The 57,294-nt window shown below is 65.0% G+C and carries 51 protein-coding genes, 2 tRNA genes and 1 pseudogene (2 of these 54 running past the window's edge); 30 read left to right on the top strand and 24 right to left on the bottom strand.

The window, feature by feature from the left end; translation table 11 throughout:
• The 3 genes from WDO72_01295 to WDO72_01285 form a co-directional block, all read left to right on the top strand.
• A protein-coding gene (locus WDO72_01295) for an autotransporter outer membrane beta-barrel domain-containing protein (GenBank protein MEJ0084290.1) crosses the window boundary here: on the top strand, positions 1-2,121 show its final stretch. 10,782 nt of this gene lie to the left of the window's left edge; the window shows 2,121 of its 12,903 coding nt (coding positions 10,783-12,903); its start codon lies beyond the left edge, outside the window; the stop codon is at positions 2,119-2,121.
• Between the two features lie 254 nt (positions 2,122-2,375).
• Positions 2,376-3,044, top strand: a complete 669-nt coding sequence (locus WDO72_01290) for a hypothetical protein (GenBank protein ID MEJ0084289.1) — start codon at positions 2,376-2,378, stop codon at positions 3,042-3,044.
• 104 nt (positions 3,045-3,148) lie between these two features.
• The gene (locus tag WDO72_01285; GenBank protein MEJ0084288.1) at positions 3,149-3,985 is read left to right on the top strand and encodes a hypothetical protein; all 837 of its coding nucleotides are present in this window, start codon (positions 3,149-3,151) and stop codon (positions 3,983-3,985) included.
• Positions 3,986-3,988: 3 nt separating this feature from the next.
• Here the strand turns inward: WDO72_01285 and WDO72_01280 are convergent, their stop codons facing one another.
• The 6 genes from WDO72_01280 to WDO72_01255 form a co-directional block, all read right to left on the bottom strand.
• The gene (locus tag WDO72_01280; GenBank protein ID MEJ0084287.1) at positions 3,989-4,648 is read right to left on the bottom strand and encodes a glutathione S-transferase family protein; all 660 of its coding nucleotides are present in this window, start codon (positions 4,646-4,648) and stop codon (positions 3,989-3,991) included.
• Between the two features lie 14 nt (positions 4,649-4,662).
• Positions 4,663-5,340 carry a glutathione S-transferase family protein gene (locus WDO72_01275; GenBank protein MEJ0084286.1) on the bottom strand — a complete coding sequence of 226 codons (678 nt, stop codon included), beginning with the start codon at positions 5,338-5,340 and terminating at the stop codon, positions 4,663-4,665.
• Entirely contained in the window at positions 5,337-6,137 is an 801-nt protein-coding gene (locus WDO72_01270) for an SDR family oxidoreductase (protein ID MEJ0084285.1), read from the bottom strand. The genes WDO72_01275 and WDO72_01270 overlap by 4 nt, the downstream gene beginning before the upstream one ends.
• Positions 6,134-6,580, bottom strand: a complete 447-nt coding sequence (locus WDO72_01265; protein MEJ0084284.1) for an SRPBCC domain-containing protein — start codon at positions 6,578-6,580, stop codon at positions 6,134-6,136. The genes WDO72_01270 and WDO72_01265 overlap by 4 nt, the downstream gene beginning before the upstream one ends.
• Complete coding sequence (locus WDO72_01260) at positions 6,577-6,918, bottom strand: metalloregulator ArsR/SmtB family transcription factor (GenBank protein MEJ0084283.1); 342 nt, start codon at positions 6,916-6,918, stop codon at positions 6,577-6,579. The genes WDO72_01265 and WDO72_01260 overlap by 4 nt, the downstream gene beginning before the upstream one ends.
• Before the next feature lie 67 nt (positions 6,919-6,985).
• Positions 6,986-7,783, bottom strand: a complete 798-nt coding sequence (locus WDO72_01255; protein MEJ0084282.1) for an exodeoxyribonuclease III — start codon at positions 7,781-7,783, stop codon at positions 6,986-6,988.
• A 36-nt stretch (positions 7,784-7,819) separates the two neighbouring features.
• Between WDO72_01255 and WDO72_01250 the strand changes: the two genes are divergently transcribed.
• The 3 genes from WDO72_01250 (at position 7,820) to WDO72_01240 (ending at position 11,469) form a co-directional block, all read left to right on the top strand.
• Positions 7,820-8,233: a GFA family protein gene (locus tag WDO72_01250; protein MEJ0084281.1), complete on the top strand. Its 414-nt coding sequence runs from the start codon at positions 7,820-7,822 to the stop codon at positions 8,231-8,233.
• 180 nt (positions 8,234-8,413) lie between these two features.
• Positions 8,414-10,696: an ATP-binding protein gene (locus WDO72_01245; protein MEJ0084280.1), complete on the top strand. Its 2,283-nt coding sequence runs from the start codon at positions 8,414-8,416 to the stop codon at positions 10,694-10,696.
• A 215-nt stretch (positions 10,697-10,911) separates the two neighbouring features.
• Positions 10,912-11,469: a hypothetical protein gene (locus tag WDO72_01240; GenBank protein MEJ0084279.1), complete on the top strand. Its 558-nt coding sequence runs from the start codon at positions 10,912-10,914 to the stop codon at positions 11,467-11,469.
• Positions 11,470-11,480: 11 nt separating this feature from the next.
• Here the strand turns inward: WDO72_01240 and WDO72_01235 are convergent, their stop codons facing one another.
• Together WDO72_01235 and WDO72_01230 are read right to left on the bottom strand one after the other, a co-directional pair.
• Positions 11,481-12,752: a phospholipase D-like domain-containing protein gene (locus WDO72_01235; GenBank protein MEJ0084278.1), complete on the bottom strand. Its 1,272-nt coding sequence runs from the start codon at positions 12,750-12,752 to the stop codon at positions 11,481-11,483.
• Between the two features lie 172 nt (positions 12,753-12,924).
• Entirely contained in the window at positions 12,925-14,082 is a 1,158-nt protein-coding gene (locus WDO72_01230) for an AI-2E family transporter (protein ID MEJ0084277.1), read from the bottom strand.
• A 428-nt stretch (positions 14,083-14,510) separates the two neighbouring features.
• On the opposite strand from WDO72_01230, the gene WDO72_01225 reads away from it, so the two are divergent.
• On the top strand, positions 14,511-15,182 hold the full coding sequence (locus WDO72_01225; GenBank protein MEJ0084276.1) for a hypothetical protein: 672 nt from the start codon (positions 14,511-14,513) through the stop codon (positions 15,180-15,182).
• Positions 15,183-15,680: 498 nt separating this feature from the next.
• Here the strand turns inward: WDO72_01225 and WDO72_01220 are convergent.
• From WDO72_01220 to WDO72_01170, 11 genes and pseudogenes are all read right to left on the bottom strand, one after another.
• Positions 15,681-17,264, bottom strand: a pseudogene (locus tag WDO72_01220) (DEAD/DEAH box helicase).
• Between the two features lie 147 nt (positions 17,265-17,411).
• Entirely contained in the window at positions 17,412-19,082 is a 1,671-nt protein-coding gene (locus WDO72_01215; GenBank protein ID MEJ0084275.1) for a hypothetical protein, read from the bottom strand.
• Between the two features lie 84 nt (positions 19,083-19,166).
• Positions 19,167-21,167, bottom strand: coding sequence for an acetylxylan esterase (locus WDO72_01210; GenBank protein MEJ0084274.1), 2,001 nt, complete (start codon positions 21,165-21,167; stop codon positions 19,167-19,169).
• Between the two features lie 23 nt (positions 21,168-21,190).
• The gene (locus WDO72_01205) at positions 21,191-22,354 is read right to left on the bottom strand and encodes a Gfo/Idh/MocA family oxidoreductase (GenBank protein MEJ0084273.1); all 1,164 of its coding nucleotides are present in this window, start codon (positions 22,352-22,354) and stop codon (positions 21,191-21,193) included.
• A gap of 44 nt (positions 22,355-22,398) precedes the next feature.
• The gene (locus WDO72_01200) at positions 22,399-23,193 is read right to left on the bottom strand and encodes an ABC transporter permease (protein ID MEJ0084272.1); all 795 of its coding nucleotides are present in this window, start codon (positions 23,191-23,193) and stop codon (positions 22,399-22,401) included.
• Positions 23,190-25,286, bottom strand: a complete 2,097-nt coding sequence (locus WDO72_01195) for an acyltransferase family protein (GenBank protein ID MEJ0084271.1) — start codon at positions 25,284-25,286, stop codon at positions 23,190-23,192. Before WDO72_01195 ends, WDO72_01200 begins: the two co-directional genes overlap by 4 nt.
• A gap of 14 nt (positions 25,287-25,300) precedes the next feature.
• Entirely contained in the window at positions 25,301-25,972 is a 672-nt protein-coding gene (locus WDO72_01190) for an ABC-2 transporter permease (GenBank protein ID MEJ0084270.1), read from the bottom strand.
• Positions 25,969-26,859, bottom strand: a complete 891-nt coding sequence (locus tag WDO72_01185; protein ID MEJ0084269.1) for an ABC transporter ATP-binding protein — start codon at positions 26,857-26,859, stop codon at positions 25,969-25,971. Before WDO72_01185 ends, WDO72_01190 begins: the two co-directional genes overlap by 4 nt.
• Positions 26,856-27,203 (bottom strand): GntR family transcriptional regulator, encoded by a 348-nt coding sequence (locus WDO72_01180; GenBank protein ID MEJ0084268.1) that lies wholly within the window; start codon positions 27,201-27,203, stop codon positions 26,856-26,858. Before WDO72_01180 ends, WDO72_01185 begins: the two co-directional genes overlap by 4 nt.
• 215 nt (positions 27,204-27,418) lie before the next feature.
• Positions 27,419-28,822 (bottom strand): aminomethyltransferase family protein, encoded by a 1,404-nt coding sequence (locus WDO72_01175; GenBank protein ID MEJ0084267.1) that lies wholly within the window; start codon positions 28,820-28,822, stop codon positions 27,419-27,421.
• A gap of 197 nt (positions 28,823-29,019) precedes the next feature.
• The gene (locus tag WDO72_01170) at positions 29,020-29,550 is read right to left on the bottom strand and encodes a HupE/UreJ family protein (GenBank protein MEJ0084266.1); all 531 of its coding nucleotides are present in this window, start codon (positions 29,548-29,550) and stop codon (positions 29,020-29,022) included.
• Positions 29,551-29,649: 99 nt separating this feature from the next.
• Between WDO72_01170 and ureG the strand changes: the two genes are divergently transcribed.
• From ureG to WDO72_01155, 3 genes are all read left to right on the top strand, one after another.
• Positions 29,650-30,267 (top strand): urease accessory protein UreG, encoded by a 618-nt coding sequence (gene ureG, locus WDO72_01165; GenBank protein ID MEJ0084265.1) that lies wholly within the window; start codon positions 29,650-29,652, stop codon positions 30,265-30,267.
• 89 nt (positions 30,268-30,356) lie between these two features.
• On the top strand, positions 30,357-30,857 hold the full coding sequence (locus WDO72_01160; protein MEJ0084264.1) for an arsenate reductase ArsC: 501 nt from the start codon (positions 30,357-30,359) through the stop codon (positions 30,855-30,857).
• Between the two features lie 55 nt (positions 30,858-30,912).
• The gene (locus WDO72_01155; GenBank protein MEJ0084263.1) at positions 30,913-31,932 is read left to right on the top strand and encodes a TraB/GumN family protein; all 1,020 of its coding nucleotides are present in this window, start codon (positions 30,913-30,915) and stop codon (positions 31,930-31,932) included.
• Between the two features lie 2 nt (positions 31,933-31,934).
• Here WDO72_01155 and WDO72_01150 read toward each other — a convergent pair whose 3' ends face one another.
• Complete coding sequence (locus WDO72_01150) at positions 31,935-32,858, bottom strand: response regulator (protein ID MEJ0084262.1); 924 nt, start codon at positions 32,856-32,858, stop codon at positions 31,935-31,937.
• Positions 32,851-36,231: an ATP-binding protein gene (locus WDO72_01145; protein MEJ0084261.1), complete on the bottom strand. Its 3,381-nt coding sequence runs from the start codon at positions 36,229-36,231 to the stop codon at positions 32,851-32,853. Before WDO72_01145 ends, WDO72_01150 begins: the two co-directional genes overlap by 8 nt.
• A gap of 264 nt (positions 36,232-36,495) precedes the next feature.
• Between WDO72_01145 and WDO72_01140 the strand changes: the two genes are divergently transcribed.
• The 15 genes from WDO72_01140 to WDO72_01070 all read left to right on the top strand — a co-directional run bounded on the left by WDO72_01140 (position 36,496) and on the right by WDO72_01070 (position 52,711).
• Positions 36,496-37,569, top strand: coding sequence for a porin (locus WDO72_01140; GenBank protein ID MEJ0084260.1), 1,074 nt, complete (start codon positions 36,496-36,498; stop codon positions 37,567-37,569).
• A gap of 71 nt (positions 37,570-37,640) precedes the next feature.
• A complete protein-coding gene (urtA, locus tag WDO72_01135) occupies positions 37,641-38,879 on the top strand; it encodes an urea ABC transporter substrate-binding protein (GenBank protein MEJ0084259.1) in 1,239 nt (412 codons plus the stop codon).
• Between the two features lie 28 nt (positions 38,880-38,907).
• The gene (urtB, locus tag WDO72_01130; GenBank protein ID MEJ0084258.1) at positions 38,908-40,587 is read left to right on the top strand and encodes an urea ABC transporter permease subunit UrtB; all 1,680 of its coding nucleotides are present in this window, start codon (positions 38,908-38,910) and stop codon (positions 40,585-40,587) included.
• 1 nt (position 40,588) lies between these two features.
• Positions 40,589-41,722: an urea ABC transporter permease subunit UrtC gene (gene urtC, locus WDO72_01125; GenBank protein ID MEJ0084257.1), complete on the top strand. Its 1,134-nt coding sequence runs from the start codon at positions 40,589-40,591 to the stop codon at positions 41,720-41,722.
• Positions 41,723-41,790: 68 nt separating this feature from the next.
• Complete coding sequence (urtD, locus tag WDO72_01120; GenBank protein ID MEJ0084256.1) at positions 41,791-42,555, top strand: urea ABC transporter ATP-binding protein UrtD; 765 nt, start codon at positions 41,791-41,793, stop codon at positions 42,553-42,555.
• A gap of 6 nt (positions 42,556-42,561) precedes the next feature.
• Entirely contained in the window at positions 42,562-43,272 is a 711-nt protein-coding gene (urtE, locus tag WDO72_01115; GenBank protein ID MEJ0084255.1) for an urea ABC transporter ATP-binding subunit UrtE, read from the top strand.
• A 5-nt stretch (positions 43,273-43,277) separates the two neighbouring features.
• On the top strand, positions 43,278-44,192 hold the full coding sequence (locus tag WDO72_01110) for an urease accessory protein UreD (protein ID MEJ0084254.1): 915 nt from the start codon (positions 43,278-43,280) through the stop codon (positions 44,190-44,192).
• 1 nt (position 44,193) lies between these two features.
• Positions 44,194-44,496, top strand: a complete 303-nt coding sequence (ureA, locus tag WDO72_01105) for an urease subunit gamma (GenBank protein MEJ0084253.1) — start codon at positions 44,194-44,196, stop codon at positions 44,494-44,496.
• A gap of 9 nt (positions 44,497-44,505) precedes the next feature.
• Complete coding sequence (locus WDO72_01100) at positions 44,506-44,814, top strand: urease subunit beta (protein ID MEJ0084252.1); 309 nt, start codon at positions 44,506-44,508, stop codon at positions 44,812-44,814.
• Positions 44,811-46,514, top strand: a complete 1,704-nt coding sequence (gene ureC / locus WDO72_01095) for an urease subunit alpha (protein ID MEJ0084251.1) — start codon at positions 44,811-44,813, stop codon at positions 46,512-46,514. Before WDO72_01100 ends, ureC begins: the two co-directional genes overlap by 4 nt.
• Positions 46,515-46,594: 80 nt before the next feature.
• A complete protein-coding gene (ureE, locus tag WDO72_01090; GenBank protein MEJ0084250.1) occupies positions 46,595-47,065 on the top strand; it encodes an urease accessory protein UreE in 471 nt (156 codons plus the stop codon).
• A complete protein-coding gene (locus tag WDO72_01085; protein MEJ0084249.1) occupies positions 47,034-47,789 on the top strand; it encodes an urease accessory protein UreF in 756 nt (251 codons plus the stop codon). The genes ureE and WDO72_01085 overlap by 32 nt, the downstream gene beginning before the upstream one ends.
• 86 nt (positions 47,790-47,875) lie before the next feature.
• Positions 47,876-49,054, top strand: coding sequence for an efflux RND transporter periplasmic adaptor subunit (locus WDO72_01080; protein ID MEJ0084248.1), 1,179 nt, complete (start codon positions 47,876-47,878; stop codon positions 49,052-49,054).
• 3 nt (positions 49,055-49,057) lie between these two features.
• Positions 49,058-52,213 carry a multidrug efflux RND transporter permease subunit gene (locus WDO72_01075; protein ID MEJ0084247.1) on the top strand — a complete coding sequence of 1,052 codons (3,156 nt, stop codon included), beginning with the start codon at positions 49,058-49,060 and terminating at the stop codon, positions 52,211-52,213.
• Between the two features lie 84 nt (positions 52,214-52,297).
• The gene (locus tag WDO72_01070; protein MEJ0084246.1) at positions 52,298-52,711 is read left to right on the top strand and encodes a DUF6491 family protein; all 414 of its coding nucleotides are present in this window, start codon (positions 52,298-52,300) and stop codon (positions 52,709-52,711) included.
• A gap of 76 nt (positions 52,712-52,787) precedes the next feature.
• On the opposite strand, the gene WDO72_01065 is transcribed toward WDO72_01070, so the two are convergent.
• On the bottom strand, positions 52,788-53,189 hold the full coding sequence (locus WDO72_01065; GenBank protein ID MEJ0084245.1) for an MAPEG family protein: 402 nt from the start codon (positions 53,187-53,189) through the stop codon (positions 52,788-52,790).
• A gap of 102 nt (positions 53,190-53,291) precedes the next feature.
• Here WDO72_01065 and WDO72_01060 point away from each other — a divergent pair, with 102 nt between their 5' ends.
• The 3 genes from WDO72_01060 to WDO72_01050 all read left to right on the top strand — a co-directional run bounded on the left by WDO72_01060 (position 53,292) and on the right by WDO72_01050 (position 55,840).
• Positions 53,292-53,942 carry a hypothetical protein gene (locus WDO72_01060; protein MEJ0084244.1) on the top strand — a complete coding sequence of 217 codons (651 nt, stop codon included), beginning with the start codon at positions 53,292-53,294 and terminating at the stop codon, positions 53,940-53,942.
• Positions 53,943-54,014: 72 nt separating this feature from the next.
• Positions 54,015-55,157, top strand: a complete 1,143-nt coding sequence (locus WDO72_01055) for a glycoside hydrolase family 43 protein (GenBank protein MEJ0084243.1) — start codon at positions 54,015-54,017, stop codon at positions 55,155-55,157.
• 98 nt (positions 55,158-55,255) lie between these two features.
• Entirely contained in the window at positions 55,256-55,840 is a 585-nt protein-coding gene (locus WDO72_01050; GenBank protein ID MEJ0084242.1) for a phosphoglycerate mutase family protein, read from the top strand.
• A 72-nt stretch (positions 55,841-55,912) separates the two neighbouring features.
• Here WDO72_01050 and WDO72_01045 read toward each other — a convergent pair whose 3' ends face one another.
• Entirely contained in the window at positions 55,913-56,374 is a 462-nt protein-coding gene (locus tag WDO72_01045) for a peroxiredoxin (protein MEJ0084241.1), read from the bottom strand.
• Between the two features lie 97 nt (positions 56,375-56,471).
• Between WDO72_01045 and WDO72_01040 the strand changes: the two genes are divergently transcribed.
• Both WDO72_01040 and WDO72_01035 read left to right on the top strand, forming a co-directional pair.
• Positions 56,472-56,547 (top strand) — tRNA-Ala (locus WDO72_01040).
• Between the two features lie 113 nt (positions 56,548-56,660).
• Positions 56,661-56,736 (top strand) — tRNA-Arg (locus tag WDO72_01035).
• An 84-nt stretch (positions 56,737-56,820) separates the two neighbouring features.
• On the opposite strand, the gene WDO72_01030 is transcribed toward WDO72_01035, so the two are convergent.
• Positions 56,821-57,294, bottom strand: partial view of a PA domain-containing protein gene (locus WDO72_01030; GenBank protein ID MEJ0084240.1) — the end only. The gene runs 972 nt beyond the window's last position; the window shows 474 of its 1,446 coding nt (coding positions 973-1,446); its start codon lies off the right edge, out of view — the gene reads right to left on this strand; it ends in the stop codon at positions 56,821-56,823.

Raw genomic sequence — 57,294 nt, 5'->3', positions numbered from 1 at the left:
GGCACGCGTTCGCACGGCGTATTCCTGCAGTCCATCGGCGGCGGCGGCAGCGCCGTGTTCACAGATGCGGATGCGCCGGGCGTGACGTTGTCGTCCGACAACATCGGCAACGGCGGCAACATCTCGTTCGAGCAGAACGGCACGATCGCCACGCTGGGCGATTGCACCTACAGCCTGTTCGCCCAGAGTGTCGGCGGCGGCGGCGGATACGTCGACGGGGCCTTCGCGGCGAGCGCGGGCGGCGCGGGTACGGCCGGTGCCATCGATCTCGAGCTCAACGGCGATATTGCCGCGCTGGGTGATTCCTCGACGGCCTTGTTTGCGCAGAGCGCAGGCGCTGATGGGCTGGGCGGCAATATCACGGCGGCACTCGCGGCCGGCAAACAAGTCGTGGGCGGCGAGGACGGCGTGGCCGTGCACTTCGATGGCGGCGCGGTGAATCGCTTCACCAACCGCGGTCTCGTGCGTACGTTGTCGGGCCCCCAGGGCTTTGCCTTCCGCGGTGGCGCGGGCGGGGATTTCATCGACAACTTCGGCGCCGTCATGGGCAACATCGACCTGGGAGGCGGCGCCAACGGATTCGCCAACAACGCCGGGGCATTCCTGTATTCGGGCGACACGATCAACCTCGGCGCGCCGGCAAACTACCTGGTCAACAACGGCACGATCGCCCCGGGTGCGGAGCAGCTGGCGGTGCGGACTTACCTGAACGGCAGCTACCGGCAGACTTCCGGGGCGCTGGCGGACTTCGAGATGGATTTCACCTCCGGGATCCACGATGCGGTCTTCGCCAGTGGCATGGCCGATGTCGCCGGAGGGCTGCGGATCTCGCTGCTGAACGTGCACAACATCCGCCCGGGCCTGACCGAGATGCCGGTGTTCGTGACCGCCGGCGGTGTCATCGATCGCGGCGTGATACTCGACGCGCAGCCCTCGATCGTCATCAAGTACGGGCTGCGTCCATTGGAAAACCGCATCCTGGCGGTGACGTACGACGTCGACTTCAACGCGGACGGCCTCACCGGCAATCGCCGCGAGGTGGGCGAGTACTTGAACCGCGTGCAGGGGCGGGTGGAACGCCTGGGACCGGACGAGGGGCTCGGACAGACCATCACGGCCGCGGTACTCACCACCGATCTCGGCGTCTACGCCGACATGCTCACGCAGCTCGGCACGGAGTTCTACGCCGAACAACAGGCGCTGGGACTGAAGGGCGTGCAGCGTTTCTCGCGCAACCTGCAGAACTGCGGCACGTTGTCGATCGGCGAGACCGCCGGCGACGAGACCGGCTGCGTGTGGGCGCGTTACGACGACAATCCCTCCACGCGCGACACACGCGCGGGATTCCCGGCCGCGAAGGACAGCGGCTCCAGCATATCAACGGGTGTGCAGAGGCCGCTCGATGGTGGCTGGACGATCGGAGTCGGTGTCGATTTCGAGGATCATCGCGGTTCCGGATACGACGGGTTGTGGACTGCGGAGGGCAACTTCACCCAGCTGGGTGGCAGCGCGCGCCGCGCGTTCGGCGCGAGTTCGGTCGGCGCGACGCTTTCGCTGGGCAGCCAGACGGAGTCGGTCTCGCGGTGGTTAGGCGTCACCGGGCTGCGTGAAGCGCGCGGCGAGCGTGACGTGTACTTCCTGAGCAATGTGCTCGACTACACGTACAACATCGCCGCGAACGGCTTCACGTTGCAGCCTTCGTTGAGCATCGGCACGTCGATGCTGCGCCATGGAAGCATGACCGAGCGGGGTGCCGATGTGCAGAACGCGGTCATCGACAGCGGTTCGGAGACTCACCTGTGGGCGGAGCCGGCGATCGCGGGGCGATACAGCGCGACGTTCGGCAGCGGCGCGTCGCTGCGGACCTTCCTGCGGGTGGGCCTGATGCAATACCTGTCGGGGACGAGCACCAAGGTGCGCGCGAGCCTTGCGGGCGACCAGGGTGCGGCGTCGCCGATGCGAATCGGTTCCGATCTCGATCGCTCGCACTTCGTCGGTGAGGTGGGTCTACAGTATGAGACGGCGGCGGGTTTCACCATGGGTTTGTCCTATGCGCGCGAGGAATCGCAGATCCGGGAAGGTGACGCGGGCAGCTTCCGGTTCGTCCTGCCGCTGCAATGAGGAACGGGAACGGCGGATAGGAGCGTGCTGACAGTGGATGGCGGGGCGCAGAGGACAGCCGGGCGAAGAACGAAGGGTGAGACTGCGAGGATGAAAGCCATCCTTCAAGCGACCTTGGCGGCGGTGTTGTCCGGAATTCTGGTGGGCGTGCTGCTCAGCAGGAAAGTGAAGGAATCGCAGGGCGCCTGAGCGCTTCGTCCCGAGGTTTGCCTGCGATGATCTGCACGTTTCCTGCGCGATATTTCGCGCCCCCGTTGGACGTCGTTCCAGAGCGACGACGCATCGTCATCATCGGTGCCGGTGCGGCCGGCATCACGGCGGCGCTGCATCTGGGCGAACACAGCCTGCTGCTCGAACGGCGGGCGCAGTTGGGCGAAGTATCGACGGGCTGCGAGGCCGGGAGCGATATCCATGATCATCACGTGGTCGCGCGCTGGATTCCGCCGCGCCTGGACCCGATCGAGGATTCATCGCAGGAGTCGAACACGCGCGAATCGCTCGAGAGCCTGGTGCCGCTGCTGCGCGGCGAATTACGGCTGCGGACGCGCGTGACTCGTATCTCTCCCGCAACCCACGCGGTCGAACTCGCCGATGGCTCCACGATCGTCTACGACAAGCTGGTGAGCAGCCTCCCGCCCATCGAGCTGATCGGTTTGCTGCAGCCCGGGCTGCCCAACCGGATCCGCAGCCACCAGGGGTTGATGTACTGGCTCGCCGCGCGCGACATCGAGCTGCTGGACGACTCGACGCAGTTCGTGCTCGGCGATGTGAACGCGTTCGCCGCGGGGCGGCGAGTCGCCGCGACGGTCAAGCGAGCGCTGGCGCAGAAATTCCGGCCGGCGACGGAGACATTCTTGCGCGGCGAAAGATTGTTCACGCCACGTCTTGTGCGCACGCCGCGGACCCACACGGCAGCGCACTGAGGGCCGCCTGATCGCGTCGTTGTCGCGCCGTCATTTGCGCAGCCACGTGCGCGTGCGTTATGGCATTGTCGCGCCCATGTTGAAACCTGATCACGGAAAGGGCGGTGCGTTGCATCGCTGACGCGGCGCGGGTCGCGGCACTGCTCGCTCTGTGCGCTGCGCCTGCCATCGCACAGAACGCAGCCGAGGAGGATGCGGTCGGCTCATCCGTCAACTACGTGTTCGCGACCGATCTCGGCAGCGGCGTCTACGACATGGACGGCCGCACGCTGCAGGTCTATCGACTGACCTACGATCACGACCTGCGCGTCAGCCGCGCGGGCACACCGGGCCTGCGTTTCGTACTGCCGGTGACCACCGGCTTCTTCGACTTCAACCCGGTGGACGTTCTGTCGGAAGGGCCGCCGACGCGCGTCGACAGCATCAGCATCGTGCCGGGCTTCGAGCTCGACTATCTATTGCGCGACGACTGGCATCTCATTCCCTACGCGCGCGCGGGCCTGAGCTTCGCGTCCAGCAGCCTGGGCGGCATCCTGTACGGCGCGGGGCTGCGCCTCGAGCGCCACGGCGAATGGCAGGGCTGGAATCAATTCCTGCGCGGCGAATTGAGTTACGCCGGCGTCGAGTACCGGCACGACGTGCCGGCAGACCAGTTCGTGCGGCTGCGATACGGCGTCGACATCACGCGCGGCCTGGGCGTAAAGCTGCGCGGGCGCGAACCTGAGCTCGGGCTGTACGCGATTTTCGACGCGGTCGTCGATCCGCCGACCGCGCCGGTGGCCAACGCACGCAGGCAGCCGATCCAGGCGGAGTTCGGGTTCACGCTGAGCACGCGTCCCGCGCTCAAGATCTGGCGTTTCGATGCGCCGCGTATCGGCTTCGGTTACCGGCTCGCGGGTCCGTTGAGCTCGTGGCGCTTCGTCATCGGCGTGCCGTTCTGACGTTCATGCGGCGGCCGGCGCGTACTTCGCAAATGGAGCGAGTTGCGACTCGAGCGCGCGCTGGAAGGCCGGCCGCGCTTCGCAGCGCGCCTGATAGGCGGCCAGCGTGGGCATGTCGGCGACCAACGGCGTGTGTTTGATGAAACGCAATACCGTCGTCATCAGGATATCCGCCGCCGAGAAAGTTCCGGCGAAGTAATCCCGATCGCCGAGCCCCGCTGCGAGACCATTGAGACGCGACTGCGCCATCGCGAGCGCGCTCGGTTTGCGCAGCCGCGCCCATTCTTCCTGCGCGAAAAACGAGTCGAGCGCGGCGAGCGTCAGCAGAGGAGGCTCGACCGAGTTCAGCGCGGCGAACATCCAGGTGATCACGCGGGCGCGCGCGCCGGGCTCGCGCGGCAGCAGCGCAGGGGATTTTTCGCCGATGTGCAAAACGATGGAGCCCGATTCGAACAGCGTGAGGTCGTCTTCCTCGTAGACCGGCACCTGGCCGAACGGCTGGACTGCGCGATGCTGCGCAGAATTCTGTTCGCCCTGGCCGAGCAGGTTTTCCTCGTACGGCAGGCCGGCCTCTTCGAGCGCCCAGCGCACGCGCAGATCGCGCACGAGGCCCTGCGCAAAAGGAGGAACCCACTTGAAACCGGTGACGCGGATGTTGGTCATGTGAACCTCTGGTACTACTCGGATCTGGGTGCGTGCCGCGCATATTCCTGCAGTTGCGCGGCCAGCGAACGTTGAAAGGCTGCGCGCGCTTCGCAGCGGTCGCGCCAGGCCCGCAGCGCGGCAATGTCGTCGACCAGTGTGGTGTGGCGCAGCGCGCGCAGCACCATGATCGTCATGATGTCGGCGGCGCTGAAATCGCCCGCGAGATATTCGCGCTCCGCGAATTGAGCGGCGAGGATTTCCAGCCGCGCGCGCACCGCCTGTTCGAGCTGCGGGCGACGGGTGATGCCCCAGGGTTCGTCCGGCGCCCAGTGGTCGATGTCGCCGAGCGTGGTGATGTCGACGTCGAGAGAGTTGAGGGCGGCGAACAGCCACGCCCTGGCGCGTGCGCGCGCCGCGGAATCCACCGGCAACAGTGCCGTGCGGCCGGGCAACGGCGGCTTCTCCGCGATGTGCAGGACGATGGCGCCGGTCTCGAACAATTCGATGCCGTCTTCCGTGTACGTGGGCACCTGGCCGAAGGGCTGTTGCCGGCGAAAAGCCGGGGCATTGCGCGTTTCGTCGCCCAACAAATCGACCGCATAGGGCAGCCCCGCTTCCTCGAGCGCCCAGCGAACGGCCAGGTCGCGGACCTGGCCCTGGAATTGCGGCGGCGCCCACGGCAGCGCCGTGATCCTGATGGCCGCGTTCACGCGTCCACCATCGAGCCGCAGGTGAGATTGGCGATGGCGCCCGTCATGGCGCCGGCACGATCCGACGCGACGAAGGCCGCGAACTCCGCGACTTCGGCCAACCGCGGCAGCCGGCCTAACAAGGTGGACGTGCGGCCATGTTCGGCGAGCATTTCGTGCACTGGAATGCCGACGCGTTTCGACACACCTTCGAACACCTCACGCGCGTGCGAGAGTTCGACGGCGTCGGGCAACGCGTCGGGTCGCAGACACACGGTGCGGATGCCCCGATCGCCCAGTTCGGCGGCCAGCAGGCGTGAAAATGCTTCGGTGGCGGCCGAGAACACACCGTTGGCCAGAAATCCCTTGCCCGCGATACGCCCACCCGGAGTGGTCAACGACAGGATGACGCCGCCCGCGACCATGTGGCGGGCCACCGCCTGCGCGGTGATGAACTGCGCCCGCACGGTGGCCGTGATGGGCTGTTCGTATTCGGCCAGCGTGGTTTCGGTGAAGGACTTTCCCTGGACGTGCACGATGCCGATGCCGTTGAGCACGACGTCGATGCGGCCGGTCTTCCGCGCCACCGCATCGGCATGCGCGTGCACCGCGGGTTCGTCGAACACATCGAGCACGGCCACCTCCGCGCGGCCGCCCGCGGAGCGGATGTCCGTCGCGACCGCTTCGAGCTTCGAACGCGTGCGCCCGGCGAGAAACACGCTCGCGCCCTCGCGCGCAAACACCCGTGCCGCGGCGGCGCCGATCGCACCGCCACCGCCGTAGACGACGGCCGTCTTGTTGGAGAGCAGCGGACTCATCCGAGCAGACCTTGCTGGCAGGCTTCGTCCAGGTGCTGCAGGCCGCTGGTCCAGCCATTGCTGTGCGAGGGGCGCGCGCTCTCGGGCAATTGCTCGTGCGTGACAATGATCTCGGTGCGTTTGCCCGCGGGGACGAAATCGACGGTGACCAGCGTGTCGCGCAGCTCCGTGCCCGGCGAGGCCCAGGTGAAGACCAGGCGCTTCGGCCGGTCTATCTGCTGGTACACCCCGCGGTGCACGATGGGGCCGGACTGCCCTTGCATGGTGATCTCGTAGGATCCGCCGACCCGCGGTTCGACCTTCGCCACCGTGCTGCGGATGGCGCCGGGACGCATCCAGGTGGCGAGTGCCTCGGGGTCGAGCCAGGCGTCGAACAGGTCTTCGGCGGATGCGGAGATCGTGCGCCTCACTACTACGGCGGCACTGGCGAGCGCAGCGTTCATTTGCGTTTCCTCTTCTTGTTGATGACGTACGACTCGAGCGCCGCCAGGCGGCTTTCCCAGAAGCTGCGGTAACGCTCGATCCACGCCATGGCTTCCGCGAGTGGCGCGGCGTTCAGCGACAACACGTGATCGCGGCCGACGATCGAGCGGCGCAGCAGGCCCGCGCGTTCCAGCATGCGGATGTGTTTGGAAATGGAATTGAGCGAAATCGGGAAATCTCCCGCGATCTCGGTGACGCGAGCGTCGGCGTCCGTGAGGCGCGCGAGAATCGCGCGGCGCGTCGGATCGCACAAGGCATTGAAAACCCCGTCGAGTCGGGCCGATTGATATTCACCCATATGGGTGAATGTAAGCCGTGCGCGCGGCGGCTGTCAATCCGGGAAAGCGGGTAGGGCGTGCGTCGCGCTAGATATCGATGCGGATGCTGACCGGGCAGTGATCGCTGCCCAGCACATCGGCATGGATCTTCGCTTCTTTTACTTTCTTGCTGATCGCCGCGGACACGAGCACGTAGTCGATTCTCCATCCCACGTTGCGCGCGCGGGAATTGGCGAAATGCGACCACCATGAGTAGTGCCCGTTGCCCTCGGTGAAGATGCGGAACGTGTCGACGAAGCCGGCGTCGACCATGTTCTGAAAGCCTTCGCGCTCCTCGTCGGTGAAGCCCTTCTTGCCCTTGTTAGGCTTGGGGTTCGCAAGATCGAGCTCGGTGTGCGCGACGTTGAGGTCGCCGCAGTAGATCACCGGCTTTTTCTTGTCGAGCTGCTTGCACCAGGCGAGAAAAGCCGGATCCCAATGCTTGTGGCGCAGCTTGAGGCGCGACAGATCGTCCTTCGCATTGGGCGTGTAGACCGTCACTGCGTAGAACTTCTCGAACTCCGCGGTGATGACGCGGCCTTCGTTCGATGAATCCCGCTCGAGCTCGTCGGCGAACGTAAACTTCTCGGCGAAACTCTTCGGGAATCCGTTGGTAACCTTGATCGGTTCCTGGCGGCTGAAGATCGCGGTGCCGGAGTAACCTTTCTTCTCTGCGGAATTCCAGTATTCGTGATACCCCGCGAGGTCGATTTCGGCCTGGCCGCGCTCGGCCTTGGTTTCCTGCAGGCACAGGATGTCCGGCTGGTGCTCGGCCATGAATTTCTGGAAGGTGCCTTTCTTGACGACGGCACGGATGCCGTTGACGTTCCACGAATAGAATTTCATGCACGCAAGTATAAAGCGCGAGGCAAAATACCGCGCATGGACATTACCGGCGGCTGCCTTTGCAAGAGCGTGCGATTCAGGTTCAGCGCGCAACCCATCTCGATGCGCCTGTGCTGGTGCCGGGTATGCCAGTACCTGGCCGCCGGCAATGCCACGGTCAACGTGGTTTTTCCGAGCGATGCGCTCACGATCGAAGGCGAATTGACCGACTATCGCAGCGTCGCGGACAGCGGCAACGTGATGCATCGGCGCTTCTGTCCGAAGTGCGGGACGCAGGTTTTCAGTGCCGCCGAAGCGCGGCCGCACCTCGTGATCGTGCGCGGCGGCGCATTGGACGACATCGAACTGATGCGGCCCGGCACCACGATCTGGACCGGCGCTGCACCCGGCTGGGCGTGGATCGACGAGACGCTGCCGATGCACGCGGGCCAGCCTCCGCCGGTGACCTGAAGGCGAGGGCGGCGGCGCTCCGACCGGGCGATTGCGCGGAGGAAAGAGTAGTCTTCCGCGTCGGAAAGCCAGCTCGGGGAGTGTGTCCTGCCAACGCGAAATCCGGGGGAAACGCGCTTTGCACGCCTGTGGCCGTGGATCGAGAAATCTGCGCTGCGCGGCTACGGATTTGCGATCGTCGTGGGTGTGGCCGCCGCCGTGGTGCATTGGGCCATCTATCCGTTCACGCAGGCCCGGATAACGTTCATCTTCTTCATCCCCGCGATCGTGCTGGTCACGACGATCGCCGGGCGCGGCCCGGGCGCGCTCACCGCCGCCATCGGCCTCATCAACTCCGCAGCACTCAAGGACACCGGTTCGATCTGGGTTCCGAACTCGGCCGAGCAGGTCGCGATGATTTCGACGGCGCTGGTCTCCGTCATGGTCATCTACGTGGGCGACTACTACCGGCAGATCTCGCGCCGCGAAATCTCCGACATCAACGAGCTGCACGAATTGTCCGCGGCGCTGGCCTCGATCCAGGGACTGCACGACCAGCTGCAGCTGATCCTCGCCACCTTCGTGCGCATTCACCAGGGCGACAAGGGCCTCATCTCCATCTGCGATACGCGGCGCGACTCGCTCAAGATCGCGGCCAGCGTGGGCTTCGACGAACGCACGCTGCAGGGTCCGCGCAACTCCGGTGCGTCAAAGGGTCCTTCCGCGCTGGCCTGCGCGGAAAAATCACGGGTCATCGTCGACGACCTCGAGCACGATGCCCGCTTCGTGGAGTTCCGCGAAGTTGCGCGCGCCGATGGCGTACGTGCGGTGCACTCGACACCGCTGGTGGGCCGCGACGGCGATGTGCTGGGAGCCTTGTCCGTTCATTTCGTGAAGCCGCGGCGGCCGACCGATCGGGAGATCCGCATCGCCGACATCTGCGCGCGCAAGGCGGCCGTGTTCATCGAACGCGCGCGCGCCGAAGAACTGGTGAGCCAACGCGACCGGCGTTTCCAGTCGGTGCTGGAAGCATCGGGTGTGCCATTTCTCATCTTTTCTCCCGACCGCGACGCGGCCGGCAAGATCGTCGAATTCCGCTGGGTGTTCCTCAACACGGCGGCGGCGAACATCATGCGGGTCAAGCCCGCCGATTTCGTCGGCCGGCGCGTCGCCGATACGCTGCCGCGAGCCTGGGACGATCGCGCGCGTTTCGATCTGTATGTCGAGGCGATCGAGAAGAACGAAGTGCGCGAGGTCGAGCGGCAGTCGGAAGTCGACGGCAATCACAACTGGTTCCACATCATCGCCTCGCCGCTCGATGGCGATCTCGCGGTCTGGTTCGCCGACATCACCGAACGCAAGTCGCAGGAGCGCGAGCTGCTCGAAGCCGACCGGCGCAAGGACGAATTCCTCGCGACCCTGGCGCATGAGCTGCGCAACCCGCTCGCGCCCATCCGCCAGGCGGCCACCATCGCGCGCAACGAACATGCCACCGACGCGCAGAAGCGCTGGTCCAACAACGTGATCGAACGGCAGGTGCAGCACATGTCGCTGCTGCTCGACGATCTGCTCGACGTCTCGCGCATCACCCACGGCACGTTGCAGCTGCGCAAACAGGAGACCGACCTGCAGTCGATCGTCAGCGCCGCGGTGGAAACCGCGCGCCCGCTCATCGACGAGCGCCGCCACCAGCTGAGCGCCGACGTGCCCGGCGATCTGCGCATCAACGCCGATCCGCTGCGTCTCGCGCAGGTGTTGTCGAACCTGCTGACCAACGCCGCCAAGTACACGAACCCGCAGGGCCAGATCCGCGTGCTGGCTTCGATCCAGCAGGGCGATCTCATCGTCAGTGTCGAAGACAGCGGCATCGGCATCGCGAACGAAGACCTGCCGAAGGTGTTCGGCATGTTCGCGCAGGTGCGTTCGGCGCAGGATCACGCGGCCGGCGGCCTGGGGATCGGTCTCGCGCTGGCGAAAGGAATCGTCGAGTTGCACGGCGGGCGGATCGACGTCTCGAGCGCGGGCACGGGCAAGGGCAGCCGATTCACCGTGCGGCTGCCGGGTGCGTCGATCGCGGCCGCTGCAGCGGGCACCGCGGACGTGGCACGCAACGTGCGCGTCGCGCCTAACAAGTGCATCCTGCTGGCGGACGACAATCGCGATGCCGCCGAGAGCCTCGCCATCATCCTGCGGCTCGAAGGCCACGAGGTAGAGCTCGCGCACGACGGACATTCTGCGCTGCAGGTGTTCGCCAAAATCAGACCCGACGTGGCGCTGCTCGACATCGGCATGCCCAAGGCCAACGGCTACGACGTCGCGCGCCAGATTCGCGCCGCACCCGGCGGGGGCGGCGTGTTGCTCATCGCGATCACGGGCTGGGCGCAGGATTCGGACAAGGCGCAATCGCGCGCCGCGGGCTTCGATCACCATCTCACCAAGCCGATCGAGCCCGAGATCCTCATCGCGTTACTGGGTCCGCAATAGTTCGCCCGGCGCACACTCGATGCGCCCTGGATAGACGCTCCTCACTACGTAGAAGCCCGACTGACAAGCGTCGGCACCGCGGCCGCACGATAGGACCCGCGGGACGAACATGTCGCCCCTAAGGGCGCGGCAGACGATTACGCCCGAAGTGGGGGAAAACGGCGCGTGGCGACACATAGTGGGTGCGGCGCGGCCGCACACGATGAGGGATTGGCATGAACTACGGTCCACTGGAATTCGCCGCGTATCTCAATCGCAATGAGGACGACGGGCAGGAATCCGCGACGGTCAAAGCCGCGCGCGCGGCCGCGCCCAGATCGAGGCCGGCGCGCAACGGGCTCACCATCGTCGCCGGAAGCGGACTGCTGCCGCGCCGCGCGCGTACCGCGCAGATGGAAGCCGTCAGTGTTTACGAGGCCGTGGCAATGCGGGTTCCCGGTGTTCCCTGCGGCGGCGGACCGGTCAGGGTGCTAGTTAGAGCGGTGCCGCGTCCGGTGGCACTGGTGTTGTCGTCGCACCAGGCCGTGGCCTGGGAACTCGACGTGACGCCCGGCGCCAGGCTGGCGGCGGTGTTGATTTCGGGTTATGGCGATTCGACCGTCGCCGGCGCGGGCGACGCGTTCGTATCCTCGATCGGCGGCTTCTATGCGTTCAAGCGCGGTTCGGCGGAGTTCAAGCATCTCGAGCAGGAGGTGCTGCGCTGTACGGGCCGCCACATCGAGAACTTCCAGAGCGTTTACGCCGGGAACAGCTTCGAGGTGGGCGGGGACTGACGCCAACTCTGCTACAACTGCGAGCGCAGCAGCAGTGCCAGCCGTTCGTTCACGCGCCGGCCGAATTTCCGATTACGCCACTTCTTGAGCACCATGCGTCGCGACTGCGCGATGTCGGCATCGATGAGCGCGGTCTGTTCGCGCGCCAGGTCCTCGCTGAACACGTTGAGATTGGCTTCATCGTTGAGGCGGAACGACCGGTCGTCGAAGTTGGCCGAGCCCATCGAGCACCACACGCCGTCGATGACCATCACCTTACAGTGCATCATCGTCGGCTGGTATTCGTGGATCTGGATGCCGGCCTCGAGCAGCCGACCGTACAACCCATGCGCCGCCCAGCGGCCGATGCGGGCGTCGGTGTAATGGCCGGGCACCACGATCCGCACGCGCACGCCGCGATGGGCCGCAGAGCAAAGCGATTCGACCGTCAGTTTGTCCGGCACGAAGTACGCGTTCTCGATGTCGATCGACGTCTTCGCGGCGCTGAGCGCCAGCAGCACCATGAGATGCATGCTCTCCGAGCCGCCGACCGGCGAGCTGCCGAACATCTGCGCATCCATGTCGCCGGCGGTGTTCGAGAGCTTCGGGAAATATTCGGCGCCATGCAGCACGCGGCCCGTCGCCTTGATCCAGTTGTCGACGAAGACCGCCTGCATCTGGGCAACCACCGGTCCTTCGGCCTTGAAATGTGTTTCGCGCCAGGGTGGCACGCCCGAGAGTCCTTCATCCCACTCCACACCCATGCCGACGCCGCCGGTGAAACCCAGTTTGCCGTCGATCACCAGCAATTTGCGGTGGGTGCGATTGTTGAGCCGGCCCAGGTGATACCAGGACGGCGGGTGATACAGGTGCAGGTCGCAGCCCGCGGCACGCGCCGCGGCCAGCAGGTTGGAATCCATGGTCCGCGAGCCGAGCCAGTCGAGCAGCATGTGGACCTGGACGCCGCGCCTGGCTGCCGCGGACAACTCTTCGACGAACGTCGCGCCCATCGCGTCGCGAAACACGAAGGTCTCGAAGGTGATGTTGGTTTGCGCGGTACGAATCGCATTGAGCATCGCCGGATAGATCTGCGCGCCGTTCACCAGCGACGTGATGCGATTGCCGGAGACCAGCGGCGGGCCGAGCAGGATGCCGAGCGCGCGCCGGAAATCCGCATCGCCGCTGGTGTACAGGCGGCGCGGACGATACAGCAGGCGTTTCTCCGTCGTGGCGAGGTTCGCGCCGATCCAGATCACGAAGGCCGTGACGAACAGGGTGGTGAGAACGATGGTGACGACGGACATGGGAGTCAGCTGAATCGGGAAGCCGCGACGGACGTGGAGTGCACCCTGCACACGATGCCATGATCCGTTGCTTCTGGCGTTTGCCGCAAGCCTTCATCGTGGCCGGCGGGAACGAAGCGCAGCGTCACGAGGCCGTCATCGGACTCGACGCCGTGAATCGCAGCGGGTGGCGCTAGGCACTGCGGCGGGCGACCGGTGCGTTTTGTGCCGCCGCGGGCGTCGGATCCGCATCCTTCGCCACGCGCCGGCGTTTGAGCGACTTGGGATGCCAATAATCGTTCGGCGTGAGGAAATCCCGCACCGTGCGCCACGACGGCTGGTACTGCGCGGCGACCTTGACGGCGACCAGCACCGGCGTCGCTAACAACATGCCGGGAATGCCCCAGAAGCCGTAACCGAACCACACGGCGAGCAGCACCACCAGCGCGTTGACTTCGAAGCGGCGGCCGACGGTCAGCGGTTGCACCAGCTGCCCCTCGATCAGATGCAGGCAGAGGAATACTCCGGGCACCGAGAGCGCGCGACCGGTGCTGTTGAAAGTGACCAGCGCCGCGATCGTGATGATGAAAAACGCCGCGATCGGGCCCAGGTACGGCACGAAATTGAAAACCGCGGCGAGCACGCCCCAGAGAATCGCGTTCGGCATGCCGAGCGCATACAGGCACAACGCGGTGGCGCAACCGAGGCCGAAATTGATCAACGCGATCGTGCCGAAGTAGCGGCCGACTTCCTGGCGGATCGCCTCGGTCAGCCGCAGTGCCTTGGCGCTGGCCTCGCTGCCCGACAGCGACGCACCCATCCGCGCCAGCAGCGGCGGACCGCCGAGCAGGAAGAACAACGTCAGCGGAATCACCGTCAGGCTGCCGATGAAGGATTTCGTGATGGCAATGGCCGTGCTTTCGCCGGCCACCGGCGTGACGATGGCCGGTTTTCCGCTAACTACCGCGCCGCCCTGGGTGAGCCGGCCGGCGCGCTCGGCGACGTCGTCGACCCGCTCGAACATCTCGCGGAGCGGCTGCAGACGCGGATCGATCTTGCGCATGGTCTGCGGCGCGCGCGACAGCCATTCCGTCGCCGGAGTCCACACCACATTGATTGCGAGGGCGGCGAGGGCGAAGACCACGAACGCCACCAGCGCGACGGCGAAACCGCGCCGCAGATGCCAGCGTTGCAATGCGTCCACGGCCGGCGTGAGCAGTAATGCGAGGAACAACGCAATGGCGACCGGAATGAACACGTCCTGCGCGAAATACAACACGGCGCCGACGCCCATCAGGGCGACCAGCCAGACCGCTTTGATCAATTTGGGGTCCGGGCCGGTGTCTTGCATGGCTGGCAATGTCAGTCATCCACCGACACATGGAAATGCGCCACTGCCGCGCCATGCCGATGTTTTAGGCGGCCCCCGACGTAGGGCGATTCTTACAATGCGGCTGCCGCCGCGAATCGGCGCTTCACGAGGCGATGAACATTCCGCCGGCGACGACCGCGCACAGGCCGAAGAGGATTGCCAGGTAGTTGGCGATATTCTGGACGCTGCGAACGCTGGCAGTCATGATCGCTCCGCACGAGTAGTTAGACTCGCAGCCTGCGCCAGGATCGTGCCGCGCCGCTGCCCCTGCCGGCCGCGTCCGCACCGCGTGAAGGCCGCCACGATGCATAGGCGTGTTCCCACTTTCGCGCGCAAGCGGGGTCCGCGGGCGCCAGCGGCCCGGGGCGCGGGAACTCGTGTCGGTAAAAGTCTGTCAGACTCGGACAATGATAGGGCGGCGAATAGCGGCATTGCTCTGCGTGCTGCTGGGGCATGCCGTCGTGCTCTTTCTGTTGTTTTCGCTGGGGCTCGATTCCACCAGCCGCCGGCAGGGCGCGAACTTCGTCAGCGAACCGATCACGATGTACCTCGACCCGCTCGAGGATCCCGACGAACCGCGGGCAGGCCCACCGGCAGCGGAACCCGACCGACGTGTGCCCTCCCAACCGCCTGCCGCACCTCCGAAGGCGGCCGGCGGCGAGTCCAACGCCATCACCGCACCATCCAGCCCCGACCACGTCGATTGGCCACTCGAGGGTCAGAAATCGGTGACCCGGCTGCTGGCGCGGGAGGCCGAAGCCGAACGCATCGCGAGGATGTTCGCCGGGCCGGGTGGCACCTGGGCCTCGCTCACCAAACGCCAGCGCTCGAAGCTCAGCAAGTTCAAGTGGAAGCCCGGAGTCGATGGTCTCGAATACGACGAGAAGGGCAACGCGATCTATCGCCTGCCGAACGGCTGCGCCATCGTGAATGCGATGTTTTTCGCCTGCCAGATCGGCAAGGACAAGGTGAACGGCAACATGTTCGACAACATGCGCGAGTACTTCGACGAGCAGCGCCGGCCGCAGACGGACGAGGGTAACGGCACCGAACCCGAAGCCCTGCGGCCGCCCAACTGAGACTAGCTACCGCTTGTCGCGGAACGCCTTGCCGCCCTTGTAGGAGCCCTTGGCGCCCGCGGCCTTGCCGACGAACTTCTTCTTGAAGCCCTCGGGTTTTCCCGCGCCGAACGAAGGTTTGCTGTCGGCACGCGGCTTCTCGGCGAAGGTGGAAAAACGCGGCGGTCTGCTGCCGCGTTCCGGCGCGCGATCCGCGCCTTCGGCGGCGGGGGCGCGCGGCGCGCGTGGTGCGTCGTCGCGAAACCGTGGCGTGCCCTTGTAGTTGCGCGACTGCGAACGTTCGCTCTTGTAAGGGCGCGGCTCGCCGGCCTTGTCGAAGCGATTGCCGCCGCCGATGTACGGACGTTTTTCCCCGCCCTCGAATTTCTTGCCGCCGCCGGAGTACGGACGACGCTCGCCGCCTTGTTCCGCCGATTGATCCTGCGCCATGCGGTCCGGCCGGCGCGATGCGCCCGTGAACCTTGGCTTTTCGGGCTTGGACGCGACGGCGGCGATGCGGATCTCCGCGCCGCGCACGCGCACGGACTGCAGCGATGCGAGCATTTCATCGGACAGCCCGGGCAGATCCACGTAGCTGTGGTCTTCGCGGATGTCGATGTGGCCGATGTGTTTGCCTTCGATGCCGGCCTCGTTCGCGATGGCGCCGACGATGTTGCCCGGCAGAACGCCGTGCTCGTGGCCGACTTCAATGCGATACGTCTGTTGCGGCACGCTGCCGTCGATGGCGGGCGGGGCCTTGGGCTTGTCCGCTTCCGGCTTCTGCGTGAGGAACAGCGGCGTCGAGCCCTGCACCATGCTGGCGAGCGCCGCGGCGATCTCGATGGCCGGGACGTTGCCGTCGGTTTCGATCTGTTCGAGGATCGTGCGGAATTCCTGGCCGGCACCCGACAACACGGCGGCGGTGATCTTCTCCTTGAACTTGACCACGCGCAGCTCGTTCACGTCGGCGGCGGTCGGCATCTTCATTTCTTCGATGCGCTGCTGGGTCACGCGCTCGATGATGCGCAGCATGTTCCGCTCGCGCGGCGAGACGAACAGGATGGCATCGCCGGAGCGGCCCGCGCGGCCGGTACGGCCGATGCGGTGAATGTACGTCTCGGAGTCGTACGGGATGTCGTAGTTGATGACGTGCGAGATGCGGTCCACGTCGAGGCCGCGCGCGGCCACGTCGGTGGCGATCAGGATGTCGATCTTGCCGCTCTTGAGCTGGCTGACCATCTGCTCGCGTTGCCGCTGTTCCATGTCGCCGTTCAGCGCGGACGCGGCGAAGCCGCGCGCTTCGAGGCGCTGCGCGAGGTCGACGGTTTCGAGCTTGGTGCGCACGAAGATGAGCACGGCGTCGAACTTCTCGGCTTCGAGCACGCGCGTCAGCGCATCGAGCTTGTGCAGGCCGCTGACCAGCCAGTAACGCTGGCGGATCTTCGGGGCCGCTTCGCCGCGCGACTGCACGCTGATCTCGCGCGGGTCGCGCATGTGCGTGGAGGCGATGCGGCGGATGGCGTGCGGCAACGTGGCGGTGAACAGGCAGACCTGCTTTTCCTGCGGCGCCTGTTCGAACAGCCATTCGATGTCGTCGACGAAGCCCATCTGCAGCATCTCGTCGCCTTCGTCGAGCACGAGGAACTTGAGCTGGTCGAGTTGCAAGGCGCCGCTCTTGACGTGATCGAGGATACGTCCCGGCGTGCCGACGATGACGTGCGCGCCGCGCTTGAGACCCTTCAACTGCGGTGTATAGCTCTGGCCGCCGTAGATCGGCAACACGTGGAAGCCCGGCATCTTGGCCGCGTACTTCTGGAACGCCTCGGCGACCTGGATCGCGAGCTCACGGGTCGGGGCGAGGACCAGCGCCTGCGGCGCACGCAGCTCCAGATCGATCTTCGTCAGGATGGGCAGCGCGAAGGCGGCCGTCTTGCCCGTGCCGGTGGAGGCCTGGCCGAGCAGATCGGCGCCCCCGAGGATCGCGGGAATGGTCTGCGCCTGGATGGGCGTCGGCGATTCGTAGCCAAGGGCCGCCAGCGAGGCGACGACGGCTTCGCTGAGTCCCAGCTCGGAGAACGTGGGAGGAGGAGTGTTTTCGGACATGGAGCGCTGCCTGCAGGGATGGTGCCGGGTGAGGAAAGTGGGGAAAGCGGCTTTCCCCACTTTCCTCACCCGGCACCCTGGGAGGGCGCGCAATGTACGCGGAATGGGCCGCTACGGCACGAGATTTGTCATTTCCGGGCGAAAAGGCTAGTCGGAGCGGGCCAGGCCGGTGGTGGCGGCCCCGGCCTCTGGCTTGTCGACCTCTTCCCATTCGTTATCCCAGGATTCGACCTCGTAACGGCGGGTCATCGGGAAGTTCGCCGGCCGCAGGAATTCGAAGCGTTTGTCGTAGTCGAGCTTGGTCGCGTAACGCGGCTCGGTTTCGCTGATGGTGCCGGCCGTGAGGCTGCCGAGGATGTTCAGCCGGCCGGACCGGGTGCGGTCGACGGACTCGACCAGGAAGCGCCGATGCGCGTACAGCGCCGCGTGCACGTTGAGATCGCCCTTGCCGGTGGTCGACGGCCCCGCGATCCGGATGTCGCGTCCGGAGATCAGCGCCAGGAAATCGCGCGAGATGAGCGTCTCGCGCGGGTCCTTCGAATACACGAGATTGCGTTCGATCTCGATGTCCGTCGGCGAATACACGGTGAAGATGCCCGCGACCGTACCGCTCACGTAGAGCTTCGCGCCCTTGGCGCCGATCAGATACCGCGGCCGCTGCGACGGTTCGGCGCGCTCGAGCGGTCCCTCGCCATTGGCCGCGCGCCACGCGTAACTACCATCGGGGTTGAAGATGACGCGTGTGTCCACCGCGAACACGCGGCGATCGCTCTCGGTGCCGCCGTTCAGGACGTCGGGCATTTCACGCGGCAGCGATACCTTCTCGGTGCGCGTCTCCACGCCTCCCTGGAACACGTCGCGATTCCGGCGGCGCGTGGTGAATGCATTGAGAGTCATGTTGGCCGCGGCGGTCGTGACCTTGCCGAAGAAACGCGGCTCGATGCCGCCCGTGAACGCGATGCCGATCTCGGTGTTGCTGTGAAACCGGCCGTCGATGACGTCGTCATGCAGCTGGATGTTCGGATCCCAGCGATTCACGAGCTGTGTGAAGTGGGAGAACGACAGCCGCTTCAACGACAAATGCGTCTTCATGCGTTTGCCGTCCTTGTCCGTCATGATTTCCGCGACCACCTGCTCGAGGCCCGTGCTGTCCGCAGCCGGCTGGCGCATCACGCGCGCCGAGTACTGTTTACCGTCCTGCTGCCAGGTCAGCTCGGTGCTGGTCATGTTCGTGTCGAGCAGCTGCTGCGCGAGTTGCGTGACATTTTTCGCGAGCTTCAGCTGCTCCGGCCGCGGCTGGGCCGCGGGCGCGACTGCTTCGCTGACGTCCGGCACCTGCTCACTGGATTCGCCGCTGGTGACGAGCACCGGACCGGTCGCCTCGGAAATTTCGCCCGACTGCGCCATGGCTTCGGGAGTATCGAGTTCGTCGACATCCGGCGCCTGCTCGAGCATCGGAACCGCATCGGCGACTGCCGGAGCATCGAGGGTCTGCGCCGCGGTGCCCGGATCGTCCAGCACATCTTCGACTGGATCGGGCGCGGGTTCTGGCAGCGCGGCCTGCTTGAATTCTTCGCTGTTGGGTCCCGCACGCGTTTCGAGCTGTACCGACATCTCCGGGATGTCGCTGTCGTCTTCGCCGCTGGTGTACAGCGCCGAGCCGATGCCGATCAGCACGAGCAGATGGACCGCCGCGGAGATGGCGACGCAACGGGTGATGTCGCGATGGGTGCGAAGCTGCGTCCAAAACCCCACCGCCGCCCGGCGAATGGCGAGCGCAGCGTCGTGACGCGCGATGGCGAACGCGGGTGATGACACCCGAGACCTCCGAATTTCTCCCTGTCGGTATCTTGCTCCCGGCTGCCGGTTCCTGCCCTTATTTTTCCTGTTATATGGTTTTCGTCATCTCGGAGCGCTGGGATCGCCAGTAGGCGGTGGCGCGCGATCGACACTGGCGGGCGGCCCGAGGATCTCCAGGAAAATCGGTTTCAGAGCGTCGGCCCATACCTGGTACGACTTCGGTGTCAGATGCAGCCCGTCATTGGACATGCCCGGCAGCAGATTGCCGTCCGCGTCGGCCAGCTGCGCTTCGATGTTTATGTAACGTACGCCTTTGCCGTCGGCGAGGCCCGCGATCTCGCGGTTGGCCTTGCGGATGATCGGCATGACGGCGAGGTTGTCGTCGCGCGGCGTGATGCCGGTGATCACGACCGTGGCCCGCGGTGCGCGGCGCCGGATTTCTCCGACCACCGCGACGACTCCGCGCGCCACGTCGGCCGCGCGTGCCTCGGTGTCACCGAGCGGAGTGCGGTTCCCCACGTTGTTCGTGCCGGCCAGCAACACGACGATCTTCGGATTGACGCCGTCGAGCTCGCCGTTCTGCAGGCGCCACAACATGTGCTGCGTCTTGTCGGCGCCCCAGCCGAAGTCCGCCGCGTTCCAGCCTCTGAAATTGGCGCTCCAGTTGTCGAGCAGGTTTTTGTACTGCGCGTCGCTCGCGCCCCAGCGCCGCGTGATCGAATCGCCCATGAAGTAGACGTCGATCTGGCCCTGGCTGCGTTTAGCCAGCAGTTGTTCGTGCGCCAGCATGGAATTCTGGTCGGTGCGCGGCGTGGCGACATCGGCGCGTTCGATCGGCGGACGGCCGTTCACCAGCGCGCTCAACCACGCGGCGGAACGATTGGTCCACGGCAGCGATTGTTCGGGCGTGGCGAGATGATTGTGCGGCGAGTCGATCATCGGTGCCGCTTCCTTCGGTCCCTTGATCTCGTTGAACGCGGCCCAGATGCCGACCGGCGGCGTCGTGGTGTCGATGAATCCCATCGCGACCAGGGAAGGCACCTTGACGCGTGCCGCGCAGTTCACGGTATCGAAGTAGGGCGCGGTCTTCATCACCTGCGCGTCGTTCGAATCCCAGAACGGATAACCAATCTTGCGGCCATGCGCGGCGCCGCTGGCGTCGGCGCCCGCGGGTACGTTGAGGAGCATCGCCGTCACTTTCGGATGCAGGCCCGCGGTGCACAGGCTCTGCTGGCCGCCCATGCTGGTGCCCATCACGACCAGCGTCTTGCCGTCCCAGTCCGGACGGCTCGCGAGGTAATCCGCCGCGCGGATGTCGGCGAGATACATCTGCAGGAAGTAGTTCTTGTCGCGATCGCGCGTTTCGATGGTGTTGTACTGCTTGATCGCCTCGGGCAACGCGTCGTAGTACTCCTTGGGCTGGTCGGGCATCACATCGTGCGGCTCGATGTTGAGCGCCAGCCAGCCTTCCGCGGCGCGCTCGGTGACCCAGGGTTTCTGCAGTGGATAGGGCGGGCTGGCCCATTGCAGGATGAGCAGTGCGGGGAATTTCTTCTTGTTGGTGGCGTCGTGAGGTTTGGCGATCTGTCCCCACACGTGTTTGCCGTCCACGTGGTTCATCCGGAGGATGGCGAAGTCGACGCCGTCCTTCTCGCTGGGCTTCGACGTCAGCTCGGGTTTTGCGGGGACTGCACGCAGCGCCTTGATCTTCGCGGCCCAGAAGGCGTCGAAATCGGCAGGTGCGGGGACGGCGGGGCCTATCTTCTCGGGCGCCACGGCGGCGCCGAGCGCGCGCGGCTTCGCGCTGGAAGTGTCGGTGATCTCGACGTAGATCATACCGGGCTGGTCGAGCCTGGCTTCGATCGTGGTGGGCTTGCCGGGCTTGATCGAGCCGCGGCCGATTTCGTCGAGATTGTTCCGGCGGATCACGTAGGTGGCGGGCGCCGCGTTCCACGGCAACGTTACGTTCCATCCCGCGGTTTCACCGAGCGCGTAGATACCCGAGGCCTTGTACGGCACGTACGGCGGTCCGCCCGATTCGTCGGCGGCCGCCGCAACGCAAAACAACAGCGCCGCGAACCACGGCGCGCGCGAAATTTTCATGCGTCCCCCTCGAGTGCCCGGATTCAGCCGAGCGTCGGTTTCGTCGCCACCGTCTGTGCCTTGAGCACGAGCTCCGCGGCCAGCAAGGCCTGCTCCTGGTCCTGCGCGACCTGCGTGCGTTCGACGATGTCGGTGACGAACTGCGGGCCGAACGGCAGCGGCACGTCCTTGCAATCGATGTAACGCGCCTGCTTCTTGTCGACGATGTACAGGTGATTGCCGCCGGTGAGACTCGAAGCCACGTTGATGTACTTGCGCAGCTCGATGTAACCCTCGGTGCCGAGCACGAACAGGCGCCCGTCGCCCCAGGTGTCGAGGCCATCGGGCGTGAACCAGTCGACGCGCACGTAACCCGTGCCGCCGTTACCGACCATCACCATGTCGCCGAAGTCTTCGAACTTCGGATGGTCCGGATAGTTGACGTTGCCGGTCTGCGCGGCCACTACCTTGGCCTTCGTGCTGTTGGTGTAATAGAGGAACTGGTCGGCCTGGTGCGAGCCGATGTCGCAGAGGATGCCGCCGTACCGCGCCTTGTCCCAGAACCACTCGGGCCGGCTCGGCGCGTTCACGCGATGCGGCGCCAGGTTCACGGTCTGCACGACCTTGCCGATTGCGCCCTGGTGGATGAGCTCGCCGGCATACACGGCGGAGCGCACTTCGAGCCGCTCGGAATACATGATCGCGAACTTGCGTTTGGTGGCCTTGATCGCGGCGCGCACCGCGGCCAGCTGCGCCAGCGTCGTGATACCCGGCTTGTCGGCCAGGTAGTCTTTTCCGGCCTGCATGACGCGGATGCCGAGCGGTGCGCGTAGATCCGGGATCGGCGCGCCGGCGACCAGCTGGATGGATTTGTCGCCGAGGATTTCGGCCTCGCTCGCGGCCAGCTTCACGTCCCCGAAGCGTTTGCGGAATTCGGCGATCTGCGCCGGATCGGTGGCGAAGAACGAAACGAGTTCGCCGCCGCCGCGCTGCACGGCGTTGATCATGCCGTAGATGTGCGCGTGGTCGAGGCCGATGGCCGCGAACTTGATGGAATGGGTCGGTTTGATCTCGGCCTTCGAAGTATTGGCCGGGTCCACCGTGAAAGCGCCCGAGGCGCCCTGGGCCAGCGCCTGCGGCGCCATGCTGGCGAACATGCCGGTCAGGCCGGCCAGCTGCAGAAAATCGCGTCGATCTTTCGCACTCATCGTTGGGTCCCCCGCGTTTGGAGACGAGACATTACCGGAAAGAGTCAGCCTTTGCGCGCCAGCCGCCAGAGCGCGACCGCGCTGAACAACACGGTGAATCCCACCAGCGCTGCCGCCGCCATCTGCGCCGGGATGAACTGGAACTTTTCGATTCCCGCGGCGTGCATCGCGAGCTGGTTGATGTGGAACTGCGGCCACACCGGTGTCTGCCAGTGCATCGACTTGGGCAGCGGGAAGAACAGCCCGCTCAGGTAACAGCCAGGTAGATAGATGAGATTGGCATAACCGGGCGCCGCAGAGCCGCTGATCAGTGTGCCGATCATCAGTCCCAGTGCGCAGAACGGGATGGAACCGAGGATCAGTACGGCGCTCATCGCGGCGAGATGCGCTGCGTCGAGCGTCAGCTTGCCGAAACCCAGCCCGATGGCGACCATCGGCAGGTACGCGAGCGCGCTGAACGCGATTCCGGTCACGAGCTTGGCAACGAGCCAGCTGCCGGCCGGCGCCGGTTGCGCGCGTTTGAGCTTCATGAGGCCCATCTCGCGTTCCATCGCCAGCGATGCGCCGATGGTGAACAGCGCCGGCATCGTGACCGCCAGCACGGCGAAGCCGCCGAACAGGAACACGCCGACGTCCGGGTCCTTGTCGATGGCCTCGCCCGCGACGACCGCGGCGATCAGTAGATAGAGCGCACCCGGCACGAGCACGATGGGTAATGCCAGCGCCGGGTTGCGCAGGATACGCATGAACTCGTAGCGCACTTCGGCGAGATACGCGCCGGCCGCGCGGCGCGGCGTGAGCACGAAAGGTTCGGCAACGGAGGAGGTCGGCGCGTTCATGCGGCTTCCTTGGTGAGTTCGTTGAATGCTTCGGAAAGTCCGGCTTCGCGCACCTCGAGCCGGCGCAGGGCCGGATCGGCGGCCAGCAGGCGGCGCACGACGGCTTCCGCGTCCGCGGCGACGAAATGCAGGCGCGCCGCGTCACGCGTGACCTCGCTGACGCCCGGCCAGGCGCGGACCTCCTCGGCACCGAGCGAGGTTTCGCAACTGATCCGGCGGCGCGCGACCAGCGCGCGCATGTCCGCCACGCTGCCGGAGGCGATGAGACGGCCCTTGGCAACCACCGCGACGCGCGTGGCGAGCGCTTCGGCCTCCTCGAGATAGTGCGTGGTGAGCACGATGGAGCAGCCTTCCGCCAGCAGCGTGCGCACGTTGGCCCACAGCGCTTCGCGCGCCTGGACGTCGAGCCCGACGGTGGGTTCGTCGAGGAACAGCACCTTCGGCCGCCCGCAGATCGCCACCGCGAATTGCGCCTGGCGCTTCTGGCCGCCCGACAACCTGCCGTATCGGCGTCCGGCCAATGTGGTGATGCCGGCGCGGCGCAGCGTCTCGTCGACGCTCAGGGGATGGGCGTAGTAACTCGACGCCAGCGCGACCAGCTCGCGCACGTGCAGCTCTTTATATAGCTCCACGTCCTGCATCATCGCGCCGAGGCCGCGGCGTCGTTCGGCGTCCCGCGGCGAGCCGCCGAGCAGGGTCACTTCTCCGGCATCCGCTTCGATGAGACCGAGCCACAACCCGATCGCGGTGCTCTTGCCGGCGCCATTGGGGCCCAGCACGGCCAGCAGCTCGCCGCGGCGCAGCTCGAGATCGATGCCGTTGAGGGCGGTGGTCGCGCCGTAACGTTTGGTGATCCCGCGCAAGGCGGCGGCTGAATTCCCGGCATTCTCCTGCGACGCGGCGTTCGAGGCCGGGGAGCGTCCGGTGCGCACCTTGCGTCCATTCAGCAGCTCGCCGATGAACGATGCGCGCACGAGGAAGTGATAACTCAGGAACAACACCGCAAGACTCGCGGCGAGGATCAACGGATATTTCACGACCCAGTGCAGCGGCCAATGGCCCATCCACACCTGGAAGGCCGCGACCACCGGCAGATGCGCGAGGTAAATCCAGTACGACGCGTCGGCCAGGTAGCGGCGCACCGGGCTGTAGTTGGAGAGGAACCTGAGCGCCGCGCCGGTGAGGCCCAGCACCCAGCTCCACACGGCGACACCGAAGACGTAGGCGAACAGCGTTCGGGTGGTGCCCGGCTGCGCCATCGGCATCGTCTTCACGACGTACACCAGCCAGGCGGTCGAGATCACTGCGAAGATCAGATGAGCCGCCCAGCGGCGCTCGATGGCCGCCAATGCCGTAGTGGAGCGATGCACGAACCAGCCCACGACGAACGCGGTCGCGAAGCCGGCGGTCGCCGGCAGTTGCGGAATCAGCGACTGGTCGGGCGTCGGAATGCCCGACCAGTAGAACCACATCGGCAGCTGCAGCAACGCGATGGTCAGCGGAATGCCTAACACGAATACGCCGACCCTCTTGTCGATCGCGCCGTGCATCAGCGCGTCGGCCATCGTGCGCAGTTTTTGCCGGGCATCGATTCGGACAATCAGCGCGCGCGCGGCGAGCACCGCCACGTACAGCAGCAGCAATTGATAGAGAAACCACAAATGAGTGAGCGGGAAAGCCGCCAGGGTCTTCGGCATTTCCGGCATCGCGGGCGGCGCACCGCCCAGCGTCTTCGCGACACCGACGGTCCACACCCAGGCGATCAGCGGGAACAGGACGATCCAGCCCACGACCAGCGGGACGGCGATGCGTTTGGCGCGGTTCACCCAGAACGCCTGCGCGCCGAGCTTGTGGTAGAGCAGGCGGCCGAAGAAGCCGGCGATGAAGAAGAACAGCGACATGCGGAAGATGTGCGTGACGAAGGCCGCGTCGCTCAGGAACTGGCTGGGCGAGTTGTCGATCATCGCCCAGATGCCCGGCGGCCAGCCCGGCATGAACGACAGCGCCGCGTGAAACGCCACGCCTAACAACAGCGCGAAGCCGCGCACGGCGTCGAGGGCGTGCAGGCGTTGTTCTGGTAGTTTGGTATTCATCGTCATGACCTTCCTCAGATGAAGTCGCGGCGCCGTGCGGCGACGAACCACGGCATCGCCAGTGCCAGAATGAAGATAAGCAGCTCGAGCCCGAGAACTGCCCAGACGGTGTCATTCCACACGGCGGTGGGGGCGAGCATGCTCGTGCCGATGCCGGGGATGGCCACCACGCTGAACATGAAGACGCTGACGGCCATGTTGGTGACGATGATCAGCGTCGTCATCCAGGCTTCGGAGGTGGCGTGTAACGCGCCGCACAGGACCACCGAGAAATTGGCCAGCATGAAGACGCACAACAACACGGTGAACGGGACGAGGCCGTCCGGAATATCGGCGTGGACGAGGATCAGCGCGACGGCGGCAGCACTCGATACCAGCCACGGAGCGAGGAAGGTCAGCAGCAGGCCGGCCTGTTTGGCGCGCACGTAGTCGCCGGTGGATAGCGGCAGGCTCAGGACAAACAGCAGCGAATGTTCCTTGCGTTCGTTGGCGATGCCGTAGATGCCAAGCATCACGCCGAAGGCGATGACGGTCGTCACCCAGGTGAGCGCGCCGATGTTGAACGCGGCCTTGCCGCCGCTGCCCGCGATCAGCACCGACACCACGCCCGAGATCGCCGCGCCGGCGATGAACCAGCGGTTGACGTAGATTTCCTTGGCGATGAGTTTGCGCACGACGATATTCATTGGCTGCGTGCCTCGCGGTGATGCATGACGTTCGCGACGAAGATCTCCTCGAGATTCATTCGCTGCACCTCGCGCACGCTGGCGCCGAGTTGGGCCAGCTGTGAATCCGAGAAATGATTGGTGGTGAGCGTGGCGAACTGTCCGTCCTGCACGGTGCTGACGATGTGGGGTAGCTGGGGCAGTGCGGCGCCGGGCGCCAGCTGCACGTGGATGCGGCGCCAGCGTTCGAGGAAATCTTCCTTGTCGCTGCTGTCGACGATGCGGCCGCGGTCGATGAAGGTGATGCGGTCGGAGATGCGTTCCACGTCCACCGTGTTGTGCGAGGAGAACAGGATCGAGCGGTTGTCGTCGCGCAGCACGTCCATGAATTCGCTGATGACTTCGTGGCGCGCCACCGGGTCGAGGCCGTTGGTGGGCTCGTCGAGGATGAGCAGGCGCGGGCGGCGCGCCAGCGCGAGCAGCAACGCCGCCTTCACGTGTTCGCCGAGCGACAGCTGGCGCACGCCCTGTTCCGGGCGCAGGTTGAAACGTTTCACCAGCTGCTCCGCATAGGCTCCATCCCAGCCCGGGTAGATGGACGCGACGAAACGCATGTGCCAGTCGAGCGTGGCATTCGGCAGCAGGCGCATATCCGCCGAGACGAAGCCGACGTCGCGCTTGGCGAGTGCCTGCGCCGTCGCGACGTCGTGACCGAGCAGTCGCACCTCGCCGGCGTCCGGCGCGATCAGGCCCATCGCGAGGCGGATCGTCGTGCTCTTGCCAGCGCCGTTCGGTCCGACGAAGCCCACGATCTGACCGGGCTCGATGTCCATCGAGAGGTCGTCGAGCGTGAAGAAGCGATAGGTCTTGCGCACGCCGCGCAGCTCGAGGTGTTTGGCCGGAGTCATTTCTTCTTCCCCAGGGTTTTGTGGACACGGCGCAGCCGTGCCGCGAGTTCGTCTTCGGAAAGCCCGAGCGTGACGGCGATGCCGGCCGCGGTGGCGAGGTGCTCGGCGAGCTTTTCTTCCTGCAATTCGCCGGCGAGGCCATTGACGTCCGCGACGAAGGAGCCCTTGCCGTGGCGGGTCACGATGACCCCCTCGCTTTCGAGGTCCAGGTAGGCGCGCTTGATGGTGATCACGCTGACCTTGAGGTCGGCGGCCAGCACCCGGATGGACGGCAACTCCCTTCCCGCAGCCCAATCCCCAGCCGCAATGCGCTGCTGGATCTGCTCCATGATCTGCAGATACATGGGCCGCGCGTCGGTCTGGGAGATGTTTATGCCGCTGTACATACTGTGCATACAGTGTATACACAGTTCGGCGGTGAGGGGAAGTGGTGCCGGGGTGCAATTCTCGTAATTAAGTCCGCGTTGGCGCATTCGCCGACGTGGACTTAATTACGAGAATTGCACCCCGGCACCACTTTCCGCAGGGCGACCGGTTCGAATCGCGATCTAACTTTCGATCAGGCGCCCTGGGCCTTGCGCCAGCCTTCGGTGTACGTCTCGCGCACGACGCGCGAGTAGGGCACTGGCGAGATCGTCACGCGCACGTCGAGCTGCTTGTGCCGCTCGACAGTGGTCTTCTGCGTGCCGCCGCCATCCTCGCCCCAGACCAGCGTCAACTCCTCGCCGATGCTGACGTCCGGATCGACGACGCCGAGCGACAGCGCCGTGCGTTCGTTGTAGCTGTAGCCGCCGAACATCGAGACGCCGACCGTCTTGCCGTTCTTCACGATCCGGTCGTACGACGAGGACGAGTAGTTGGCATTGGGAAGATCGAAGAACTTGTAGTGGTCGGCGCCCGGATGGAACAGCGAGGCGTAGATCTTCGCCATGTCATCCGCATGCCAGGCGAACGTCACCTTCTTGCGATGCGGCTGGTTGGCCTTCTTCTCGAGCGCCGCGCGGCCGATGAAGTCGTGATCGAATTTCACGAACGGGCCGTAACCGAGCTCATAAGGAGTGAGGTAGTAGTCCTCGATGTTGTTGCTCACGAAGCTTCCGGCAATGGAGCCTGTGGCCTCGTAACTGTTGGCCGGCAGCCATTCGCGATATTTCTTCATCGACTCGCCGGTGTAGACCGCAGGCAGCGGGGAGGGAATCCAGCCCGACTCGAGCGTGTTGCTCGCGTAGGCGCGCGAGCCCACGGGAACGATGTCGAATTCCTTGCCCTGTTCGAGGATGTAATCGCGGATCTCTTCGGCCTGTTCGTACGGACCCCAGATCTCGAGGCCGGGAGCGCCCGCCATGCCGTGACGCAGGCAACGCACCTTGCGGCCCTTGATGTTGATCGTGTCCATCGTGAAGAACTTCACGTCGGGGATCGGCCCGCCGTTGATCTTGTCGAGGATGGCCTTCGCGTTCGGTCCCTGGATCTGAAAGCGGTAATGCCGGCGCGTGACCGCCTTCCCCTTGGGGTTCGAAGGTGAACGGTCGTCGCGGATGAAATCCACCTTGAAGCCACCGGTCTCGGCATGGAACTGCAGCCAGTTGACCGTGGGCGCGCGGCCGACGAACAGCAGCTCATCTTTGTCGAGGTGGAACAGGATGCCGTCGCCGATGACATAACCGTCGTAGCTGGTCGGCACCATCTGCTTGGCGCGGTTGACCGGGAAGTTGGCGAAGCTGTTGATGGTGGTGTACGTGCACAGCTTGAGTGCGTCCGGACCCTTGAGCGTGAGCTCGGCCATGTGATGCGACTGGTCGAACAGCACCGCGCTGTCGCGCCAGGCGCGCTGCTCGTCGCGCCAGTTGTAGAACTCACTTGGCACCACCGGGTACACATACGCGCCAATCTTCGAATTGCGCAGCAGTTGTACGGTGTTGCCGGCGGCCTTGAGGACGCCTTCCAGGTTTTGCGGGCCCATGTTTTCTTCCTTCGAACGTGTGTGCGACGCATGTTCGGGATCGGGCGCCCCGGCGTCTCGCCCGTGAGTGAACCCGCAATGGCCTGATCACGAATCCGGGTCTGCTAGCTATAACAAGCCGGCCGCAGCAGCTGGGTGAAAGGAGCGAAACCGGACCGTCCGTTTCATCGACCGCGGTTTTTCGATGTGCCGCGGGGTCAGTGGCGTCGTGCGCTCACGGTCCACGTCGCCGACCTCGCGACAAACGCGGTGATACCGATCACGAGCGCGCTGCTGGTCATCAGCCCGGCCGCGTATGGCACGCGACCCACGCCGGCCACGACTTCCGTACCGTGCGCGTTGCCGTGAAAGATGGCGAACAGCGCGGCGAGCGCGGCCGTCGCCACCGGCAGATGCCGCGGCGGCAACACCGCCAGGCCTCCGCACACCAGAATCGACGCCATGATCGCGGGCTCCACGAAGTCGAGTTGCACGCCTTCGAAGCCCAGCGCGATGCCGACGGCCAGCAAGGCGAGAAACGCCGCCGGGATCGCCAGCAACGCACGGCCTCCCATACGCGCCGCGAGCAGTCCGACGGCAAGCAGCGCCAGCAGGTGATCGAAGCCGCCGAGCGGATGCAGCGCGCCGGAGGCGTAGCTGATGCCGGCATCGTGACCCGGATGTGCCTGCGCCAGAACCGGCAATGCGGCGACCGCGAAAAACCCGAGGCGCGAACGGATATTTTTCATGCCGGAAGCGTAGCGCGGATGCACGCGCATGCAGCCGTGCCTAAGTCATTTGACGCATACGGGTCCGAAGGCGCCACGCCGGCCTCTATGATCTTCCGCATGAGTGCCAAACCTGATGTCTTGCGTGTGGGGGTCGGTGGCCCCGTGGGTTCGGGAAAGACCGCGCTGGTCGACAACCTCTGCAAGCGGATGCGCGACCTGTTCAACATCGCGGTGGTCACCAACGACATCTATACGAAGGAAGACCAGGAATTCCTGATCCGCAGCCAGGCGCTGGCGCCCGAACGTATCCGTGGCGTGGAGACGGGCGGCTGCCCGCACACGGCGATTCGCGAAGATGCCTCCATGAACCTCGCCGCGATCGATCAGCTCATGCAGGACTTCACCGGGCTCGACCTCATCATCGTGGAGAGCGGCGGCGACAATCTCGCGGCGACGTTCAGCCCGGAGCTTTCCGACCTCACTCTGTATGTCATCGACGTCGCGGCCGGCGACAAGATTCCGCGCAAGGGTGGCCCGGGCATCATGAAAAGCGATCTGCTCATCATCAACAAGATCGATCTGGCGCCGCACGTCGGCGCGTCGCTGGAAGTGATGGATCGCGATGCAAAGAAGATGCGCGGCGAGCGTCCGTTCGTGTTCACCAACATGAAAACCGGCCAGGGGCTCGACCAGGTGGTCGCGTTCATCGAGAAGCAGGGCATGCTGCGTCACTGACATCGACAGGGAACGAGTCCCTACACGAAAAAAACGCCGGCGCCGCGAGGATTCGCCTGCCAGATCGATGGCCTGCAGAGGATGTCCGCATGGAAGGCCCACCGTTCAGGATCCTGTTTCTCTCCCAGCGCAATTCGGCGCGCAGCATGATGGCGGAAGCCATCGCGAATTCCATCGGGCACGGACAGCTCGAAGCGTTCAGCGCCGGGGTGCGGCCGGCGCCGCGCATCGATCCGATCGCGGTCGAGCTCATGCAACACGCGGGGCTCAAGCCGCCGGAACATCCGCCGCAACACGTGCGCGAGTTCAGCGCGCCGGATTCTCCGCCGCTCGATTTCGTCTTCACATTGAGCGATACCGCTGCCGGCGAAGCGCCGCCGATGTGGCCGGGCCAGCCCATCACGGCACACTGGCGCTGCACGGATCCCGATCAATTCGACGACGACGCCGAGCGCCGCCAGGCGTTGATCCGCACGCGCAAGGAACTGGAGCGGCGGTTGCGCCTGTTTGCCAATCTGCCGGTGCGCTCGCTCGACCGCATGAGCCTGCAAACGCATCTGGAGCAGTTAGGGCGCGGCAGCGACGCCTGAGGAGTAAAATGCCGGCCGGAACTCCACCGGGCCGGTCGCGGTCAGAAAGGCACCCATGCGCCGCGTATCGAAATGTCTGGTCGTGTTGCTCGTCGCGGGTGGCGCGCAGGCCCAGCTTCCGGCCGAGGAAACACCGCTCGAAGAAGTCGTGGTCAACGGCGAGTTTCCCGGGCCCGGCATGTGGAAGGTGACCCGGGCGAACGACACCAGCGGGCACACGTTGTGGATCATCGGCGATCCGCCGCCGCTGCCCAAGCGCATCCAGTGGAAGTCGAAAAAAGTCGAGGCCGTCGTCGTCAGCACGCAGGAGATCCTGCGCGATTCATCCGTCACGATGAAACCGGACGAAGAGATCGGTTTGTTCCGCGGGCTGAGCCTGCTGCCCGCCGTGCTCAAGGCGCGCAAGAACCCCGAAGAAGGCAAGCTCAAGGATCTGCTGCCGCCAGTGTTGTATGCGCGCTGGCAGGTGCAGAAGCGGCTCTATCTAGGGCGCGAGTCCGGGGTCGAAGAATGGCGACCGATCTTCGCCGCCGACAAGCTGCGCAAGGGCGCCTACGACGAACTCAAACTGCGCGACAACGGGATGGTGTGGGACGTCGTCGGCAAACTAGCGAAGCAGCACAAGATCCGCGTGACCAGCCCCACGATCGCGTTCACGATCAAACGCGCGGAGATTCGCGCCAAGATCAAGGAGTTCTCGCGCGAGTCGCTGTCGGACGTAGAATGTTTCGCGACCACGCTCGATCTCACGGAGGCGCTGTCGGATCGCGACACCGAGAATTCCCGCGCCCGGGCCTGGGCGACCGGCGATCTCGCGACGCTCTCCGCGTTGCCGCCGTTGCCGAGCCCGACGCTGCCCTGCGTCATGGCCGTGATGAGCTCGCAGGTGGCGCGCGAACTCATTCCCGCCGACATCCGCGAGCAGCTGCGTTCCCTGTGGATGGACGCGGCGCAGAAGAGCATCGCCGCCAATCAAACTACCTTCGCCATCGTGCCGCTGGTCAAGCTCATGCGTGACGACGGCTATCTCGCCCGCTTGCAGTCGCAGGGTTACCTCATCGAGGCGCCGAACTAGACTTACCGCGCCAACGCCCGGACCGCCCGCGCCGCGGCGGATGCGCGGTTTTCCACGCCGAGCTTCACGAAGATCTGTTCCAGGTGTTTGTTCACGGTGCGTGGAGAAATGGCCAGTATTTCGCCGATCTCGCGGTTGGCCTTGCCGCGGCTGATCCACAACAACACTTCGGATTCGCGCGAGGTCAGCGACAACGTCTGCTGCAGCTGTTGCTCGTCGAGCGTGGTGCTGAGCTCGGTGAGGCGGAACAGCAATTCGTCCGGGCCGATCGGGCTCAGCATCGAAATCTCGACCTTGCGCCCGTTCACGTCGACCAGCAGCCGTGCCTGGCCCGCCGCGGCGTTGGATCGCAGTTGCGTCATCTGCGACATGATCCCCGCGGGCAGGCTGGCGAAGGAATTTCCCGGCACCGGGAATAGTTCGGTCAGCAACGAACGCGCCTTCGGCGTGCACCACAGCAGCCGGCCGCGCGCGTCGGTGGCGAGCAGAAACCGGCCGGTGGCGTCGAGCGCGGCGCGCGAGCCAGCGGCCACGCGCGCGTTGGCCAGATGTACGCGAATGCGGGCCAGCAGCTCGTCGATGACGATGGGTTTGGTCACATAGTCGACGCCCCCGGCGGCCAGACCCTCGAGCACGTTCTCGGTTTCGGTCAGACCGGTCATGAAGATCACCGGCAGGTGCGCCATGACCTTGTCGCGTTTCATGCGCCGGCAGGTTTCGAAACCATTGAGCCCGGGCATCAGCGCGTCCATGAGCACGAGATCGGGCGTGATCTGCTCGATCAGTCGCAGCGCGCTTTCGCCGTCGGTCGCGATCAACACCGTGAAGCCGGCGTGATCGAGCGTGTCGGTGAGAAAGCCCAGCGTCTCGGGTGTGTCGTCGACCACCAGCAGGGTGTCGCGACGGACGTCATTGGAGTTAGCCATGTTTGCGCATTCCTTCCAGCACGTTCATGTAGCGTTTGAGATCGAAGTTGGCGACCAGCGTGCGCATGCGGGTGGCGAACGGCTTGTTGGTCGGATCGTTTTCCATTTCGCGCAGTTTGGCCTGGATGCCGCGCACGTGGCCGATGAGGCCGAGCTGATACAGGTCGTCGACGTGATGCTGCGAGTGGACCGGCAGATCGGCGCCGCCGTGTTCGCCGTGGCCGCCGCCGGCGGTGCCCGTGCCGGGCTCGTGGACCCATTGCAGATTGAGCTGCAGCCCCAGGCACTCGAGCATGCGTTCCATGTCGATGGGTTTGATCAGGAACGCATCGTGATGCGTATTCACGCCGCCGGGGGTGAATTCGTGTGCGTTGGCCGAGACGATTACGATGCGCAGGCGATCGAGGCCGGGCAGGGTGCGCAGGCGTTCGGCCACTTCCCAACCGGTCATGCCGGGCATCGAGATGTCCACCATCGCAAGGTCGGGCAGGCATTCGGCGGCGAGCTTGAGCCCGGCGCCGCCGTTGTTCGCCGTGAACAGCTGGAAATCGAGCGGCGCCAGCAGGTTCTGCACGATATCCAGGTGCGACGGGTCGTCATCGATCAGCAACACCTTGCGGCGCGCTCCGAGGTAGTTCGAGATCGCGCGTGTGCCGGCGGTCGCGCCGGCCGCCGGCGTCGCCGCGGCCTCCGACATCAACAGCCGCACCGTGAAGGTGGTGCCCGCGCCCTCGGCGCTGACGGCATTGATCTCGCCACCCATGATCTGCGTCAGTAGTTTGGTGATGGTCAGCCCGAGGCCGGTTCCCGGTATCGCGCGCACATTGGCGCCCTGGCCGCGTTCGAAAGGCTCGAAGACGCGCTCGATCTCGTGCGCGGGAATGCCCACGCCCGTATCGGAGACCTCGAATTCCGCGACCTGGCTGCGATAACGCACCGTCAAGGTGGCGTTGCCGCGCTCGGTGTATTTGATCGCATTGGACAGCAGATTGATGAGGATCTGCCGCAGCCGCTTCTGGTCGACGTGCACGAACGCCGGCAGATTGGGCGGCCGGCTGTAGATGAACTCGATGCCGCGGGCGGCGGCCTGCAGCCGGAACATGTCGACGATCTGGTCGAGGAAATCGGCCAGCGCCACCTTGTCGCGGTTCAGGCGCAGGATGCCGTTCTCGATCTTGGAGATGTCGAGGATGCCGTCGATCAGGTCGGCCATGTGTTCGGCGCTGCGCCGGATCACGCGGATGGCGTTGTCCGACGGCCCGGCCGCGCCGCGTTCGAGTAGTTGGGCGTAGCCGTAGATGGAATTGAGCGGCGTGCGGATCTCGTGCGAGATGCCGGCGATGTAGCGCGTCTTGGCGACGTTGGCGGATTCCGCCACTTCCTTGGCCTTCTGCAATGCCGCGTCGGTGCGTTTGTGCGCATCGATCTCGTCCATCAGCATGCCGGTCTGGCGGGCGGATTCGGCTTCGGCGGCGCGCCGGCTTTCATGCGCGAGCACGATCAGCCAGGCCATGACGCCCGAGACGACCAGCAATGCGAAGTACACCAGCCACAAGGTCGTACGGATCGTCTCGCGTTCACCGGGCATCGAACCGCCGTATTGCTGGTAGATGAGCCCCAGCAGCAACCCGATGGCGAGATTGGACAGCAGCAGCAACCCGCCGAAGTGACCCGCGCGCGTATTGAGCAGGGCGCCCACGCGCTCGGGCAACAGACGGCGGATGAAGCCGTCGAGTTGCTCGTTGAAGCGGCTGTTCGTCTTGCAGCTGTCGCGGCAACGGGCCTCGAGCGTGCAGCACAACGAACAGATCGGCCCGGCGTAGGCGGGACACATGGCCACATCGCCGCGTTCGAACACGTTCTCGCAGATGCTGCATTCGAGCTCGGTGGCCTTTTCGGGCAAACCCGTGTCCGGGCGCGCCAGGTAGTACTTGCCGCGCGTGTAGATCGCGATCAACGGCGCGGCGATAAACGCCACGACCAGCGCCACGAACGGCGAGAGGATCTGCGCGTACTGGCCGAATGCGCCCATGAACGCCGCGCTCGACAACACCACCGAGATGATCAACGCGCCGACACCGACCGGGTTGATGTCGTAGAGGTGCGCGCGTTTGAACTCGATGTACTTGGGGCTGTACCCCAGGGGCTTGTTGATGACCAGGTCCGCGGTCAGCGCGCCTATCCACCCGGCCGCGAAGTTGGCGTAGATGACGAGGATGCTCTCGATCGCCCGGAAGATGCCGATCTCCATGAGCAGCAGCGCCAGCAACACGTTGAACACCAGCCACACCACGCGGCCGGGATGCGCGTGGGTCAGGCGCGAGAAGAAGTTGGACCAGGCGATCGAGCCGGCGTAGGCGTTCGTCACGTTGATCTTGAGCTGGCAGACGATGACGAAGATGCCGGTCATCACCAGCGCCGCGGTCGGCGACTGGAACACCTCGCGGAAGGCGAGGTGGTACATGATGGTCGGCTCGTCGGCCTGGCTGACGTGCACGCCTTGGCGCAGCGCCCACACGGCGAGGAACGAACCGATCAGTAGTTTGAAGCCGCCGAGCAGCACCCAGCCCGGCCCGGTGCCGATGACCGCCGTCCACCAGCCGATGCGGTTTTCGCGCGTGCGCTTCGGGAGGAAGCGCAGGTAGTCGACCTGTTCGCCGATCTGCGGCAGCAGCGACAGCAACACGGAGGCCGCGAGGCCGAACAACACGAAGTTGAAAGCGCCGCCACCACCGTCCGTCCCGCCGAAGCGGGTCCAGGCCGCGATCTCCGCCGGATGTTTCCAGGCGATGATGGCGATCGGCACAAACTGCAGGATCAGCCAGATCGGCTGCGTGACGATCTGCATCTTGCTGATGAGACTGATGCCGTACAGCGCGATCGGGATGACGACCAGCGAGCTGCAGATGTGCGCCAGCCACATCGGGATGCCGAACACGAGGTTCAATGCCACCGACATGATGCTGGCTTCGATCGCGAACAGCAGGAACGTGAACGACGCGTAGATGAGCGACGTCACCGTGCTGCCCATGTAGCCGAAGCCCGCGCCGCGCGTGAGCAGGTCGATGTCGACGCCGTACTTCGCGGCGTAGTAGGCAATGGGCAAGCCGATCAGGAACATCAACACCGCGAATGCGCCGATGGCCCAGGCCGCGTTCGGGAATCCGTACAACAGCGTGATCGTGCCGCCGATGGCCTCGCAGGCAAGAAACGCGATGGGGCCGAGCGCCGTGTTGCCGACGCGCGCGGTGGACTTGCGCGCCCGTTCCGCGGTGAACCGCAGTGCGTAGTCTTCGAGCGTCTGGCTCGCCACCCATTGGTTGTACTGGCGGCGCTCGCGAATGATTTTTTGTTGTCTCGGCTTTGCGCTCACCGATGACTCCCCTGTTTGCATGGATAGGTAGCAATGCGCGTGCCATGTCCGCTGCGCGCGAACACGCGTGGCGCGCGGCGTGCTCGCCTCACAAGGTGCTTGCGTTTTTCAAATGCTGCTTCGGGGTGCAGGCAGGGGCGCGCTCGCACTCTCTTCGCCCAAGCGCGGCGCCATGCGGCGCCGGCCTACGTCAAATGACGCCTACCTCCGCGGGAACTCGTTTCGTAATTTGATTTGCAGGGGCTCTTGCAAACAAGGAACAACATGTCTCTCAAAACAAACATCATCAGGGCGGCGGCCGGTCTCGGGCTGTCCGCGATTGCGATCTCGCCAGCCCAGGCCGATTTCAAGTTGCCTGAGGTCTCGGTCGGCGGCGGCCTGCGCACCAGCTTCACCAGCACGGATTTCGACTCGGGCGAAGGTGACGACAGTTCGTACAGCGATTTCGCGGTCAACAGCGTGCGTCTGTATTTCAGCGGCAAGGCCACTGAAAACATCGGCTTCATGCTCAACACCGAATACAACTCCGACGACGAGGAGATCCGCGTCATCGACGCGGCAGCGCAATTCTCCTTCGACGGCGGCAAACACAACGTGTGGGTGGGCCGATTCCTGCCGCCCAGCGACCGCGCCAATCTTTACGGACCGTACTACGCCAGCAACTGGGGCGTGTACCAGGACGGCGTGCAGGACGGTTATCCGTTCGAGACCGAAGGCCGTGACGACGGCATCGCCTACTGGGGCCAGTACGGCAAAGTCAAATTCTCGCTCGGCGCCTTCGACGTCGCCGGCCTGACCACCGGCGATTCCGACGTGTTGCTCGCCTCGCGTGTGCAGGTGGATTTCTGGGATGCCGAAGACGGCTACTACCTGAACGGCACGTATTACGGCGACAAGGATCTGCTCGCGGTCGGCGTCGCGGCGCAAACCGCCGATGCCGGCGATGCCTACTCGGTGGATTTCCTGCTCGAGAAGAAACTCGGCAATTCGGGCGTGATCACCCTCGAATCCGAATACGCGATGTACGACGGCCTCGGCGGCTACGGCACGCCGGTCGGCAGCCTGTACGACAAGCAGGACGGCTTCTACGTGCTCGGCGCCTATCTATTCCCCGGCGAAGCCGGCCCCGGCAAGTTCCAGGTGCTCGGCAAGTACGGCCAGGCGACCTACGACTTCGCGGGCGACGACCTCGACCAGGACACGCTCGAGATCGACCTGAACTACATCATCAAGCAGTTCAACGCACGCATCAGCCTGTACTACCTCGACAAGAGCTTCGATCCGGACGTCGGCGGCGACAGCTCGACGATCGGAATCGGCCTGCAAATCCAGATGTAAGGAACGAATACATGAAGAACATCAAACTGAAGATGACCCGCAGGCTCGCCGTGCTCGGCGCCGCGGTGGCGATGACGCTGGGTGCGTCGGCGCAAGCCGCGGACACGATCAAGGTCGGCGTCCTGCACTCGCTGTCGGGAACGATGGCGATCTCGGAGACGACGCTCAAGGACACCGTCCTCATGCTCATCGACGAGCAGAACAAGAAGGGCGGGTTGCTCGGCAAGAAGCTGGAAGCCGTGGTCGTGGACCCGGCCTCCAACTGGCCGCTGTTCGCCGAGAAAGCGGAACAATTGCTGGTGAAGGACAAGGTGGCGGTGGTGTTCGGCTGCTGGACGTCGGTGTCGCGCAAGAGCGTGTTGCCGGTGTTCGAGAAGAACAACGGCCTGTTGTTCTACCCGGTGCAGTACGAAGGTGAGGAATCGTCGAAGAACGTGTTCTACACCGGCGCCGCGCCCAACCAGCAGGCGATCCCGGCGGTGGACTATCTCGCGAAGGACCTCGGCGTGAAGCGCTGGGTGCTCGCGGGCACGGACTACGTGTATCCGCGCACCACCAACAAGATCCTCGAGGCGTACCTCAAGTCGAAGGGCGTCGCGGACGCCGACATCATGATCAACTACACGCCGTTCGGACATTCCGACTGGCAGTCGATCGTGGCTGACATCAAGAAGTTCGGCTCGGCGGGCAAGAAGACCGCGGTCGTGTCGACCATCAATGGCGATGCGAACGTGCCGTTCTACAAGGAGCTTGGCAACCAGAAGATCTCGGCGGAAGACATTCCGGTCGTGGCCTTCTCGGTCGGCGAAGAGGAATTGAGCGGCATCGACACCAAGCCGCTGGTCGGACATCTCGCCGCCTGGAACTACTTCCAGAGCATCAAGACGCCGGCGAACACCGCGGCGATTGCGCAGTGGAAGGCATACACCAAGAACCCGAAGCGCACCTTCAACGATCCGATGGAAGCACATGTGATCGGCTTCGCCATGTGGGTGAAGGCCGTGGAGAAGGCCAAGACCACCGACGTGAGCAAGGTCACGGACGCGATGATCGGCATCGAGTCGCCGAACCTGACCGGCGGCATCGCCAAGATGCTGCCTAACCACCACCTGACGAAGCCGGTGTTCATCGGCGAAGTGCGGGCGGACGGGCAGTTCGACGTGGTCTGGAAAACCGCGGGACTGGTGCCGGGCGACGCCTGGTCGGATTTCCTGCCGGGCAGCAAGGACATCGAAGCCGACTGGGTCACGTTGAAGTGCGGCAACTACAACACCAAGACCAAGACCTGCGCGGGCCAGAACTACAAGTAAATCCGAGTTGTTAGTGACCGAAAGTCCATTGGAACAGCGATCAGAGGTCCCGGGAGGAATCCCGGGACCTCGTCGTGTCCGCGGCGGCCGCATTCGCGGACTGCTCGCCGCGTTTGCACTGCTGCTGAGCGCCGGCGTTCAGGCACAGTCTCCCGACGATGTATTCGCAATCGCGGTGGCCGGGCTCGCGGCAGACAACTTTCCCGACAAGGCCGCGGCAGTCACGGCACTGACGGAGTTGCGCCACCCGAATGCGCGGCCCGTGCTGACCGCGCTGCTCGACGGCAAGCTGTATGCGCGCACCACCGACAACAAGGTCTTCATCACCGATGGCGGCGAGACCGCGCTCGCGCTGACCGATCCGCTGACGCTCAAACCCGCGGGCGCCGGCAAACCCGACGAATTCTCCCGCATCACGACCAACAACAGCCTGCGCAAATCGCTGCGCAGCGCCGTGGCCAGCTTCGCGCTGGCCGACCCCGATCCGGACGTACGGCTCAATGCCGTGCGCGAAATGCTGCGCTCGCTCGATGACGACAGTGTCGCCATCCTGCGCGCCGGCCTCGAGAAAGAAAAAAACGCAGCCGTGCAGCAGGCCATGCGCGCTGGCCTCGCGCTCGTCGATCTCGACAATCCCGACGCGAAGACAAGGCTTGCGGCGACACAGTCGCTCGAGGGCACGTTGAACCCGGATGTCTACAACCGTTTGACGGTGATGATCACGCCGGCGGCGGATGGTTCGTATCCGGAACCGGATGCCGAGGTGCGCGACGCCGCGCGCGCGGTCGTCGCCTCGATCGATTCGTCGCGGCGCGTCTATTCCACCGTCGAGACGCTGTTCTTCGGTCTGAGCCTCGGCAGCGTGCTGGTGCTCGCTGCGATCGGGCTCGCCATCACCTTCGGCGTGATGGGCGTGATCAACATGGCGCATGGCGAGCTCATGATGCTCGGCGCGTACACCACCTACGTGGTGCAGCTCGCGATGCCCAACCACATCGGCCTCTCGGTGATCATCGCGATCCCGCTGGCGTTTCTCGTGGCGGGTTGCGTCGGCATTGCCATCGAGCGCGGTGTGGTGCGATTCCTCTATGGCCGGCCGCTGGAGACTTTGCTGGCCACCTTCGGTGTGAGCCTGATCCTGCAGCAGATCGTGCGCGACGTGTTCAGCGCCAACAACCGGCCGGTTGAGACCCCGGCCTGGATGTCGGGCTCGCTGCAATTCAACGAAGCGCTGTCGATCACCTACAACCGGTTGTACGTGATCCTGTTCATGATCCTGGTGTTCGTGATCCTGCAGCTGGTGCTGCAGAAGACCTCGCTCGGGCTCAAGGTGCGCGCGGTCGCGCAGAACCGCAATATGGCGCGCGCGATGGGTGTGCGCACGCAGTGGGTGGATGCGATGACGTTCGGTCTCGGCAGCGGCATCGCCGGGGTCGCGGGCGTCGCGCTGAGCCAGCTCACCAACGTCGGTCCGAACCTCGGCCAGCAGTACATCATCGATTCGTTCATGGTCGTGGTGTTCGGCGGCGTCGGTAACCTGTGGGGCACGCTGATCGGTGGCATGTCGCTGGGCGTGATCAACAAGGTGCTCGAGCCGTGGGCGGGCGCGGTGCTGGCGAAGATCTTCGTGCTGGTCGCGCTCATCCTGTTCATCCAGCGGCGGCCGCGCGGGTTGTTCCCGCAGAAAGGCCGGGCGGCGGAAGGCTGACATGAGCACCGCGCGTACCACCTTGTTAGGACTGATCGCCGGCGAACGCGGCACCGCGGTGTTCCTCTGCATCGTCGCCGCGGTCGCGGTGATCGTGCCCGTGCTGCATCTCGTGCCGGCCGAAGGTTCGGCGCTGCAGCTGTCGGGTTACACGATGACGCTGATCGGCAAGTACATGACGTACGCGCTGCTGGCCGTCGCGGTGGATCTGGTGTGGGGTTATTGCGGAATCCTGTCGCTGGGTCATGCCGCGTTCTTCGCGCTGGGTGGATACGCGATGGGCATGTACCTCATGCGGCAGATCGGTTCGCGCGGCGTGTACGGCGACCCGGTGCTGCCGGATTTCATGGTGTTCCTCAACTACAAGGAACTGCCCTGGTTCTGGCACGGGTTCGACCACTTCTGGTTCGCCATGATCATGGTGGCGCTGGTGCCGGGATTGCTGGCGCTGGTGTTCGGCTGGCTGGCATTCCGCTCGCGCGTCACCGGCGTCTATCTATCCATCATCACGCAGGCGCTGACCTACGCGCTGATGCTGGCGTTCTTCCGCAACGACATGGGTTTCGGCGGCAACAACGGCATGACGGATTTCAAGGACATCCTGGGCTTCGCCATCAACACGCCGGCCACACGCGCGACCTTGTTCGTAGCGAGCGCGGTGGCGCTGATCGCGGGTTATCTCGCCTGCCGTTACATCACCCTGTCGCGCGCCGGGCGTGTCGTGCAGGCGATTCGCGATGCCGAGAGCCGCACGCGTTTCATCGGCTACCGCGTGGAGTCGTACAAGCTGTGGATCTTCACGTTCTCCGCGGTGCTCGCGGGGATCGCCGGCGCGTTGTACGTGCCGCAGGTCGGCATCATCAACCCGAGCGAATTCCAGCCGATCAACTCGATCGAAGTCGTCATCTGGGTGGCGGTCGGCGGGCGCGGCATGTTGTACGGCGCGGCGGCCGGCGCGTTCATCGTGAACTACGCGAAGACTTTCTTCACCGCGGCGCTGCCGGAGTTCTGGTTGTACGCGCTCGGCCTGTTGTTCGTCGTCGTCACTTTGTTCCTGCCGGGCGGTGTCGTCGGGTTGCTGGACCGTTTCGGGCGCAAACCTGCGCCGGTGGCGAAACCGGTGGTGGCGGCATGAGCGCGGGGCAAGTCGTCAAACAAGGCTGGCAAAAAGTGTTCGGCGCGGGCACGGGCAGCGACCGGCCGATGCCGGGCGACGCGTCGCACGGGACGATCCTCTACGTCGAAGACATCACCGTGAGCTTCGATGGTTTTCGCGCGCTCAACAATCTCACGCTGTACATCGACGTGGGCGAACTGCGCTGCATCATCGGACCGAATGGCGCCGGCAAGACCACGATGATGGACGTGATCACCGGCAAGACCCGGCCCGATTCCGGCAGCGCGTGGTTCGGTGTCACCACGGATCTGCTCACGCTCACCGAACCAGAAATCGCGGAGGCCGGCATTGGACGCAAATTCCAGAAACCCACGGTTTTCGAACAACACAGCGTGCTGCAAAACCTCGCCCTCGCGGCCGCGGGCAACAAGAGAGTCTGGTCGACGCTGTTCAAGCCGATGTCGGGTGCTCAAGCCGCACGTATCGACGAAGTGCTGGTCACGGTGGGATTGAAGGATCAACGCGATCTACGCGCCGGCATCCTCTCGCACGGGCAGAAGCAATGGCTCGAGATCGGCATGTTGCTCATGCAGGATCCGCGCCTGCTGCTGGTGGACGAGCCGGTGGCAGGCATGACGCCGCAGGAAGTCGAACGCACGGCCGAGCTGCTGCTGTCGCTGGCGGGCAAACACTCGGTGGTGGTGGTCGAACACGACATGGCGTTCGTGCGTTCGATCGCGAAAACCGTGACCGTGCTGCACGAAGGCTCGGTGCTGGCCGAAGGCAGCATGGACGCCGTGCAGAATCATCCCAAGGTCGTCGAGGTCTACCTCGGCGAGCCGCAGGAGTAGTTCGGCATGCTGTCCATCAAGGGACTCAACCAGTTCTACAGCGGCAGTCACATTCTCTGGGACGTGGATCTCGAGGTGCGCGAAGGTTCGTGCACCTGCCTCATGGGCCGCAACGGCATGGGCAAGACGACGCTGCTCAAATGCATCATGGGCCTGCTGCCGACGACCTCGGGCGCGATGAGTTTCGGGCTCGGAGCCGACAGCCTCGACATCGCGAAGATCGCGGCCGACCGGCGCGCGAAACTCGGCATCGCCTACGTGCCGCAGGGGCGCGAGATCTTCTCGCAGCTCACCGTGGAGGAAAACCTGCGCATCGGCTTCGGCGCGCGCCGCGGACCCGCGATCCGCGAAATCCCCGAACACATCTTCGGCTGGTTTCCGGTGCTCAAGAAAATGTTGCGCCGAAGGGGCGGAGACCTGTCCGGCGGCCAGCAGCAGCAGCTCGCGATCGGCCGCGCCATGGTGCTCGATCCGAAGCTGCTGATCCTCGACGAGCCCGCCGAGGGAATTCAGCCCAACATCGTGCACGAGATCGGCGACATCATCATGAAGCTCAATCGCGAGGCCAAGCTCACCGTGCTGCTGGTCGAGCAGAAGCTGCCGTTCGCGCGTCGCGTCGCCAGCGAGTTCCGCATCATCGACAAGGGCCGCATCGTCGGCGGCGGGGACATCGCCGCATTGAGTGACGACCTGGTCCATCAGCATCTGACGGTGTAGTGCGTATGGAGGCAGCCCTACGCAACATCCCCGGCTGGCAGGCCGACCTGCGGCTGAGATTCAATGCGGACGCGGCTCGAGCGGAACGATGCGGGCGCACGCGCCTCGTCGAGCGCTCGCATCGCGGGCCGCTCGTCGTGCAGCGGCCGTTTTATCCCGAGGGCGACCCCTGTCACGTGTACCTCGTGCATCCGCCGGGTGGTGTCGTGGGCGGCGATGAATTGCGCCTCGATGTGCAGGTGGATGCCGAGGCGCATGCGCTGATCACGACGCCCGCGGCCACCAAGTTCTATCGCTGCGAGGGCCGTGTCTCGTCGCAGACGCAGGAGTTGCGCGCGGCCGGCGCGACGCTCGAGTGGCTGCCGCAGGAGAACATTTTCTATCGCGGCGCGGATGTTCGCACCGCGACGCGTGTGCAACTGGATGCGGATTCGCGTTTCATCGGCTGGGAGATCGCCTGCCTCGGGCTGCCGGCACGCGGTGAGCACTTCGATGCGGGCGCGCTGCGCCTCGACCTCGAGATCTGGCGGTCGGGGAGTGCGGCGGCGCTGGTCGACTTGCGGACGCAGCATGACCGGCCCGGAATGCACGCAGGCGCGGATACCCACCCCGTGTTCATCGACCGGCTGCGCCTCAGCGGCACGTCGCGCGCGCGCGGCGCGGCGTGGGGGCTTGCCGGCCAGGAGGCGGTGGGCACTTTGCTCGCCGCGCCGGCAACCGTCGCGCAGCTCGAGGCGATCCGCGAGCTCGTTGCCGACAAACCGTTCGCGGCCGTATCACTGGTCGACGGCGTGCTCGTGCTGCGGGCACTTGCGCCCCAGGCCGAAGCCGTGCGCAACCTCTTCATCGCCGCATGGCAGCGATTGCGGCCCGCCGTGATCGGCCGCGCCGCCGTGCTGCCACGCATCTGGGCGACCTGACATGGAACTGACGCCGCGCGAGAAGGACAAACTACTCATATTCACCGCCGGGCTGCTCGCCGAGCGGCGCAAGGCGCGTGGGTTGAAGCTCAACTACCCCGAAGCGGTCGCGTTCATCTCCGCCGCCATTCTCGAAGGCGCGCGCGATGGCCGCACCGTCGCCGAGCTCATGAGCTTCGGCACGACCCTGCTGTCGCGCAGCGACGTGATGGACGGAATCCCCGAGATGATTCCCGAAGTGCAGGTCGAGGCGACGTTCCCCGACGGCACCAAACTAGTGACCGTCCACGATCCCATTCCCTGAGCGCCACCCATGAACCCAGGTGAATTGTTCGTCGACGCAGGGCACATCGAGATCAATGCCGGCCGCGCGACCGTGAAAGTGAACGTCGCCAATACCGGGGACCGCCCCATCCAGGTGGGCTCGCACTATCACTTCTTCGAGGCCAACAAGGCGTTGCGTTTCGAACGCGCGCCGACGAAAGGGTTCCGGCTCAACATCGCCGCCGGCACCGCGGTGCGTTTCGAGCCCGGGCAGGAGCGCGAAGTCGAACTGGTCGCCTTCGGCGGCGATCGCCTCGTGTACGGGTTCGACGCGCAGATCATGGGCAAGCTGCCATGACGCGTATCGAGCGGCGCGCGTACGCGGAGATGTACGGGCCCACGACGGGGGACCGGGTGCGCCTCGGCGACACCGAGCTCATCATCGAAGTCGAGCGCGACCACACCGTCTACGGCGAAGAGGTCAAGTTCGGCGGCGGCAAGGTTATTAGAGATGGCATGGGCCAGGGCCAGCGCGGCGCGGCCGCCGTCGCGGATACGGTGATCACGAACGCGTTGATCGTCGATCACTGGGGCATCGTCAAGGCGGACATCGGCCTGAAGGAAGGGCGCATTGCCGGCATCGGCAAGGCGGGCAATCCCGACGTGCAGCCGGGCGTCGACATCGTCATCGGCGCGGGCACCGAGATCATCGCGGGCGAGGGGTTGATCGCCACCGCCGGCGGCATCGATTCGCATATCCACTTCATCTGCCCGCAGCAGGTGGACGACGCGATGATGTCCGGCATCACCACGATGATCGGCGGCGGCACCGGCCCCGCGGCCGGCACCAGCGCGACCACCTGTACGCCCGGACCGTGGCACATCGGCCGCATGTACCAGGCGCTCGAAGACCTGCCCATCAATTTCGGGTTGTTAGGCAAGGGCAATGCCAGCCTGCCGCTGCCGCTCGAGGAGCAGGTCGAGGCCGGGGTCATGGGCATGAAGCTGCATGAGGACTGGGGCACGACGCCGGCCGCGATCGACAACTGCCTGAGCGTCGCCGAACGGTACGACATCCAGGTAGCGATCCACACCGACACGCTCAATGAATCCGGGTTCCTCGAAGACACGCTGGCGGCGTTCAAGGGCCGCGCGATCCACACCTATCACACCGAGGGTGCCGGTGGCGGCCACGCGCCCGACATCATCAAGGCGGTTGGCCAGTCGAACGTGCTGCCGTCGTCGACGAATCCGACGCGGCCGTACACCGTGAACACCGTCGACGAACATCTCGACATGCTGATGGTGTGCCACCACCTCGATCCGGGCATCGCCGAGGACGTGGCGTTCGCCGAATCGCGCATTCGCCGCGAGACCATTGCGGCGGAAGACATCCTGCATGACAAGGGCGCGATGTCGATGATGTCGTCGGACTCGCAGGCCATGGGGCGAATTGGCGAAGTCATCACCAGAACATGGCAGACCGCGCACAAGATGAAGGTGCAGCGCGGCGCGCTTGCGCCGGACGCGGCGCGCAACGACAACTTCCGCGTGAAGCGCTACATCGCCAAGTACACGATCAATCCCGCCATCACGCATGGCATCGCGCACGAAGTGGGTTCGATCGAAACCGGCAAACTCGCCGACATCGTGTTGTGGAAGCCGGCCTTCTTCGGCGCCAAGACCGCCATGGTGATCAAGGGCGGCATGATCGTCGCCGCGCCGATGGGCGATCCGAACGCGTCGATCCCGACGCCGCAGCCCGTGCACTACCGTCCCATGTTCGGGGCATTGGGCGGCGCGCGCCATGCGACCTGCGTGAGCTTCGTGTCGCAGGCCGGCCTGGACGCGGGCATGGCGCAGAAGTTAGGGCTGCGCAAACAGCTGGTCGCCGTGAAGAACACGCGCACGGTCCGCAAGCGGGACATGGTCCACAACGACTATCAACCGCACGTCGAGGTGGATTCGCAGACCTACGAGGTGCGCGCCGACGGCGAGTTGCTGCGCTGTGAGCCGGCGTCCGTGCTGCCCCTGGCGCAACGCTACTTTCTCTTTTAAAGGGGACATGCCGAATTTCCAGGATTTCGGTCGCTCGATCACCTCAACTTTTCAATCAATTCGGAATGTCCCCTTTAACCATGCTCAAAATCGCCGTGAAGATCGACAACTCCACCGACCACCCGCGCGCTGCCGAATTGAAGCTGGTGCTGCCGTTCGGTGACCGGGCCAAGAGCCGGTTGCGCGCCATGCTCGACAATGGCGAGGAAGCCGGCCTGTTCCTCGAGCGCGGTTCGGTGCTGCGCGGTGGGGACCTGTTGCTGGCCGATGACGGCCGTGTGATCGAGGTGCGGGCCGCAACCGAAACCGTTTCCACCGTGCACACCGGCGACGCTCTGATGCTCGCGCGCGCCAGCTACCATCTCGGCAACCGGCACGTCGCGCTCGAGATCGGGCCGGGCTGGTTGCGCTACCAGCACGACCACGTGCTCGACGACATGCTGCGCGGCTTCGGTCTCGAGGTTGTCGTCGAGCAGGCGGCGTTCGAGCCGGAAGGCGGCGCGTACGTCGCGGCCCCTCATGCGCACTCGCATTCGCACGCGCACGGCTGACCGGGCGCCGCTGCCCGCGGCGGCCGCGCCCGTAGCGACGGCCGACGTGCCGCAGCTGCTGCGGCTGCTGCACCTCGCGAGCCCCGCGCTGCCGATCGGCGCGTTTCATTTTTCTCAGGGACTGGAGTACGCCGTCGAGGCCGGCTGGGTGCGCGATGAAGCGAGCGCGCTCGAGTGGATAGACGGCATCGCCCACGCGAGCCTCGCCACGCTCGATCTGCCCGTGCTGCAACGCCTGCAGGCGGCATGGATGCGCGAAGATCACGCGGATGTCCTGCGCTGGAACGCTTTCCTGATCGCCTGCCGCGAGACGGACGAGCTGCGGCTCGAAGATCGGCATCTTGGCGCGGCGCTGTTGCGCGTGCTGGCCGAGCTCGATCTCACCACCGGACTGTTCCCCATCACCGCGTCAAACATTCGCACAGCGCTCACACACGCCACCGCCTTCGGCTTCGCCTGCGCGCGCTGGCGCATCGACCCGCTGGCGGCGCTGCAGACCTATGGATGGGCCTGGGCCGAGAACCAGGTGCTGGCGGCCGTCAAGCTCGTGCCGCTGGGGCAGAGCGCCGGTCAACGGATGCTGCACTCGCTCAGTTCGCGGCTGGGTTCATACAGTGCCCAGGCCATGGAAGTGCTGGATTCCGACATCGGGATTTCCACTGCGCTGCAATCTATCGCCAGCGGGCGCCACGAAACGCAGTACACGCGCCTGTTCCGGTCGTGACACCTCTTTGGTGCCTACCCCTTTCGTGAGATAGAATCGCGACCCTCGGCCGGACAGACTCCTCCTCCCGGCGCTCCAACAAGAACATGTCCAACAAGAAACCGCTGATGACCGCGGCGCTCGCCGCCGTTTTTCTCTCTGCCTGCGGCGCACAGCAGCCGCAGGGTGAGCCGCCGCCGCCTGAAATCGGCGTGATCGTCGTGCACGCCAAACCCGTGGCGTTGATTCGCGAAGCCTCCGCGCGCCTCGCGCCCACCCGCGCCTCGGATGTCCGCGCCAGGGTTCCGGGCGTCGTGGTGAAGCGCCTATATAAGGAGGGAAGCATGGTCAAGGAAGGCCAGCCCCTCGTGCAGATCGACACGGCGCCTTATCGCGCCCAGCTGGCGGTGGCCGCGGCAAACCTCGAATCGGCCGAAGCGTCCGCCACGAACGCCAAGGTCGCCGCGACGCGCAATCGCGAGCTCGCGAAACAGTCGTTGATCTCGAAGATGCAGCTCGACGACTCCGAGGCGGTCGAACGTTCGAGCGCGGCCGCGGTGTCGTCCGCGCGCGCGCAGGTGCAGACCGCGCGCATCAACCTGAGTTACGCCAACGTCACCGCCCCGATCTCGGGCCGCGCGGGGCAGCTGCGCGTTCTGGAAGGCGCGCTGGTCGGGCAGGGCGAGGCGACGCTCCTGACTACCGTCGAACAGGTCGATCCCATCTACGTGTTCTTCGACCAGCCGGCATCCGACTTCGAACGGCTGCAGCGCGCGCAGGCCGAAGGCAAGGTCGAACTGGCGCAGGGCAATGCGGCCGAAGTGCGCGTGCTGCGCGCCGACGGCACCCCGTATCCGCAGGTCGGCACGCTCGATTTCTCCGATTTCAGCGTCAACGCGACCACCGGCGCCGTCGCCTTCCGCGGCCGCCTGCCGAACCCGGACCGCCTGCTGCTGCCCGGCATGTACGTCACGGTGCGCGTCACCGCCGGCACTCTCAAGAGTGGCTTCGAAGTCCCGCAGCTGGCCGTGCAACGCGACGGGCAGGGCTCGTTCGTGCTCGTGGTCGCGGCGGACGGCACGGTCGGCGCGAAACGCGTGGACGTCGTGAGCTCGGTGGGCCCGCTGTGGATCGTCAGCAGCGGTCTCGACGACGGCGACCAGGTGATCGTCTCCGGGCTGCAGATGGTGCGCCCGGGAATGAAGGTGAAAGCCGTGCCCGCGGATGCCAAGGCGGAAGGCGAACCTGCCCCGGCCGCGGCGCCGGCGCCCGCCGCAGGTAGTTAGTCGATGCTGCCGCATTATTTCATCGACCGGCCGGTGCTGGCCTGGGTCATCGCCATCCTCATCATGGTGGGCGGCGGGCTCGCCATCACGCGCCTGCCGGCCGCGGCGTATCCGGACATCGCGCCGCCGCAGGTGTCGATCAGCGCGGTGTATCCCGGCGCGAACGCGGACACCATCGAGCGCACGGTCACGCAGATCATCGAGCAGCAGCTCACCGGCCTCGACAAGCTGCTGTATTTCACTTCGTCGTCGAATTCGAACGGCACCGCCGGCATCACGCTGGTATTCGAGAACGGCACGAATCCGGACTTCGCGGTACTGCAGACGCAGAACCGCGTCAAACTCGCCGAAGCGCGCCTGCCGAGCGAAGTGGTGGTGCAGGGCCTCGCGGTTTCCAAGGTCAACCAGGGCTTCATCCTCGCGCTCGGCGTGCGCGCGCCGAACGGTGGCGTCTCCTCGGACGAGCTCAACAACATCGTTTCCGCGGACGTGCTCGATTCCGTTCAGCGCATTCCCGGCGTGAGCTCGGCGCAGCAGTTCGGTTCTTCCTATTCGATGCGGATCTGGCTGAACCCGGACAAGCTGCGCAGCTTCGGCATGAGCGCTGCCGAGATCCTGCAGACGGTGCGTGCGCAGAACGTGCAGTTCGCCACGGGTTCGGTCGGCGCGGCCCCGTCGATCAAGGGCCAGCAGATCACCGCGCCCGTCAGCGCGGAAGGCCGCTTCAGTTCCGTCGAGGAGTTCGAAGACGTCATCCTGCGCACGGAGCCGAACGGTACGAGCGTCAGGCTCAAGGACGTCGCACGCGTGGAGCTGGGTCTTGCGGACTATGCCTTCGACGTGCGCCTGGACGACAAGCCGGTGAGCGGCTTCGGCGTGCTGCTGCTGCCCGGCGCGAACGCGCTCGACGTCGCCGACGCCGTCAAGGCGCGCATGAACGAGCTGCAGAAGGGATTCCCGCCGGGGGTCGAGTGGTTCGTCGCCTTCGATGCCACCACCTTCATCGTGCATGCCATTCACGAGGTGATCTTCACGCTGGTCGCGGCCGTCGTGCTGGTGTTCATCGTGATGCTGATCTTCCTGCAGAGTTTCCGCGCGACGCTGATCCCGACGCTGGTCGTCCCGGTCGCGCTGATGGGCGCGTTCATCGGCATGGAGATCTTCGGTTTCTCGATCAACCAGCTGACGCTGTTCGGCATGGTGCTGGCCATCGGTATCGTCGTGGACGACGCCATCGTCGTCATCGAATCCGTCGAACGATTGATGCGCGAGGAGCATCTCGCCCCGCGCGATGCGACGCGCAAGGCGATGGACCAGATCACGAGTCCGATCATCGCGATCTCGATCGTGTTGGCGGCCGTGTTCATTCCGAGCGCCATGCAGTCCGGTTCGGTCGGCGTCATCTACCGGCAGTTCGCGATGACGATCGCGATCTCGATGGTCTTCTCCGCGTTCCTGGCGCTGTCGCTGACGCCGGCGCTGTGCGCGACGCTGCTGCGTCCCGAGCACCTCAAGGAGAACAAGTTTTTCCGGCTTTTCAATCGCGGCTACAACTGGACGCAGGCTCATTACCTGACCAGCGTGCGTTTCAACCTGCGTCACAAGATCTGGACGCTGGTGGCCTTCGCGGTGCTGGTGATGATCGGCGGCGTGTTGTTCTGGCGGGTGCCGGGCAGCTTCGTGCCGGAGGAAGACCAGGGCTACGCGCTCGGCATCGTCCAGATGCCACCGGGTTCGACCATCCAGCGCACGCGCGAGGTCATGAAGCGCGTCGGCTATAAATTGCGGCAGTCACCGTCCGTGCATTCGGTGTTCGAAGTGGCGGGTTTCAGCTTCTCGGGCGGCGACGAGAGTGCCGGCATCTTCTTCATCCGGCTCAAGGAGCTCGAGGAACGCAAGGAATCAGCGACGGATTTCATCGGCTGGGCATTCGGCAACATCTCCGGCGCCGAGCGCGACGGTTTCGTGTTCTTCGTCAACATGCCCGTGATCCAGGGCCTCTCCGACTTCGGCGGATTCGACCTGTGGCTCGAGGATCGTGCCAACCTGGGTGCCGATGCGCTGCTCGCCGCACAGAACGTGCTGGTAGGCAAGGCGGCGCAGAGCAAGGTGGTGCAGGGCGTACGGTACAACGGGCTCGCGCCCGCGCCGCGCCTCGAGCTCAAGCTCGACCGCGCGCAGGCGCAGTCGATGGGACTCGCGATCGACGACGTCTACAACGCCATCCAGCTCATGCTGGCGCCCGTGTACGTCAACGACTTCCTGTATCACGGCCGCGTGCTGCGCGTGCAGATGCAGGCCGACGCGCCGTTCCGCATGAGCGAAGAGGCGCTGGCGCGGTTCTATCTACCCACGAACGGTGCCACGAACAACGCGTTCGTGCCGAGCGGCGAGACCACCAGCGACGGCATGATCCCGCTGGCGTCCGTGCTCTCGTCGAAGTGGGTGATCGCTCCGCCGACGTTGCAGCGTTTCAATGGTTTCGCGGCGATGCAGATCGTGGGCTCGAATGCCGCGGGTCACAGCTCGGGCGAGGCGATGAAGGAAATGAGCCGCATGGTCGCGCAGGACTTGCCGCCGGGCTTCGGCGTCGACTGGGCCGGCCAGTCGCTGCAGGAGATCCTGTCGGGCGCCGAGGCGCCGCTGCTGTTCGGCCTGTCGATCTTCGTGGTGTTCCTGTGCCTGGCCGCACTTTATGAGAGCTGGGCAACGCCGATCGCCGTGCTGCTGGTAGTCCCGGTGGGAATCATCGGCGCCATCATCGCGGCCTGGGGAACGGGTCTCTCGAACGACGTATTCTTCAAGATCGGTTTGATCACCATCATCGGTCTTGCCGCCAAGAACGCCATCCTGATCGTGGAATTCGCCCTGCTTGCACAACAACGGGGCGTGCCCTTGTACGAAGCTGTCATGGAAGCGGCGCGATTACGCCTTCGTCCAATACTCATGACGTCATTTGCGTTCATATTAGGCGTGCTGCCGCTGGTGTTCTCGAGCGGCGCAGGCGCGAACGCGCGCCGCGCCATCGGCACCGGTGTGGCGGGTGGCATGTTGTCCGCGGCGATCCTGGGCGTCTTGCTGGCGCCCGTGTTCTACGTGACCGTGCGGCGCATGGCGGGAGACAAGTTCGTCAACACGGACAAAGTGAATCGCAGCTGAATGATGGGTTAACGTTTCTTGAGGAACCAGGAGTGCAGGGAACTCCACTCACGACCGGGGAGTCGTAATTCGCAAGAGGTGTTTATGAAGATTTCAGTGGTTGCAACATTGTTAGCGGCGGCGGCGCTGGCCGGGTGCGCCAGCACGTTGGCCAAACTCAACGGACCGAAGCTCGACTACACCGAGTACGCGGGTGAGCCGGTCAAATCGTTCTACCTGGGCAACTACGACGGGTGGTCGGCGGTTTCGAAAGACCAGCTCGTTGTCTGGTCCGGCGTCAACAAGGCCTACCTACTGACGATCACCGGATATTGCCCGGACCTGGAGTTCGCGCAGCGGATCGCCGTGACCTCGACCGGGAACACGGTCGACAAGTTCGAGAAGGTGATCGTCGGTCGCGACCGGTGCTTCATCAAGGAGATCCGCCCGATCGACACGAAGCAGATGAAGGAAGACCGCAAGCTGCTGCGTGAACAGACGGAGAAGGGCAGCTCCTGAACCGCCCCGGATTTCTTGCTTGGGTTCTAGTGGTTGAAGAGCCCCCGGCGTGATGAGCGCCGGGGGCTTTTCATTTTCAGGCGCGGTCGAGCAGCGGAATCAGCATCAGGATCAGGCCGACCCAGCCGCCCGTCCATATGAGGCTGCGCAGCCAGGACACGCCGGACAGGTACAGCGGCACATAAAGCACGCGGGCGATCAGGAAGATCAGCGCGCCCGTGGTCGCCATCGCGGCAGCCGTACCGGCGATCAGGTTCATAAGTGCCAGCGTCAGGAAGACCGGCAGTGCCTCGTGCATGTTGGCGAGCGCCCGCGCGGCGCGTTGCCCGACCACGGTGAGCGGGCGGGCGTGGTCGCGGTTGCCGACGTGTTCTTCGAGTATGCCGGGATCGCCTGGCACCGCGGGCTTGCGAAAACGGCCGGGCAGAAGAGTCTGGATGACGAACAACGCGAGCACTAACAGTACGAGCAGGATCATTGGGAAGCTCCCTCGTCGAGGCGGGTCTGGTTTGTGCCGATAGCGTCGCAGAAATCCATCCGGTCGTCGCGAACAACCCGGCCCGCCGTAGAATCGCCGGCCATGAAGCCGCGTGCCGCCTCGATCGTAGCCGTCGCCTGCCTGTTGGCCGCGCTCGCCGGCTGCGCGCCGCGCAGCGAAGATGCGACTCCGCCTCATCCGGACTGGATCATCAAATCCGAAGTGGCCTTCTACGAGGCGGACCTGAAGACGCCGCGGCCGGCACCGAACGAGCCGCTGCGGCTGTGGGTGCCGTATGTCGTCGGCGACCTCTACGGATCGCCGAACGAGGGTGAACTCGCACCGGTGGTGCTGAATCCCGACCTCACATTCATGATCGACCTCAATGTGCGTCATCTGCGACTCGCCCCCGCGCTCGTGCCGACCGCCTTTTCGCAGAAATGGATGACCATCGAGCCCGCCGCCGCGCGGGTCGCGCGCGTGTCCCCGTTCATCGTGCCGAAGGAGGGCGGCCTGCCGCTCGGCATGAGCGAGTGGTTAGACACGGATACGGGTACGCGGCTGCTCTTGATCTACCTCGATCGGCCGGCGCGTATCCGCGGCGAGATCGTCTACCAGGGGCGCAACCTGAGCTGGGATATCGACGCCAGGGAAGCCGGGTATGTCTGGGTGTCGCAGCCGCAGGAAAGCGGCGTGTACCGCGTGGTGCCGCAGCCGGCTCACCTCCAGCTGGCCGTAATGCCCAACTCCTGATCGAAGTGGTATTTTCTGCCCCGCGGACCCTTCCATTACATGAGAGTGCGACCCATGCAACGATCATTATTCGTGGCAATCACCAGTATTGCCGCGTCGACTGCCTTTCTCGCCGGATGCGCGAAGAAAGAACCTCCTCCGCCACCGCCGGCTGCCGAGGCACCCAAGCCTGAAGCGCCCCCGATCATCGATCCGGCGAAATTCCTGACCCAACCGCTGCTGTCCGAGATCTACACCGCCGACCCGTCGGCCCACGTCTTCGGGGGGAAGATCTGGATTTACGGGTCGCATGACATCGATGCCGGCATTCCGCAGGACGACCTCGGCAGCCACTTCGCCATGCGCGACTACCGGCCGATCGAGCTCGACGGCATCGGTGGAAAGGTCACCGTGCACGACGTCGCTCTCGATCTGGCCGACGTGCCGTGGGCCGGCCGCCAGATGTGGGCGCCGGATGCCGCCGAGAAGGACGGCAAGTATTTCCTGTACTTCCCCGTGAAGGACAAGCAGGACGTGTTCCGCATCGGCGTGGCCGTGGGCGACAACCCGGCGGGCCCGTTCAAGGCGCAGCCGGAAGCGATCAAGAACAGCTTCAGCATGGACCCGGCCGTGTTCAAGGACAGCGACGGCAAGTACTACATGTACTTCGGCGGGTTGTGGGGCGGTCAGCTGCAGAAGTGGAAGTCGGGCGAATACAAGGCCGATGACGATGCACAGCCGGCCGATGATGCTCCGGCGTTGCTGCCGAAGATCGCGCGCCTCGACAAGACCCTGCTCGAGTTCGCGGAGAAGCCGCGCGACGTGAAGATCCTCGACGAGAACGGCAAGCTGCTGCTTTCCAAGGATCACGACCGCCGGTTCTTCGAGGCGTCGTGGGTGCACAAGTACAAGGGCAACTACTACTTCTCGTACTCGACCGGCGACACGCACTACATCGCGTACGCGATGGGCAAGTCGCCGTACGGGCCGTTCACCTACAAGGGCAGGATCCTCGAGCCCGTGCTGGGATGGACTAACCACCACTCGATCGCCGAAGTGGACGGCAAGTGGTACATCTTCTATCACGACAGCCAGGTGTCGAACGGCGATACCCATCTGCGCAACATCAAGCAGCCGATCGAGATCCACTACAACGACGACGGCACGATCCAGACCATCGATCCGTTCCAGGAAGATCCGCCGGCCGCGGCTCCGGCACCTGCCGCCGCCAACTGAAGTGGAAATGGGGACAGACCGCGCGGTCTGTCCCTTTTTTCAAGGCGAACGCCGGGAGTGACCGCATTTCGGCGAATGGGATTATCATCCGCCTCGCCATGAAAGCCCCCGATTCTTCCTCCGGAACTCCGTCGCTCACGCGGCGGCGCCGCACGTTTCTCGCGCCGTTGTGGTTGTTAGCCCTGGGCGGCATCGTGGTGCTGGTCGCTGCCGTCGTCTACTGGAATTCCGCGACCACCACCACCGTGGTGCTGGTGCGTCATGCCGAGAAGGAACTGAGCGCCATCAGCGACGCGCCGCTGTCACCCGAGGGTGAGAAACGCGCGACGCGGCTCGCGCAGATGTTCGGCGACAGCGAGATGTTCGGCCGCGTGCGGAAGGTGTACGTCACCAACACCCGCCGTACGCAGCAGACCGCGGCGGCTCTCGAGCAGCGCTTGAACGTCCCTGGCGAAGTGGTGGACGCACGGACCGATTTGCGTGAACTGGCGCGCCGCGTACTGCGCGAGAACCGCGGTTCGATCGCCCTCGTGATAGGTCACAGCAATACCGTGCCCGAGATCGTCGCGGCGCTGAGCGGTGCCGATAACGTGCCTCCCATCGGGGAGGAGGAATTCGACACGTTGTACGTCGTCACGGTACCGACTATCGGCAAGGCGTCCGTGCTGCGGATGAAGTACTGAATAGAAGGTGAAAAGGGGACATGCCTATTTTCGGCGGACCGAAAATAGGCATGTCCCCTTTTCACCTTCTATTCAGATCGGGGTGGCGCGGATCTCGACGGCCTTGCGGATGAACGCCTCGTGTTCGGCGATCGAGAAATGCGCCTTGACCCGTCCCTGGATGGCGCGGTTCTGGTCGATCAGAAAGGTCACCCGCTGAACCCAGAATCCCAGCGGCCCGTTGACCTCGAACATCTTGATGACTTCCTTGGTCTCGTCCGACAGCAGCGTGAAGGGCAGGCCGTGTTTGTCACGAAAGCGTTTGTGACTCTCCGGACTCTGTGGGCTGATGCCTGCAACCGTCAGACCCGCGCGGCTGATTTCCCGGTGAATATCGCGGATCGAACAGACTTCCCGCGTGCACCCCGGGGTGAAGTCCGCCGGGTAGAAAAACAGGATGGCCGGACCATCCTTGAGCAGGCTGGTCAAGGAAATATCGTGCCCATCCTGATCTGGCAGGGTGAACTCGGGTGCCTTGTCGCCGCTGTCAAGCATGTGCCGGATATTAAGAGTGTTTCGCTTGCCGAGGCCAGCCCCGATGCTAGAATCGCGGCCCTTCCGAACCCTGGGTTCGGTGCCAGGTTTCACGTGTGGGGCGGTAGCTCAGTTGGGAGAGCGTCGCGTTCGCAATGCGAAGGTCGAGGGTTCGATCCCCTTCCGCTCCACCATTCCAAGCGCTCACGCGCCACTTCTCTACGGGGTCGAGGCGGGGGCGTACGGCTCTTTGCGCGCTGGCGCGTGCCTCCGCTCGCCGTTTCCATGTGTTTAAACTCTCCACGTCGCCCCCGTAGCTCAGTGGATAGAGCGACCGCCTCCTAAGCGGTAGGTCGTCGGTTCAACTCCGGCCGGGGGCGCCAGTTCTTCCCTGTTAGGGCGCATAAATGAAAAGGGCGCCGGACTCTCGTCCGGCGCCCTCCGGTTCACACCGGTGAAATGCTGGCTTACCAGCCGATGTCCTTGAACAGTTCGTAGGTCAGATCGTTCGGCACCGTGACTTCGTGCGTCAGGTCGCCGTTGATCGCCGGCTCCATCAGCTGGTTCGGCGTGGCCGACACGTCATAGTGCGAGACCGACGAACCGCTCTGGAACGGGTTCGGCGTGTACATCTTGATGCGGCCCAATGCATCGGCGCCGCCGAGCACGTTCGGATTCGCGTCGAGAGTGGCGATCACGCCGGACTTGGTGCGTGAACGCTTGGCCAACGCCGTACGCAGATTCGTGGCGTCGCCGAGCGTGATACGAATCGACGGAATCGTGATGGTGGCATCCGTACCGCCGAGGTCCGGCGGCGGACTGCCGGCAACGTTGTCGGCAATGATGACGCCCACAGCGCCCGCGAGTTGCGCGTTCTTCACCTTGACGACGAAGCCGCACACGCCGCGATTGATCAGCGCGATGTTGCCGGTCACCGCAAG

Source organism: Pseudomonadota bacterium (assembly GCA_037200975.1).
Taxonomy (GTDB): domain Bacteria; phylum Pseudomonadota; class Gammaproteobacteria; order Steroidobacterales; family Steroidobacteraceae; genus CADEED01.
The sequence above is the reverse complement of the archived record's forward strand: the minus strand, read 5'-3'. Positions and strand labels throughout refer to the sequence as shown.

What these genes read in the sequence shown, in the direction of transcription:
- WDO72_01280 (MEJ0084287.1), bottom strand. Translation starts at nt 4,648, where the DNA reads ATGACCAACATCCGCGTCACCGGTTTCAAGTGGGTTCCTCCTTTTGCG.
- WDO72_01270 (MEJ0084285.1), bottom strand. Translation starts at nt 6,137, where the DNA reads ATGAGTCCGCTGCTCTCCAACAAGACGGCCGTCGTCTACGGCGGTGGC.
- WDO72_01265 (MEJ0084284.1), bottom strand. Translation starts at nt 6,580, where the DNA reads ATGAACGCTGCGCTCGCCAGTGCCGCCGTAGTAGTGAGGCGCACGATC.
- WDO72_01260 (MEJ0084283.1), bottom strand. Translation starts at nt 6,918, where the DNA reads ATGGGTGAATATCAATCGGCCCGACTCGACGGGGTTTTCAATGCCTTG.
- WDO72_01255 (MEJ0084282.1), bottom strand. Translation starts at nt 7,783, where the DNA reads ATGAAATTCTATTCGTGGAACGTCAACGGCATCCGTGCCGTCGTCAAG.
- WDO72_01250 (MEJ0084281.1), top strand. Translation starts at nt 7,820, where the DNA reads ATGGACATTACCGGCGGCTGCCTTTGCAAGAGCGTGCGATTCAGGTTC.
- WDO72_01240 (MEJ0084279.1), top strand. Translation starts at nt 10,912, where the DNA reads ATGAACTACGGTCCACTGGAATTCGCCGCGTATCTCAATCGCAATGAG.
- WDO72_01235 (MEJ0084278.1), bottom strand. Translation starts at nt 12,752, where the DNA reads ATGTCCGTCGTCACCATCGTTCTCACCACCCTGTTCGTCACGGCCTTC.
- WDO72_01230 (MEJ0084277.1), bottom strand. Translation starts at nt 14,082, where the DNA reads ATGCAAGACACCGGCCCGGACCCCAAATTGATCAAAGCGGTCTGGCTG.
- WDO72_01225 (MEJ0084276.1), top strand. Translation starts at nt 14,511, where the DNA reads ATGATAGGGCGGCGAATAGCGGCATTGCTCTGCGTGCTGCTGGGGCAT.
- WDO72_01210 (MEJ0084274.1), bottom strand. Translation starts at nt 21,167, where the DNA reads ATGAAAATTTCGCGCGCGCCGTGGTTCGCGGCGCTGTTGTTTTGCGTT.
- WDO72_01205 (MEJ0084273.1), bottom strand. Translation starts at nt 22,354, where the DNA reads ATGAGTGCGAAAGATCGACGCGATTTTCTGCAGCTGGCCGGCCTGACC.
- WDO72_01200 (MEJ0084272.1), bottom strand. Translation starts at nt 23,193, where the DNA reads ATGAACGCGCCGACCTCCTCCGTTGCCGAACCTTTCGTGCTCACGCCG.
- WDO72_01195 (MEJ0084271.1), bottom strand. Translation starts at nt 25,286, where the DNA reads ATGAATACCAAACTACCAGAACAACGCCTGCACGCCCTCGACGCCGTG.
- WDO72_01190 (MEJ0084270.1), bottom strand. Translation starts at nt 25,972, where the DNA reads ATGAATATCGTCGTGCGCAAACTCATCGCCAAGGAAATCTACGTCAAC.
- WDO72_01185 (MEJ0084269.1), bottom strand. Translation starts at nt 26,859, where the DNA reads ATGACTCCGGCCAAACACCTCGAGCTGCGCGGCGTGCGCAAGACCTAT.
- WDO72_01180 (MEJ0084268.1), bottom strand. Translation starts at nt 27,203, where the DNA reads ATGTATCTGCAGATCATGGAGCAGATCCAGCAGCGCATTGCGGCTGGG.
- WDO72_01175 (MEJ0084267.1), bottom strand. Translation starts at nt 28,822, where the DNA reads ATGGGCCCGCAAAACCTGGAAGGCGTCCTCAAGGCCGCCGGCAACACC.
- WDO72_01170 (MEJ0084266.1), bottom strand. Translation starts at nt 29,550, where the DNA reads ATGAAAAATATCCGTTCGCGCCTCGGGTTTTTCGCGGTCGCCGCATTG.
- ureG (MEJ0084265.1), top strand. Translation starts at nt 29,650, where the DNA reads ATGAGTGCCAAACCTGATGTCTTGCGTGTGGGGGTCGGTGGCCCCGTG.
- WDO72_01160 (MEJ0084264.1), top strand. Translation starts at nt 30,357, where the DNA reads ATGGAAGGCCCACCGTTCAGGATCCTGTTTCTCTCCCAGCGCAATTCG.
- WDO72_01155 (MEJ0084263.1), top strand. Translation starts at nt 30,913, where the DNA reads ATGCGCCGCGTATCGAAATGTCTGGTCGTGTTGCTCGTCGCGGGTGGC.
- WDO72_01150 (MEJ0084262.1), bottom strand. Translation starts at nt 32,858, where the DNA reads ATGGCTAACTCCAATGACGTCCGTCGCGACACCCTGCTGGTGGTCGAC.
- WDO72_01140 (MEJ0084260.1), top strand. Translation starts at nt 36,496, where the DNA reads ATGTCTCTCAAAACAAACATCATCAGGGCGGCGGCCGGTCTCGGGCTG.
- urtA (MEJ0084259.1), top strand. Translation starts at nt 37,641, where the DNA reads ATGACGCTGGGTGCGTCGGCGCAAGCCGCGGACACGATCAAGGTCGGC.
- urtC (MEJ0084257.1), top strand. Translation starts at nt 40,589, where the DNA reads ATGAGCACCGCGCGTACCACCTTGTTAGGACTGATCGCCGGCGAACGC.
- urtD (MEJ0084256.1), top strand. Translation starts at nt 41,791, where the DNA reads ATGCCGGGCGACGCGTCGCACGGGACGATCCTCTACGTCGAAGACATC.
- urtE (MEJ0084255.1), top strand. Translation starts at nt 42,562, where the DNA reads ATGCTGTCCATCAAGGGACTCAACCAGTTCTACAGCGGCAGTCACATT.
- WDO72_01110 (MEJ0084254.1), top strand. Translation starts at nt 43,278, where the DNA reads ATGGAGGCAGCCCTACGCAACATCCCCGGCTGGCAGGCCGACCTGCGG.
- ureA (MEJ0084253.1), top strand. Translation starts at nt 44,194, where the DNA reads ATGGAACTGACGCCGCGCGAGAAGGACAAACTACTCATATTCACCGCC.
- WDO72_01100 (MEJ0084252.1), top strand. Translation starts at nt 44,506, where the DNA reads ATGAACCCAGGTGAATTGTTCGTCGACGCAGGGCACATCGAGATCAAT.
- ureC (MEJ0084251.1), top strand. Translation starts at nt 44,811, where the DNA reads ATGACGCGTATCGAGCGGCGCGCGTACGCGGAGATGTACGGGCCCACG.
- ureE (MEJ0084250.1), top strand. Translation starts at nt 46,595, where the DNA reads ATGCTCAAAATCGCCGTGAAGATCGACAACTCCACCGACCACCCGCGC.
- WDO72_01085 (MEJ0084249.1), top strand. Translation starts at nt 47,034, where the DNA reads ATGCGCACTCGCATTCGCACGCGCACGGCTGACCGGGCGCCGCTGCCC.
- WDO72_01080 (MEJ0084248.1), top strand. Translation starts at nt 47,876, where the DNA reads ATGTCCAACAAGAAACCGCTGATGACCGCGGCGCTCGCCGCCGTTTTT.
- WDO72_01075 (MEJ0084247.1), top strand. Translation starts at nt 49,058, where the DNA reads ATGCTGCCGCATTATTTCATCGACCGGCCGGTGCTGGCCTGGGTCATC.
- WDO72_01070 (MEJ0084246.1), top strand. Translation starts at nt 52,298, where the DNA reads ATGAAGATTTCAGTGGTTGCAACATTGTTAGCGGCGGCGGCGCTGGCC.
- WDO72_01065 (MEJ0084245.1), bottom strand. Translation starts at nt 53,189, where the DNA reads ATGATCCTGCTCGTACTGTTAGTGCTCGCGTTGTTCGTCATCCAGACT.
- WDO72_01060 (MEJ0084244.1), top strand. Translation starts at nt 53,292, where the DNA reads ATGAAGCCGCGTGCCGCCTCGATCGTAGCCGTCGCCTGCCTGTTGGCC.
- WDO72_01050 (MEJ0084242.1), top strand. Translation starts at nt 55,256, where the DNA reads ATGAAAGCCCCCGATTCTTCCTCCGGAACTCCGTCGCTCACGCGGCGG.
- WDO72_01045 (MEJ0084241.1), bottom strand. Translation starts at nt 56,374, where the DNA reads ATGCTTGACAGCGGCGACAAGGCACCCGAGTTCACCCTGCCAGATCAG.